General features: G+C 54.7%; 47 protein-coding genes and 1 pseudogene (1 of these 48 running past the window's edge). 14 read left to right on the top strand and 34 right to left on the bottom strand.

All coding sequences use genetic code 11. The annotated features are described in order from the left end of the window. The 4 genes in view from V6575_RS00240 to V6575_RS00225 are tightly spaced (at most 28 nt apart) and all read right to left on the bottom strand, a layout consistent with a single transcriptional unit that may run on beyond the window. On the bottom strand, positions 1–146 hold the 5' end (the start) of the coding sequence (locus V6575_RS00240) for a dihydroorotase (RefSeq protein ID WP_340271966.1). It extends 1279 nt beyond the left edge of the window; 146 of the gene's 1425 nt are visible here — the first part of the coding sequence; its start codon is at positions 144–146; the stop codon falls past the left edge of the window. 18 nt (positions 147–164) lie between these two features. Further along, the gene (locus V6575_RS00235) at positions 165–956 is read right to left on the bottom strand and encodes an SDR family NAD(P)-dependent oxidoreductase (RefSeq protein ID WP_340271965.1); all 792 of its coding nucleotides are present in this window, start codon (positions 954–956) and stop codon (positions 165–167) included. Between the two features lie 12 nt (positions 957–968). Next, the gene (locus V6575_RS00230; protein ID WP_340271964.1) at positions 969–2015 is read right to left on the bottom strand and encodes an ABC transporter substrate-binding protein; all 1047 of its coding nucleotides are present in this window, start codon (positions 2013–2015) and stop codon (positions 969–971) included. 28 nt (positions 2016–2043) lie between these two features. Next, positions 2044–2835, bottom strand: a complete 792-nt coding sequence (locus tag V6575_RS00225) for a cysteine hydrolase family protein (RefSeq protein WP_340271963.1) — start codon at positions 2833–2835, stop codon at positions 2044–2046. 128 nt (positions 2836–2963) lie between these two features. On the opposite strand from V6575_RS00225, the gene V6575_RS00220 reads away from it, so the two are divergent. The 9 genes from V6575_RS00220 (at position 2964) to V6575_RS00180 (ending at position 13766) form a co-directional block, all read left to right on the top strand. Then, the gene (locus V6575_RS00220) at positions 2964–3875 is read left to right on the top strand and encodes a LysR family transcriptional regulator (RefSeq protein ID WP_340271962.1); all 912 of its coding nucleotides are present in this window, start codon (positions 2964–2966) and stop codon (positions 3873–3875) included. 543 nt (positions 3876–4418) lie between these two features. After that, on the top strand, positions 4419–4922 hold the full coding sequence (locus tag V6575_RS00215) for an RNA polymerase sigma factor (protein WP_340271961.1): 504 nt from the start codon (positions 4419–4421) through the stop codon (positions 4920–4922). 125 nt (positions 4923–5047) lie between these two features. Beyond that, positions 5048–6013: a FecR family protein gene (locus tag V6575_RS00210; protein ID WP_340271960.1), complete on the top strand. Its 966-nt coding sequence runs from the start codon at positions 5048–5050 to the stop codon at positions 6011–6013. 123 nt (positions 6014–6136) lie between these two features. Then, positions 6137–8800, top strand: coding sequence for a TonB-dependent receptor (locus V6575_RS00205; RefSeq protein WP_340271959.1), 2664 nt, complete (start codon positions 6137–6139; stop codon positions 8798–8800). Positions 8801–9016: 216 nt separating this feature from the next. After that, positions 9017–9619 carry a biliverdin-producing heme oxygenase gene (locus V6575_RS00200; protein WP_340271957.1) on the top strand — a complete coding sequence of 201 codons (603 nt, stop codon included), beginning with the start codon at positions 9017–9019 and terminating at the stop codon, positions 9617–9619. A 51-nt stretch (positions 9620–9670) separates the two neighbouring features. Further along, entirely contained in the window at positions 9671–10924 is a 1254-nt protein-coding gene (gene exbB / locus V6575_RS00195; protein ID WP_340271956.1) for a tonB-system energizer ExbB, read from the top strand. A 5-nt stretch (positions 10925–10929) separates the two neighbouring features. Next, positions 10930–11469, top strand: coding sequence for a TonB system transport protein ExbD (gene exbD, locus V6575_RS00190; protein WP_340271955.1), 540 nt, complete (start codon positions 10930–10932; stop codon positions 11467–11469). Next, positions 11466–12332: a TonB family protein gene (locus V6575_RS00185; protein ID WP_340271954.1), complete on the top strand. Its 867-nt coding sequence runs from the start codon at positions 11466–11468 to the stop codon at positions 12330–12332. Before exbD ends, V6575_RS00185 begins: the two co-directional genes overlap by 4 nt. Before the next feature lie 381 nt (positions 12333–12713). Next, positions 12714–13766: a helix-turn-helix domain-containing protein gene (locus V6575_RS00180; protein ID WP_340271953.1), complete on the top strand. Its 1053-nt coding sequence runs from the start codon at positions 12714–12716 to the stop codon at positions 13764–13766. Between the two features lie 10 nt (positions 13767–13776). On the opposite strand, the gene V6575_RS00175 is transcribed toward V6575_RS00180, so the two are convergent. The 28 genes from V6575_RS00175 to V6575_RS00040 all read right to left on the bottom strand — a co-directional run bounded on the left by V6575_RS00175 (position 13777) and on the right by V6575_RS00040 (position 48983). Beyond that, the gene (locus tag V6575_RS00175) at positions 13777–14598 is read right to left on the bottom strand and encodes a M15 family metallopeptidase (protein ID WP_340271952.1); all 822 of its coding nucleotides are present in this window, start codon (positions 14596–14598) and stop codon (positions 13777–13779) included. Between the two features lie 344 nt (positions 14599–14942). Further along, the gene (locus V6575_RS00170; protein ID WP_340271951.1) at positions 14943–15902 is read right to left on the bottom strand and encodes a hypothetical protein; all 960 of its coding nucleotides are present in this window, start codon (positions 15900–15902) and stop codon (positions 14943–14945) included. A gap of 71 nt (positions 15903–15973) precedes the next feature. Continuing rightward, positions 15974–16729 (bottom strand): PP2C family protein-serine/threonine phosphatase, encoded by a 756-nt coding sequence (locus V6575_RS00165; RefSeq protein ID WP_340271950.1) that lies wholly within the window; start codon positions 16727–16729, stop codon positions 15974–15976. Then, positions 16729–17403, bottom strand: coding sequence for a type VI secretion system-associated protein TagF (gene tagF / locus V6575_RS00160; RefSeq protein ID WP_340271949.1), 675 nt, complete (start codon positions 17401–17403; stop codon positions 16729–16731). Before tagF ends, V6575_RS00165 begins: the two co-directional genes overlap by 1 nt. After that, complete coding sequence (tssM, locus tag V6575_RS00155; RefSeq protein WP_340271948.1) at positions 17400–20993, bottom strand: type VI secretion system membrane subunit TssM; 3594 nt, start codon at positions 20991–20993, stop codon at positions 17400–17402. Before tssM ends, tagF begins: the two co-directional genes overlap by 4 nt. Before the next feature lie 2 nt (positions 20994–20995). Further along, positions 20996–22390: a type VI secretion system protein TssL, long form gene (tssL, locus tag V6575_RS00150; RefSeq protein WP_340271947.1), complete on the bottom strand. Its 1395-nt coding sequence runs from the start codon at positions 22388–22390 to the stop codon at positions 20996–20998. 25 nt (positions 22391–22415) lie between these two features. After that, on the bottom strand, positions 22416–23750 hold the full coding sequence (gene tssK, locus V6575_RS00145) for a type VI secretion system baseplate subunit TssK (protein ID WP_340271946.1): 1335 nt from the start codon (positions 23748–23750) through the stop codon (positions 22416–22418). Between the two features lie 30 nt (positions 23751–23780). Next, positions 23781–24218: a type VI secretion system lipoprotein TssJ gene (gene tssJ, locus V6575_RS00140; RefSeq protein ID WP_340271945.1), complete on the bottom strand. Its 438-nt coding sequence runs from the start codon at positions 24216–24218 to the stop codon at positions 23781–23783. 12 nt (positions 24219–24230) lie between these two features. After that, complete coding sequence (tagH, locus tag V6575_RS00135; RefSeq protein ID WP_340271944.1) at positions 24231–25814, bottom strand: type VI secretion system-associated FHA domain protein TagH; 1584 nt, start codon at positions 25812–25814, stop codon at positions 24231–24233. A 5-nt stretch (positions 25815–25819) separates the two neighbouring features. Further along, entirely contained in the window at positions 25820–26110 is a 291-nt protein-coding gene (locus tag V6575_RS00130) for a PAAR domain-containing protein (protein WP_340271943.1), read from the bottom strand. Then, positions 26107–26739, bottom strand: a complete 633-nt coding sequence (locus V6575_RS00125; RefSeq protein WP_340271942.1) for a DUF6931 family protein — start codon at positions 26737–26739, stop codon at positions 26107–26109. The genes V6575_RS00130 and V6575_RS00125 overlap by 4 nt, the downstream gene beginning before the upstream one ends. Before the next feature lie 11 nt (positions 26740–26750). Further along, positions 26751–28805 (bottom strand): type VI secretion system Vgr family protein, encoded by a 2055-nt coding sequence (locus tag V6575_RS00120; protein WP_340271941.1) that lies wholly within the window; start codon positions 28803–28805, stop codon positions 26751–26753. 331 nt (positions 28806–29136) lie between these two features. After that, the gene (gene tssB, locus V6575_RS00115; RefSeq protein ID WP_340271940.1) at positions 29137–32193 is read right to left on the bottom strand and encodes a type VI secretion system contractile sheath small subunit; all 3057 of its coding nucleotides are present in this window, start codon (positions 32191–32193) and stop codon (positions 29137–29139) included. A gap of 154 nt (positions 32194–32347) precedes the next feature. Next, the gene (gene tssH, locus V6575_RS00110) at positions 32348–35050 is read right to left on the bottom strand and encodes a type VI secretion system ATPase TssH (RefSeq protein WP_340271939.1); all 2703 of its coding nucleotides are present in this window, start codon (positions 35048–35050) and stop codon (positions 32348–32350) included. Positions 35051–35075: 25 nt separating this feature from the next. Then, positions 35076–36095, bottom strand: a complete 1020-nt coding sequence (tssG, locus tag V6575_RS00105) for a type VI secretion system baseplate subunit TssG (RefSeq protein WP_340271938.1) — start codon at positions 36093–36095, stop codon at positions 35076–35078. Further along, the gene (tssF, locus tag V6575_RS00100; RefSeq protein ID WP_340271937.1) at positions 36059–37933 is read right to left on the bottom strand and encodes a type VI secretion system baseplate subunit TssF; all 1875 of its coding nucleotides are present in this window, start codon (positions 37931–37933) and stop codon (positions 36059–36061) included. Before tssF ends, tssG begins: the two co-directional genes overlap by 37 nt. A gap of 5 nt (positions 37934–37938) precedes the next feature. Beyond that, a complete protein-coding gene (gene tssE / locus V6575_RS00095) occupies positions 37939–38418 on the bottom strand; it encodes a type VI secretion system baseplate subunit TssE (RefSeq protein ID WP_340271936.1) in 480 nt (159 codons plus the stop codon). A 4-nt stretch (positions 38419–38422) separates the two neighbouring features. After that, positions 38423–39259, bottom strand: coding sequence for a type VI secretion system accessory protein TagJ (locus tag V6575_RS00090; RefSeq protein ID WP_340271935.1), 837 nt, complete (start codon positions 39257–39259; stop codon positions 38423–38425). A 98-nt stretch (positions 39260–39357) separates the two neighbouring features. After that, a complete protein-coding gene (locus V6575_RS00085; protein WP_340271933.1) occupies positions 39358–39891 on the bottom strand; it encodes an Hcp family type VI secretion system effector in 534 nt (177 codons plus the stop codon). Between the two features lie 70 nt (positions 39892–39961). Then, positions 39962–41461 carry a type VI secretion system contractile sheath large subunit gene (gene tssC / locus V6575_RS00080; RefSeq protein ID WP_340271932.1) on the bottom strand — a complete coding sequence of 500 codons (1500 nt, stop codon included), beginning with the start codon at positions 41459–41461 and terminating at the stop codon, positions 39962–39964. Between the two features lie 3 nt (positions 41462–41464). Next, a complete protein-coding gene (gene tssB / locus V6575_RS00075) occupies positions 41465–41983 on the bottom strand; it encodes a type VI secretion system contractile sheath small subunit (protein WP_340271931.1) in 519 nt (172 codons plus the stop codon). A gap of 69 nt (positions 41984–42052) precedes the next feature. Continuing rightward, positions 42053–43093, bottom strand: a complete 1041-nt coding sequence (gene tssA / locus V6575_RS00070) for a type VI secretion system protein TssA (RefSeq protein ID WP_340271930.1) — start codon at positions 43091–43093, stop codon at positions 42053–42055. 38 nt (positions 43094–43131) lie between these two features. Beyond that, positions 43132–44493 carry a serine/threonine-protein kinase gene (locus tag V6575_RS00065; protein WP_340271928.1) on the bottom strand — a complete coding sequence of 454 codons (1362 nt, stop codon included), beginning with the start codon at positions 44491–44493 and terminating at the stop codon, positions 43132–43134. Further along, positions 44486–45358: a Tll0287-like domain-containing protein gene (locus V6575_RS00060; RefSeq protein WP_340271927.1), complete on the bottom strand. Its 873-nt coding sequence runs from the start codon at positions 45356–45358 to the stop codon at positions 44486–44488. The genes V6575_RS00065 and V6575_RS00060 overlap by 8 nt, the downstream gene beginning before the upstream one ends. A 62-nt stretch (positions 45359–45420) precedes the next feature. Next, positions 45421–46437, bottom strand: a complete 1017-nt coding sequence (locus V6575_RS00055; protein ID WP_340271926.1) for a peptidoglycan-binding domain-containing protein — start codon at positions 46435–46437, stop codon at positions 45421–45423. 176 nt (positions 46438–46613) lie between these two features. Further along, a complete protein-coding gene (locus V6575_RS00050; RefSeq protein ID WP_340271925.1) occupies positions 46614–47801 on the bottom strand; it encodes a S8 family serine peptidase in 1188 nt (395 codons plus the stop codon). Further along, entirely contained in the window at positions 47801–48460 is a 660-nt protein-coding gene (locus V6575_RS00045) for a zf-HC2 domain-containing protein (protein ID WP_340271924.1), read from the bottom strand. Before V6575_RS00045 ends, V6575_RS00050 begins: the two co-directional genes overlap by 1 nt. Continuing rightward, positions 48426–48983 carry an RNA polymerase sigma factor gene (locus tag V6575_RS00040; RefSeq protein ID WP_340271923.1) on the bottom strand — a complete coding sequence of 186 codons (558 nt, stop codon included), beginning with the start codon at positions 48981–48983 and terminating at the stop codon, positions 48426–48428. The genes V6575_RS00045 and V6575_RS00040 overlap by 35 nt, the downstream gene beginning before the upstream one ends. Positions 48984–49617: 634 nt before the next feature. Here V6575_RS00040 and V6575_RS00035 point away from each other — a divergent pair. After that, positions 49618–50430 carry a hypothetical protein gene (locus V6575_RS00035; RefSeq protein ID WP_340271922.1) on the top strand — a complete coding sequence of 271 codons (813 nt, stop codon included), beginning with the start codon at positions 49618–49620 and terminating at the stop codon, positions 50428–50430. An 847-nt stretch (positions 50431–51277) separates the two neighbouring features. Here V6575_RS00035 and V6575_RS00030 read toward each other — a convergent pair. Next, entirely contained in the window at positions 51278–52078 is an 801-nt protein-coding gene (locus tag V6575_RS00030; RefSeq protein WP_340271921.1) for an ion transporter, read from the bottom strand. Between the two features lie 604 nt (positions 52079–52682). Here V6575_RS00030 and V6575_RS00025 point away from each other — a divergent pair. From V6575_RS00025 to V6575_RS00010, 4 genes and pseudogenes are all read left to right on the top strand, one after another. Beyond that, entirely contained in the window at positions 52683–55616 is a 2934-nt protein-coding gene (locus tag V6575_RS00025; protein WP_340271920.1) for a hypothetical protein, read from the top strand. A gap of 316 nt (positions 55617–55932) precedes the next feature. Continuing rightward, positions 55933–56067 (top strand): annotated as a pseudogene (locus V6575_RS00020) (transposase); the annotation flags it as partial. A 64-nt stretch (positions 56068–56131) separates the two neighbouring features. Continuing rightward, a complete protein-coding gene (locus V6575_RS00015) occupies positions 56132–56296 on the top strand; it encodes a hypothetical protein (RefSeq protein ID WP_340271919.1) in 165 nt (54 codons plus the stop codon). A 31-nt stretch (positions 56297–56327) separates the two neighbouring features. Continuing rightward, the gene (locus tag V6575_RS00010) at positions 56328–57056 is read left to right on the top strand and encodes a hypothetical protein (protein WP_340271918.1); all 729 of its coding nucleotides are present in this window, start codon (positions 56328–56330) and stop codon (positions 57054–57056) included. Between the two features lie 3 nt (positions 57057–57059). Here the strand turns inward: V6575_RS00010 and V6575_RS00005 are convergent. Continuing rightward, positions 57060–57671, bottom strand: a 612-nt coding sequence (locus tag V6575_RS00005; protein ID WP_340271916.1) for an IS3 family transposase, incomplete at its 5' end; no start/stop codon positions are given.

Here is a 57671-nt window from a genome sequence, read left to right as displayed (position 1 = left end):
CTCACAGTTTCGGCGGCGGATGGCATGGCAGCGGCCTCGCCGACAGCAACGATGTGCCCGTCCTTGATGGCGACGTCGGCCTCGAAACTTGTCGTTTCGGAAACAACTGTGCCTCCGCTCAGGATAAGATCTGCGTATTCAGTCACGGGCTGTTTCTCCGTATTTCATAGGGCTGCCCAGCCGCCGTCGACAGGCAGATCGACGCCAGTGATTTGTCGAGATACGTCGGATGCAAGGAACAGCACGCCATTGGCGACGTCCTCATCGGTGCTAATGCGTTTCAACGCATAGTCATCGGCGTGTATCCGAGCGGCCTCGTCCTCGGTAATCTCAAGCCTGCCAGCCATTTCCGGCACGACCTTGTCGCGAAACCGCGGACCATCGACCATTCCGGGTGCGACGCAGTTGACGTTGATATTGTCTGCGCCAAGCTCCAACGCAAAGCTTTTGGTCAGCCCACGCAGGCCCCATTTCGAGCTGGAATAAGCAAGCCTGCCCGAACGACCGCGCATGCCGAAGGTCCCACCGACATTGACGATTTTGCCGTAACGTTGGCGCTGCATGATCGGCACCACCGCGCGCACCATGTTGAACGGCCCGCGCATGTTGAGATGAACGATCTGGTCGAATTCCTCAGCAGTGGTTTGCGCTCCGGTCTTGCCAATAGGACCGGTGCCTCCAGCCACATTTATCAGGGCATCGATCCGGCCAAAGTCCCGATCAATCTGCCGGGCAGCGGCCTGACAGACATCTTCATCTGTTATATCACAACCGATGATGATCACCTTGCTGCCCAGAGCGCGGCATTCATCTGCGACAGGTTCTATGGCTGCGGTATCTCGCCCCAGCAGGGCGAGATCCGTTCCTTGTTTCGCAAACTTCCGTGTGACGGCAGCGCCCATCCCCTTGGCGGGGCCGGTAATGACCGCCACACGGCCTTTCAGGTCGAAATCCACGTGAAAATGTCCTTAAAGCAGTTTGTAAATGCGTTCGTCTTCCGGCGGCAGGAACGCGGTGGTAAAGATCTCATCCATCGCCGGTGTGCGCGGCAGGTCATTGGCCTCGACTACGAGATCGATGGCTTTCTTGAATCGAACCGGATCCACGTTGCCCAGACCTGTTTTGGCCAACTCCGGATGTCCCATCTCATCTTCAAGCGTGGCGATCAGGCGCTCTTTCTCGATTTCCTTATTGATCAGGGCTTCTCGCTTTGCGACTGCATCAATGGCGGCGTCCATATCAGTCAGGGTATCTGCAACGCCCTTGTTGATGGCTCTGACAAGGCCCTTCACCGCATCCGGGTTTTCCGCAGCCAGTGCCTTGGACACCATTACGCCGTTGGAATAGAGATCCATGCCGTAATCGCCATAACTGATGAATCGGATATCCTTGTCTGGGTCCATGCCGGACAATTTGGCTGAGAAGCGGATCGTGTTGACGTAGCCAAAGACGCCTTCGACTTGCTCGCTTTTCAGCATCTGCTCGCGCAGGTTCGGCTTGAAGTTCAGAATTTCAATGCCTGAGGTGTCGATGCCTGCAACCTTCGCAAAGGCAGGAAACAGCTTCAGCGCGCCATCGCTTGCCGCTCCGCCAAGCTTGCGCCCCTCCAGGTCCTTCGCTGTCTTGATGTCACTCTTGGCCAGAACCGCGACGGTGAACGGCGGCTTGTTGTACATCTGGTAGACACAGATCGGTGCTTCTTCAGGTTTGGTTGCGGCAAGACGGATCAAGGCGTTTACATCGCCGAACCCGACATCATACGCACCACCGGCGACCTTACCGACAGCCGCACCAGAACCACTTCCCTGGTCCATGGTGACATCAAGACCGGCTTCGTCGAAATAGCCGTTGTCCTGAGCCAGGAAGAACCAAGCCTGTGGTCCCTGATAGCGCCAGTTCAGCACCATTTTCAACTTGGTTTTACCGGCCGCAATCGCGGGCATAGGCAAGGCGCTGGCGATCGCCATTGCGCCTGCGGTTTTAAGGAGTTTTCTACGGTCAAGTCCTTTGGTCATGCATATATTCCCTGTCTGATGCGTCATGTCATTTGGGTGAAGTAAGCGCCTTGAGGAGGTCAGTGCTCTCAGCGGTAAAGCCGTAGAGAAGCCGGACGAGATACAGGATCGCCTCGGTGACATACTCAGGGGAAACTGTTGCGCAGGCGTCTTCGACGAGGATCACGTCATAGCCTTGAAAGGCACCGTCCATCAGCGTCGCGAATACGCAGCGGTCGATGTTCACGCCTGCGAAGAACAAAGTGGTGATTCCGAAACGCCGGAGGATTTGGTCGAACTCATTGTCCCTGAAACCGGAGAGCCTGTGCTTGTTGACCATGATGTCGTCAGGCTCGACCTGGATGGCCTCAAGACTGAGTGCCCCCCATTCGCCAGATACCAGGACTGGGCCTGAGCCGATCCTGTCCGCATATCCAGCACGTGTGCCGCAATCACTGCCCTTGTCGAGTACATTTGCCGGCAGATTGGCTGCGTCCGGTCGAACACCCCAGTTGAGATGGACAACGGGCACTTCAGCCTGACGAAAAGCGCGAGACAGCTCATTAATGGTGACGATTGGCGTTTTGAGCGGTGACACATCAGCGCCCCGTTCCGCCGCAAACCAACCTTCCGGATGCAGGAAGTCGTTCTGCATGTCGATGACAACAAAAGCGCAGGTCGCAAGATCAACTTCGACAGTCTCAGGCAGAGCGCCGAACCTTATCGGGCGCTCACGGCTGCGACGACGGACCAAAGAGACAGCTTCGTGTTCCCTGGTCCATCGGTCCTCATGACGAGCACCATTGGATGAAGCCAGGGTCGTTTGCGTCAAATCCGACATTGGCCTGCACTTGCTCCTGAAGAACGCGGTAAACTTGCAGGGAGAGTGGAATTGAATCGTGTCGCTGTCTTCTGCTAAAAACTTTACAGACCGTTCGAAAAAACAGGGCAGGCAGAAGTGCGTTTGAGATGAGACATTTAACGACGATGGCACTGGTCGACGTGGTCGCCAGAACCGGATCCATTCGCAAGGCGGCAGAAGAAATGGCGATCACGCCGTCGGCTTTGCATCGCCGTGTGCAGGCTTTCGAAGAGGAATTGGGCGAGCAGATCTTCGAACGCCTGCCCCATGGTGTCCGGCTGAACGCGGCAGGCGAGATGGTCATTCTCCACATCCGCAATCAGATCGCCGAGACAGATCGGCTTAAATCCAGGCTGGCGGATCTGTCGGGAATGCGCCGCGGTCATGTCAGCATTGCCTGCAGCCAAGCGTTGACGCCTTATTTTCTGCCGAAGGAGATTGCGAAGTACCGCAAGGCATTTCCAGAAGTGACGTTTGACGTCAGGGTTCTTGATCATCTGGCTGCTGAGCAGGCGCTGATCGATTATTCCGTCGATCTGGCCCTCGTCTTCGATTCCGCCCAAATGGCTGAATTTGAAGTTTCCGTAGCCGCCCGTCAGGAGCTGCGCGCGATCATGGTCGCCGACCACCCCTTGGCCAAAAAGGAGGTCCTGAGGCTTAGGGACTGCCTCAAGTTTCCGCTGGCTCTGCCGACGACCAATCTTGGGGGGCGACAGCTGTTGCAGAAATCTGTGGCCTTGACCTCCTTGCATCTGTCGCCGTCGATCGAGTCCAATTCCTTCGAGTTTTTGAAGAAGTATATCCTTGAAGAAAAGGCACTGACGTTCCAGATCCCGATCGGTGCTCCAGATGAAATCGCGGACGACGAAAGACTGGTAAGTCGCAAACTTGACGAACGGGATGTCTATTCCGGATTGCTTTACTTTGGCCAGAAACGCGGCCGAATTCTGCCCGTCGCCTCCGCTCGCTTCGCCGACCAGCTCTCGCTCAGCTTGGCAACGAAATTTCAGACGCTTTGACACTGGACAGAGAAAACGGGGGCACAAGATGAACGGTGTGGACTGCGCTCAACAGCAAACAGAGCCTCATGGCGCAATTCTGTTGGTGGATGCGAATGCTTAGCCTACTTCGCCTCTACTGTGCCGCAAAGGCATTTCTCAGAGTGCTGTTTTTTTGCAACAAATGATCTGAAAATTACAAGTATGCGATTTTAGAGTGGTGAGCATGAATCTGGCCGTAAATGCATGTGCATCAATAAAAACTTGAGTTTAAAAATCATATTAAATCATGGATTTAACTGGCCATTACATGCATTATTGGAATTAGTCTAAATCATTGGGATTGAACGACGAATTTAAACCCTCTAAAGACCGTTTGCGGAATTTGGTCTGGTGTCGGGCCAGTACCTTTGTTTTTCTGAGAGTGCACACACGTATGTCTCACCTAACCCATATTAAGAACCTGCTCTGTTTGCGGGGCTTATATGAGTGCCGATCAGTACATCATTTATGTCATGCCGGGCTTCTCAGCGTGTGCAGTGCTGAGAATGGAGTTTTGTCCGCATGACATGGGACCTGCACAAGCTCTTCCAAAAGCATTCGCGTGAAATCAACCGCTTCTTGCGGAGACGGGGCCATACGCCGGAGACAGCGGCTGACCTGACACATGATACTTTTCTTCGGGTTCTGGTTTCTGCGCCAAAGGAAAGTGAAGGGGAAGACAATCCAAGGGCCTATTTATTCAAAGTGTCCAAGAATATCAGCCTCAACTACCAGCGACGAGAACGACTGGTGCGTTTCGCCGATTTGGACGGTGATGATGTCGGTGAGCTAGTCGATCCGGCTCCATCGGCTGAAACAGTCGTTTATTCACGCCAGTGCCTTGATCAGGTGGAGGTGGCGTTAGCGGAGTTGCCTGAACGGACTCGAAAGGCTTTCGAGATGAGCCGCCTCGGCGAACGCACGATCGCCGATATCTCCAAGGAACTGAACCTATCGAAGACGCGCACTTGGGGCCTGATCCATGAGGCTTATCGGCATCTTCTGAAGCGGGTTGATGACTTTTGAGTCAATATTTGGAGCTTTGGTTGAAAATTTGCGTCGCTTGTTTGTATTAAGTATCAGAGGGTGAATGTTTCACCTTTGCGCTTTTGCTTGCGTCACCCATTTCTTCAGGTGTTGGTAGTCTCATAATGAGCAAAGTTGAACAGACTGACGAAAGGCTCATGGATGAAGCTATTGATCTGGCCATCCGCTTGCAAAGTGACCCCGAAAACCCCGTTTCTCTGAAAGTCATTCAGGCATGGCGCGCACGCGGGCCGGACAATGAGCGGGTCTGGCAACGGGTGGCAAGGATCCATGGTGCCTCAGGCCAGATTCTGGGTGAGCAACGCAAGGCTGAGCGCCACGATGGACTTAGCCGGCGAAACTTCATTGTTGGTGCTGCCGTGGCATTTGGCGTTACCGGTGCGGGGTATTTTGTCGTACCGGGCGCGCTTGTGAGGGCCCGTGCAGATCACATCACCGGGACTGCGGAAATTCTCAAGGTCTCGCTTCCCGATGGCAGCAACGTCACTTTGGGGCCGTCGAGCGCCATTGCCTTCTCGTTCACCCCCCAGCGAAGACAGGTGGAGCTGCTTGCAGGAATGGCTTTTTTCGATGTCGGTGAGGAGACGTCCCGAGCTTTCTCTGTAAAGGCATCAGAACTTGAGATTACGGCGCAATCGGCGCGTTTCGACGTGGTGTCAGACGCCGACATGCGAATGGTTGGGGTCGAACACGGTGTGGTCGAGGCCAGTGGTGCAGAAGTGGCCATGGGATTTCATGATGGGCCTGTTGAACTGGGATCAGGGCAGTGGGCAATGCTTGATGCAGGCTCTGGCCAGGTTACGCGCGGAACGCGGGATTCAAGTTTGATTGCCTCCTGGCGCAACAATCTCATCGTTGCCGAACGTCAGCCAGTGTCAGCACTGGTGGCGCGTGTTGGCCACTGGATGCCAGGACGCATCGTCATGGCGGATCCGTTCATAAGCCAACAGCTCGTGAGTGGTGTATTTGATCTGACAGATCCAATCCGGGCGCTGGAAGCTGTGGTTCATCCGGTCGGTGGTCAAGTGCGGCAGATATCCTCGTTTCTGACGGTAATTTCACCTTTTTAAAAAAAAATCTCCGAATTTAGAGAATAAATCCGAGCCTTGTTTGTAACAGTCTACAGAGGCTGCTTATACCCAATGATCAGGCACCGCAGGTCCTCCAGATAGAAACTCGTGGAGTGGCGTATTATGGGTGTTAAAACGTATCGGATCGGTCGAAGCGGTGCGAATACAGGCAGGGCGTTTGTTGCAGGGCTTATGGTCTCGACGGCGATCTGCATAACCGCTGTGAGCACAAGCAGTACAGTTTTTGCCCAGGGCGTGGAAACACGGAGTTTCTCGGTTCCAGCAGGTACTCTTGGAGACGCGCTGGCTGCGTTTGGCCGTCAGGCCGGACTTCAGGTCAGTTATCTGTCCGGGGTTGTTGAAGGGCGAAGCTCCGCAGGGCTTTCCGGATCAGCAACGAAGGAGCAGGCGCTTGCCCGTCTTCTGGGTGGGAGCGGATTGAGCTATCGGTTTAGCAACGACAAATCAGTCGTCATCACGGATGCTGAGGGGGCAGCGGCATTCGTGAATGAAGATGGTTCAATGTTGCTGGACGTGATTACAGTTGTTGGCGGCAATCCCTCGATTATGCCTTATGAGACCGCCGCACCTACGGACTATATTTCATCAGAGACCATCGACCATTATCGGGGCAGCAGCCCTGCTGATATCTTCCGTGGCACGCCTGGCGTCATGTCCGGTGAGGCTCGTAATGGAGCCGGGGCCGTAGATGTAAACATCCGGGGCATGCAGGGAATGGGGCGCGTCGCCGTCACGATTGATGGCGCAGAAAACGCGACCAATGTGTATCAGGGTTATCAGGGCATTTCGAACCGGACTTACATGGATCCGGACTTGCTGGAAGGCGTCGAGATTAGTAAGGGCTCTGACGTATCCTCCCGTGGCATTGCCGGGACAGTCGCCATGCGGACGGTTGATGCCGGCGATATTGTCGAAGACGGAAAGTGGTTCGGAATTCGGGCAAAAGGCGGGTTCGGCACCAACACTTCGAGCCCGGTCGATGGCGCTGTTGGTGGCTACGGCGGGCTCAGCATTTACAGGGCGACGCCATCCGAGCAAGGACTGGATCGTCCCAACCCTCTGGAGCCGACGAGTGGTTCGGTTAGCTTGGCGGCCGCAGTTCAGCGCGAAAATTTCGATCTTCTCGCGGCATATGCTTACCGGAAGCAAGGAAATTACCATGCCGGTACAAACGGCAAATCGGCCGAAGCGATCGACTTAGGCGAACAGACAGTCTGTACATGGATCTGTACTACCTATCCCAATTACTATGTGAATACCGGTTTAACCAATTACCGTGCTGGCGAAGAAGTGCTCAATACTCAGCTGGAGACCAAGTCGTTTCTGGCCAAGGCAACCGGACGATTTGGCGATGGCCACAGCATTAAGCTTTCATACAGCGGATTTCGCAGTGAGGCTGGTGATCGTTTCGCATCCCAGCTCACCAGTAATCGCTCACAACCGATACAGCAGGCCCAGACGACGGGTACGAAGCTAGATACTTTCGCAGCACGCTATCGGTGGCAGCCAGTAGACAGTGATCTCATCAATCTTGAAGCCAACTTGTGGCGCACGAATATGGAACTTCGTAACCCCCGGCGTAATGAATATGGGGTGTCATTCGCTAGCTTGGGGCTGCCGGAGGGATATCGAACTGGCTCTGACATTGTGATGTTGGGTGCGGATCTCAAGAACAAGTCAAACTTTGATACCAGATGGGGTGCGTTTGACCTGAATTATGGGCTGAACTTTCTGCGCGAAGATACCAAGCCCAGTGCCTTTACCAAGGAGTTGGAGACCTGGCTTGATTATCGTGATGGCGAGCGACAGCAGGTTGCTGCTTTCTCTAAGGCGGCCTGGAAGCCAACGGACTGGCTGACGGTCAATGCTGGTCTCCGGTATGAGCGCTATTGGACCCAAGACCGCAACGACCCTTATTTGCCTCGACCAGGTTATAGCTATGACAATAAGACCCAGGGAGATGGCTGGAGTCCATCAGCTGGAATCACGCTGGAGCCACTCAAGAACATTCAGCTCTACGTAAATTATTCCAATGTGATGCGCGCACCAAGTCTGGTCGAGTCCGGCTCAGGATTTACCATGAATGTCAGCCCAGAGGTTACACCTGAGCGCGCGAGTAATTGGGAGGTTGGAACAAATCTGATTCACAAAGGTATTCTTTCGTCAGAGGATACCGGAATGATCAAGTTTGGGTACTTCAACTGGACGATTGACGATTATATCGCACGGGAATGGAAGACTGTAGGTGGCATCTCGTCGATGCACATTTACAATCTCGACAAAGCCAAATTTTCCGGTTTGGAGCTGTCTGGTCGCTATGAGTGGGGCGGGTTTATGGCGGAGCTTGGTGCGAACTACTATACAAATGTAGAGTTCTGCATCACCAGCGACACATGTGAGAACACGTCGCTATATGCGGACTATGCAACCAACCAGGTGCCGCCTGAGTATTCTGTCAATCTTTCAGTTTCCAAACGTTTCTTTGACGATGCCCTGACATTGGGTGGACGGGTGACCCACATCGGGCCACGTGCTGTTGATCACGGCCAAGTAACGGCCACCGGTTCCAGCAACTTCATCAGTAATATCGATTGGGATCCTTATACGCTGGTCGATGCTTTCGCCGACTACAAGGTTACAGATAACTTGACTGCATCCCTTCGCGTGGAAAACCTGACCGATCAGTATTACGTCGATCCTTTGAGCCTGGTTCAGCAACCGGGACCTGGGCGGACATTTTACGCATCTTTGACCGCCAAATTCTGATGGTTGCAATGTGGGCGGTTTCACTCCGCCCACAACCTGCCTTAAAGAGGCCATCTCTCGTTCGATATTTCAAATCATCAGAAAGCCTGAAAAATTGAAGCCTTGAAAACGTCCTTGTTCAAGACATGTGCTGCCTGTCTCGAATTTTTGTTTTGAGAGTTTCAGGTAATGCCCGGCAGCCCAGTGCTGTGTGCTTCAAATAATGGAGATATGATTATGACAATGACTGATGTTGAGATTCGGCCTGTGTTTGAAAGTCGAACCAAATGCTTGAAGGCGGCAACACATACTGTGCATGAAAAACTGGACGCCGGGATCATGGCGCATGAGCCGTTCTCCAGTCGAGCGCGCTACAGTGTGTTCTTGAAAGTCCAGTACGCCTTCCATCGTGATATCGATGCCCTCTTCAGCGATCCGATCTTGGCAAAATTGCTGCCGGATCTTGATAGGCGTCGTCGATTGGACCTTATTGCGCAGGATTTGGTGGATCTCGGCAATGAATTACCGGCCATGAAAACTGAGCCGATCTTTGTTGATGGGAAAGATCTGCCCAGGGCTCTCGGTTGGCTCTATGTCGCAGAGGGCTCCAATCTCGGCGCGGCGTTCCTCCTCAAAGCTGCTGCAGCGATTGGGCTCTCGGAAATATTCGGCGCACGCCATCTCTCAGCCGCTCCGGAAGGCCGAGGTCTGCATTGGCGAACATTTACAGCTGCGTTGGATGAAGTCCCGTTGAGTGATGAGCAGGAGAGAGTTGCGATTGCTGGAGCTGAGGCCGCATTCCAGCGGGTCCGCGAGCTGGTACGTGAATTCTTCGATTGAGCTGTCCGACAGATTACCTCCCCGTGATTGCCATGCAAATGAGAGACCTGAATGAAAATGGAACAGGGCCATCAAGTTACAGTCGTCTGGACAAAGGCTCTGAGTTTGCTCTGCCATCGCATGCTTGTGATCGTGGGTTTGCTGTTTGTCTTTGTGCCGGCCGCAGGTTTGGCGCAAACCGCATCGGAGCCATTGCAGCCTCCGGCGGTGCTGTCCACACCTGCTCCTGTGGCTGATGCCTCTTCGGAGCTTCCTGTTGTGATACCCCCTTCCGAAACTGAATCTGCGCTTGCCTCTCAAGCTCATGACGAAAAGTCCGGCCAACAGGCCGTAGAACAGATTAATGATACGGGGAAGCCAGCTGCGGTCATTCCACTGCAAAATGAGAAATCGGATCCGTTGGCTGATCCTCAAATGGGCTTTGAGAATATTGAAAATGGCAATGTTGAAGTGTCTAGTTGGCCGGGTGTTGATTTAGCAAATCCAGCCGCCGCGCCAGAATTTCTTGAGGATCCGGTAGGTGCCCTTGGTCATTTGATGACGGCTCTGCATGGGCCTTTGCAGGGCGATAATACACGCTCCGATCTGCCTCATAATCTGTCGCCGTGGGGTATGTTCATGGCGGCAGACTGGGTGGTAAAGGCCGTGATGATCGGTCTGGCGATTGCAAATCTGGCTACATGGGTTGTCTGGCTTGCAAAGTCCGTCGCCATTGCATGTGCCAGATGGCGGGCCAAGCGTGTACTGGCTGACCTTAGCTCTGTATCCAATCTCGATCAGGCCGCGCTGATCATGCACGACCGGGGCGGTCCCGGCGCTTTAATGGTGTGTGTCGCCGAACATGAGATTGACCGGTCTGCCGACGTTCTGGAATGGGCAGGTAACGCCGGTATCCGCGAACGGGTCGTCTCGCGTTTGTCGCGTATCGAAGCGCAGGCCGGGCGCAGGTTATCGCGTGGAACCGGCTTGCTTGCCACAATCGGTTCGACCGCCCCCTTTATCGGGCTGTTCGGCACGGTTTGGGGCATCATGAATGCCTTCATCGGAATCTCCGAGGCACAGACTACAAACTTGGCAGTTGTTGCACCCGGCATTGCCGAAGCATTATTGGCAACGGCTATCGGTCTTGTCGCCGCAATCCCGGCAGTTGTCATCTACAACGTTTTTGCCCGCTCCATTGCCGGGTACAGGCATCTTCTGGCCGATGTTGCAGCTGCAGTTGAACAGTTGGTCAGTTTCGATCTGGATTGTCGAAAGGCCAAACGGCATGAAACTGACCCTCGCATTACCAAGGCGGCAGAGTAAGGCAGATGGCAGGGGGGATTCGCAACAGCAGTGAACATGAGTTCGAAGAAAACCACGAAATTAACGTCACACCCTTCATCGATGTGATGCTTGTCCTGCTGATTATCTTCATGGTGGCAGCCCCTCTTGCGACCGTTGACATCCCGGTTGACCTTCCAGCCTCAACGGCCAAACCTCAGGAACGGCCTGCCGAGCCGCTTTATTTATCGTTGAAGTCCGATCTGACACTAAACTTGGGTGAGAACCCTGTCGAACGGGAGGGTTTACAGAGCGCGCTTGTTGCAGCATCTGAAGGCGATAAGGCAACACGTATCTTTTTGCGTGCTGACAAGTCGGTAGCCTATGAGCAGCTGATGGCAGTGATGAACCTGTTACGTGATGCTGGCTATCTAAAGATCGCCCTTGTCGGCCTGGAAACGGTTCCTGCAATCGCTCGGCAGGCTGGCTCTGAGATTCAGCCTGGGGTTAGAACTGGGGCTGGGCCACCCGATAACTCGGGAGCCTTCCAAGAGTTGGTGGGCAAGCCGGCGGGCGTGAGCGAATGATACCCGATCGAGCGACATTGCGGTGGCGCGATGGGCACTATGGTGAAGCTCTGTCTTGGGTAGGTGCGACGCTTGTTGTTCTTGGGGTCTATGCCGGAATCATTGCGTGGTTTCTGATAGATCCGCTGGTTGTGGTTGCGGAGAACGCGCCGCCACCGGCCATCATGGTCGATCTTGCGATGGAGGACCAAGCGCAAGAAACGGAAACGGACGATATAACACCTGATCGAGAAACGAGCGAGGCAAGCCACGCGATCAAGGAAATTAAGGCACCGGATCAGCCTTTACCGGATACGCCTGAGGATGTGTCCGAGGAGGTGCCTTTTGTGGAAGAGCCTGCTGAAACGGAAGAGATTATAGAAGAACCCCTGAGGCTCCACGAGAATGTCGCTGTTCCATTGCCGCAGGCAAGGCCGGAGCCTCCTGTGAAGAAGTCGCAGGAAACTTCGAACAAAAAAAAGAAAAAAACTCGCCCCCAAAAACAGACTGCAGCCTCGGCCGCAAAGGTTAAGGCAAAGGCCAAAGTTCTACGTTCGCAGCGCACAGCAGCGCGGCGATGGTCGTCGGGTGGGGCCTCGTCACTTTCGCCTGCAAAATGGACGTCGCGTCTTCTGGCCCACCTGGAAAGGCGTAAGCGCTATCCGGCTGGCTCAAAGTCGCGTAGAGAGCAAGGCACCGCATATGTCAGATTCAAGATTGACGAAGCCGGTGTGGTTCTGTCTGTGCGCCTGGCAAGATCATCCGGCTTCCAGGCTCTGGATTCCGAGGTTGTTGCTATGGTCAAACGTGCATCACCGGTACCAGCACCGCCGCCAAACGTTAAACGCACGCTCACCGTCCCGGTTAACTTCCGCGTGAAATAGCGGCGTTTGAGACGGCTGTATTGCTCGTCCGTCTTCACTCAGCTCTGGGAAAACCCATTTGCGCCAGAATGCAAGGGAGCCTATCAAGAGTACTTGGGGAGACAGGTGTCTGCCCTACATGAGTGGTCCAAATGAAAACGAATTTGTTTTGCATTTGTTGGATAGAGGAGCTTCATCAATCAAATCATTCAAAATGATGATATAAAGAAGCTCGTTTAATTTTAAGGTGAACTCATTGGATTATTGTCGGTGATGCCGTCACATGAATTGTGATTTGTGCAACACAATGGCTCATTGTAGGGGGTGTCAGCGAGGCTGAAAATCCAGCTACAATGGATTTCATCGGGTAATTCACAATCTCGGGCATGCTTGAAAGGCGAAATGGACTTGAACGAAGCCGATACCTTCATGACAGAGAAAAAGCCAATTCCGGGGTTTAAATTCTCGACCGAGGACTTTCGTCAGGAAGAGCAATTTGGCGCCTGGTGCGACTTTACGGCTGCAATGTGTGATTTGGAGTCGCTGACGCCGGTCCGTGACGGTTTTATTGCCAGTGCAGAGGCTTACAATCTCGGTTCAGTTCAATTGACCAATTTTGAAGTCGCTCCAATGAGCTTCAAATATACAGAAAATATCATCCGTAAATCCGGGTTTGATCATTGGTGCCTGAGCGTCATAACCAAGGGAAACGTTGCCGCCGAGAGCGCAGACAGTGGGTTCGATACGGCGGCAGGCGGGGTTGTCCTTCATTCCTACGCGACCCCGTTTGTCGGCCAGATTGATGCTACGAATTACTCTGCATTCTTTTTCAGCCGTGATGATTTTGGGGATGTTGCCGACAAGCTGGACCGGGCTGCGCATCAACAGGTGACAGGTCCGATGTCAAATATTCTTGGCAGCTTCCTGATGTCCCTCGAAAACCAAGCAAAAGATCTGACGATAGCAGACGCCTCTGCGGTGAGTGATGCTTTCGGTCATCTTTTGAGGGCGATGATCGCGCAAACACCGGCGACGCTGGACGCCGCGAAATTACCAATCGCAGCCGCTCAATTTGATCGGGCGCGGCGGTTCATAAATGGCAACCTGAAGTCGCCACGCCTCACCCCGGAGACGATCTGTGCCCATCTTGGGGTTTCTCGTCGTCAACTTTATTATCTCTTTGAGCAACAGGGCGGCGTAGCCAAATTTATACGAAATCGTCGGTTAGCGGCTTGCTATAAAGCGATCGCGAAGGCGAATGAAAAAATGCTGATCAGCTCGATTGCCTATGAATACGGGTTTACCAATCTCTCATCTTTCTATCGGCAGTTTCAGGCGCAATACGGTTTTCGCCCAAGCGAAGCAAGGTCTGCGGTGCTAAATGGCTATAGCCCTTCGGAGAGCACAGACCACTCATTTGTAGAGTGGTTGCTCCGCGCTGATGAGCCATATTGAGAGCTCACACTTAGATCTCACCCAGACGGCGCCATTGCAGAAGTTTATCGCGGCTAACTTCAAAATGCATGGAATCTTCACGGCTAAAGCCCGCCCCCCAGATCCATCCTTCCTTTTTGAAGAAGTCTGCCAGAAGGATGAGACCCAGCTGTGTCTTGCCGTCTGCCAGAGTGTCGAGGACGCCGTCAATATTGATGTCGACAGCCAGCCCATAGGCATGCGCGGAAGCCGAGCTGATTGAGCCTCTGATCCGGCGTACGCAGAGTGATCCAGCGCTCTTGATCCGAGCATATAGTTCCGGTTCGAATACCTGCACATTGGCAAAGACTTGGCGAAGCGATGCTAGAGCCGGGCGCAGCATCCGGGCCTTGATCGGCCCGACATCTTCCGTAGCAAGAAGGCTTTTCAGCTTTGGGTTTGTCGCCGACTGACAGTCATCGGTCAAACCCTCGCGCGGGAGGCCTATGAGTTTTCGCAGAAAGGATGGCGTTGAAACCGTCAACCCTTCGTTAGCTGATCTTCGGTCCGCGATCAGCACGACCTGGGCAAAGGAGTCTTTCAAAGTGTCGGAGGCTCCGGGGTTCGCCGGAGCGGGCTCGTTGTCGTTGGTTCTGCCTGTCAGTCCAAGCGAGGTTCTCGCGTCCAGTCCGTCAATGCGTTCTCTAAGCAGTTGGACATCGCTCTCAAGGGTGGCAACCTGTTCTCTCAGGTCCGTGGTGTCGATCACGGGCGGGGGAGGTGGCGGCGCAGCAAACTTGAGGTGAGCATAGTGCCAGCCAAAGGGAGCTGAAGCGATAGACAGGGCTATGAGCAGGCCTACCAAAAGTCTCATGGCGTCAGTTCCCGTGTCTTTGGTTTCTTGATGCGTTGAAAACTCGAAGGCTCGTTGCAGATTACTGCTGCGGGCGCGGTGCCTTCCACTGTGTTGGTAGGTTAAGCTTCAAGCCCAAAAGGTTCAGCTCCAACGTCAAAAATATCATTTTGTCGCGAAATTCTTTCCGGATCTATGATTTGCCAGCCAGCTATGGGCTTAGGATTTATCCGTAAATCTGGTTCTATGGTGTTTTTGAGCCGAATGGTGGCTGGGACTATCGGCAGACATCAAGGGATAGCGCCCGGAGAGATCCAAGTTCCGCTAAGTGGAAGGACTTCAATCGTATCGCCTCAATGGAAGGTTCAGGAACACGGACACATGCTGCACATGTCGAAGGGCTCCATGTCGATGGCAAATTGGAGTGATCCATGCAGTGCCAAAACGATATTCAGGAAGGGGGCAATGGCGAGCTTTGGCGGAGAGAAATTGAGCCCTGCAAATGCGGCGCCTAATGACGGAGCTACGCTCTCGCCTAACTGGATATCCTCGAGAGATGGCAGGAGGTCAAGCTTTTGCGACAGCGCCAAAGCCGGAAGAGGGATGGGAATACCGAACTTGCTCCAAAGGGAGAGCATCAGCCTCACACGTCCCAGTGTAGAGGGGGAAAAACCGTCACCAAAGGCCATATTGATGGTGGCAAGGGATTCAAGCACCAGTGCAAGTTTGGTGAGAAGGGGCATTGGGATTAAAAGACTGGGCGGTGACAGGCTTGCCAGTCCGCTCAATCGGTTCTGAAGTGCAGAAACCGCGCCTGTTTCCCCCAACGGCGGGATGTTGAGCGACTCGCTCAAGGTCATTAACCTTGGCAGACTGGCCACAAACCCAGCCATTTTTAGATGCGGAGGAGTGAGTGCAAATCTAAAGTTGGGGCTGAGGGTCGAGGACGGGAAGGCCGTTACCGAGAAGGGGTCGATCCCCAGCGCTCTAAGATCCAGGACAAGCCTTGCTATGAGGGAATAGTTTAGCAAGGGTTGCATTCTGAGAGTTGCCAGCCAGCCGAGTCTGGGCCAGAGGTTGCGTGTGATGCTGGTCGCGGCCTGTTCCATCTGGAACTCGAGCTGAGGCAGGTCATCAAGTACAAAAGTGCCCACCATCATTGAGAGCATCATCGAGATGTTGGCCAGACCGCCGCCGCCAAAGTACATTTTGGGTATGGTTGTAGGATTGAACCCGGCCGCGATTTGCATGTCGAGCCGGTTTGCCGGGTCTAGTCCTGGAAGCGCGGCAGCAAGCTGTAGGCTAAGGGGGGCCGTAGGCAGCATCGGCGTGAGCCCCATGGAAAACCTGTTGCGGGCCGCATCTGCTGGTAGGGTGCAGAAACATGGCATTTGCTTCAGACCTCTACTGCGATGATGGAGACATTGTCCGAAGCGCCGCCGTTGAGGGCCAACGTTAGCAGATCATCGGCAACGGTCTCTATCGGACGGTCGGAAAGATGCTGCTGCAGGATCTCTGTATCTGCATATTGAGATAGACCGTCGGAACATAACAGGAAGCGGTCCCCTGGCATTATGTCACCCCTGCGCTTGTCGATTTCCAAGACATCGCCGACACCGACGGCACGTGTGATCTGGTTGCTATTGGGATACTGCGCGGCCTCGCTCCAGGTCAGTCGTCCCTGTTCGACGAGTTCGCCAACGACCGAATGGTCGAAACTGATCATGTCCAAGACGTCATTTCGCAAACGATAGAGCCGGCTATCGCCAACCCAAAGGCACATGAAGTGCTCTTCTGAGAGGACCAGCAGGACGGCCGTTGCGCCAATCATCCCGTTCCCGCGCCGGGCGGCTTCTGTCTTGATTGTTGTATGAGCTTTGTGCAGAGCCGTTCGCGCCTCTTGCATGATTTCGCTTGGTTCAAGGTCTACTGGCAGCTGGTTCATGGCGCTAACCACTGTTTGGCTGGCAAAGTCGCCGCCCGTGTGGCCGCCCATGCCGTCGCTTACGACCCATAAGCCGAGTTCTGGTCTGCTGAGGATTGCGTCCTCGTTAATTTTGCGCACGTAGCCGACGTGCGTCGTTGCGCTGTGGCACCTGCGGCCCAGGAGCGAGCTTTGGGTCATGTGAATAGCCTCTATTACATTGCTCATTAGAGTTGCCAGGAAGCTGCCTGGAGGTCGAAAAGGCCTGCGGCCAGTTCCCGTCCCTGCGGCATCTCCGGAGCGAAAAACATCCGGTTCATCCCACCGTAGGCAGAGGTCCAAAGCGTTGCTGGTGCTTGTGTTGCAAGGGCGGGAATCTGTTGCTCGATGAGGCCGTTTGTCACCAAGGCGGTCGCTGAGCCGAGCCGGGAAACCCGCGATTGCATTTTTACATTGAGCGGCGGGAGTTGCGCGAGGGCTTCTTCCATGTCCGTTATGGCTGCCTTGTCATCGAGCATTGCCAAGGCAGCCTCCTCGAGTTGAGGGAACACAGGCTGAAGGGCTTGGTATGTGGTCCAAGCCGTTGCACCGGCCTCGGTTATGGGATCTTCCATCGCGAGGCATAGCGGGAACTGGCGGCCAACCCGGTCCACACTTGGCATCAGGATGCCGGCGATCGGGCGCGGTCCGCAAAAGCCAGCCGAGAGGGCAAATCGCCAGATTGGAGCGCTGACATAGCAGGCCTGCCAGCGGTCTCCGAGTGCTTCCTTGCCGTCAATCAGGATCCCTTGCATCCAGGCGTCCCAAGCGCTGATGAACTGAGGGGACAGGCCTTTTCGTATGAAATCGCCGACACAGGGGACTTTGCCGTACCAGCCGAATTGCGTGTTGCTCCCGGTCATAGCGAACTCGGACAGGAAAAGCTGTCCAGCGCAGAGATCGTGAACGGGTTCAGTGCGGACCCGGCCCGGAGCTGGAAAATCGCGATCCTGCCCCCAAGGTTAAAGATCACTCGGTTTCGATCTGAAACATTTGTCCGGCGCACCTCCGCCGTGTCCAGCAGACGGAACCAGGCCCATGGGCCTTCTCGTTGAATGGAGTTCTTCACGTCGGAGCGGGACGGTGAGAAGGCAACACGGGTACGCCCGCCACCGGCCTGACCTGGCCAGGTGAGTGGTGTGACTTCAGGAGGTCCGTGCGCATAGATGACGGGTTGGCCATCGATCTCGACTGTTGCTTGCTCTACATTTGGATCCAGCGCAACGGGTTTGATGTCGAATGTGATCGACGGCAGCCCAGGGGCAAGGAAGAAACTGTCGCGAATTTCCCGGGCCTTCTGGAACTGCCCGATCACTGCATTGGAGATGCCGATGTCGACCCCATTAACCTGTCGCAGGCGCCAAGGGTTTGTGGAGGTGTCGACGAAGGGGGCGAGGTTTTCTTTGAAAAAGCTATCTATGAGGCCGTCCGGAGCAAAGAACTTGCCAAAGTCCTTGAGTGCAACGTCGGCCTTTGCCTGACGGTCGAAGGGGTAGCGCCCGTTGATTGCCTGTTTACAGAACGGCAGCGCATCGGCTTGCCACTTGGCGTTCAAATCGGTACGTGCGCCGCCGACGGCAGCCCCTGATGACGCTGCAACAACCTGGGCTATCCAACGCTGAAGAGGGTTCGGTAAAAGCGTGATCGTCGCCTGCAATTCATTTGCAGCCGTTCCTTTCTGCCCGACGATCGCGGCACCTGAGTTTTGGCCGAGAGACAGGCGGTTGAGTTCGTCGAATACAGCGGCCATGCGCTGGATAACACCGTCCAGCTGAGAGGGGGCACCATCAACCTTGTTGACGAGCTCGTGCAAAGGTCGGAAACGGTCTTCGACGAACTTCCCTGGAGAGGCATCTACCTGGCCGGCGGTGCTCCTCGCGACTGCTGAACTTAGCGCTTCGAACACTGGCGTATCCTCTGCACTGAGGGTCGTGACAACCTCGTCTCGCGCCAATTTTGCTACAAGGGAGCCGCTGTTTTCCTTGACAGCGTTACTTCCCCGTAACTGCGTCAGCTTCGTCTGCTGCGAAACTGCGTCCAGAAGATTGCGAACCGGGGAGGTCGGACCCGAAAGTATGTTTATCACCTGTGTCGCCTGACCCAGGCTTTCCATAGGGATAATGTCGACGTCTGCCAGTAGTTCGTCGTATTGGCTAACATAGTCATTTTCATAGAGAGCAAGCACGTCTCGGCCGAGGCGCTCAAACGTGTCCGGCGATATGTCCTCGGCCTTCGTTCCAAGGACCAGGTTCTGGACTATGGCCCTCTCCTTGACGGTGGCCAGTTGAGGTAGGAAATAAGCGTGGAAGCCCTGATACGTATATACGCCGTCGATACCGGCGCTGAGCGGCGTGCCGGATGTGCGCAGGAAGACCCGCGAAACGGCTGGCCCGCCGACATCGGTGATACGAAAGGTCTTCAGCGCGCGGGTCGCGGGTGCTTTCACAATACTTTGGTAGATGCGTTCTGCCAGCGGAGTTTCAGCAAGCAGAGACTGGATCTGTTCAACCAGCGGACCATTGAGCGCAATACGTCGCATGGGCTGGTTTACAAGTTCGTCCAGATGGCCAGAGAGATCGAGCAGCAATTGATCCTGTCCTGGAAATTCCAGAGACCAGTCAGCGAGCATCCACTGTTTGACGGTATCAGCATCCATTGCCCCCTGAAGTCCGAGCATCAGATAGACTTTCAAGGCTTCGAAAAGAAACTCCGGATTGTTTATGTTTGTCTGTAGCTGTTCCTCAAGTCGGAAAAGAAGACGCGGCAATAAGAGCGTGTTGAGCGCACCACGGTACGCCTGAGCGGACTCTGTTCCAATGGCGTCGCCCTGGTAAAGACCGAAAGTCAGTTCAACCGGTGGCTCGGGATCAGTGGCGGCTGGGTTGCCCGGCAGATCGCGCAGGGTATTAAGCGCAGGCACGATCTCCGTGAGATTTGCATCAGCGATGGGGCTTCCAGGAATTTTCTTGGAGACCTTTTGGAACTCATCAACCTGCGAGCGGGCATCGGCGACCAGAGTAACATTACCCAGGTAGCTGTTGGTCCAGACAGTCGCAGCGCCGACGAGCGTGAGTATGCCGCAGGCAATGACACCGCCCTTGATCCAGCGATATCGCCGTTCCACGATGTCATCGGCAGAAACAAGCCCGGACTCGCGGAAAATAACGCTATTGAGCAACCGTGTCAGAAAATAGCTGCGTCCTTTGCCCTGGCCACTGCCCAAGGCCTGACGCCCGATGCCGAAAGTTTGCGACATGCCCATCATCAACCGGTCGATGGGCGTTCCCTCTTGTGTTCCAGAGGTGAAATAGACGCCGCGCAGAAACTGACTGTCCTCGTAGCGGCTTTCATGAAAAATGTCGCCGAGAAAGGCATCCGCCACGCTGCGCAAGGACGCAATCTGCGACGGGAAACCGGCGATCAGGCTGCGGCGCTGATAATCGGTCTCCGCCTGCATCCGTTCAAGGCTGAGGTTGGACAGCTGAGTGACCAGAGCATCGAACTCGGTATTAAAGGCTGCGACTGGATCCGATTCACGAGAGGCCTTCTCGTAGGGAAGGGTGAAACCCCAGACCTGCTCGCGCTCTTCTGACCCTAGGTTTTCAAAGAACTCCTGGAAACCGGCAATCAGATCGGCTTTCGTGAATATGATATAAATCGGGTATCGGACACCCAGACGCTGACGCAGCTCTTGCAGGCGGGTTCTGATCGCCCGGGCGTGGGTACGGCGGGCCTCCTCGTCCTGAATGGACAAATCCGACAGGCTGATGGCCACCATTGCGCCATTGATGGGTTGGCGGCGGCGGTATTTCTTGAGCATCTCCAGAAAGCCGGTCCAGGCTTTTCCATCTGCGTCGCTGTTGCTGTCCTGGGTCGTGTAGCGTCCGGCGGTATCGATCAGAACCGCCTCGTTTGTGAACCACCAGTCGCAATTTCGGGTGCCGCCGACGCCACCTATGGCTGTCTTGCCCATGCGCTCCGCCAACGGGAATTGGAGACCTGAATTGACAATGGCGGTGGTCTTGCCTGCTCCCGGAGGTCCGATAATGATGTACCAGGGTAGTTGATAGAGATAACGGGTGCCAAAACGGCCGCCGAGTTTTGATTTCTTGAGAAAGCCAAGCGCTTCGGTCAGCCGATTGCGCAGTTCGCCAAGTTCTGCCTTAACGTTCTCTTCCTCATCGTCCACTGGCTTGGACGCATTATCTGTGATTGCCTCTGTTATCTGGCTGTCGCGTGAGCGCCGGCGCAGCAGGATGATCAGGATAGTGATGGTCGTGAGTGCAGCGATTACAGCGATGGCGATCAGTCGGCCTGAGATGGGGTCGAAAGGCCGGATATTGCCGAATGCCAGAAGTGGGCCGAGATACCAAACCGTTACAGCCAGGATCAGGCTAAACAGAATCAGGATGGTGATAGGGCTGGTAACGCGGTGTCGGATTAAGCGGAGCATGGTTAGCCTGCCTTCACTAGAATGACTTCGATACGACGGTTCTTCGCGCGCCCTTCAGGCGTATCATTCGAAGCAATGGGGGTTTTGTCGGCCCGGCCCTCAGCCGTGATGCGGGTATTGTCCTTTAGCGCTGCGGAAATTCGTGCCATCGCTGATTTTGCACGCGCCAGAGAGAGTTGAAGATTCGAGGGGAAACGTGCTGTCTTGATTGGAACATTGTCCGAATGACCGGCAACGATGATGCGGCCTTCCTCATCGTCCAGAGCTTTGGCAACCCGGTCCAAGATGCCTTCAAATTGGGGCTCAAGCTGATCCGAAGCTGAGGCAAACATGCCTTCTCCGGCAATCCGGATCGTCAATGTATTGCCATCGCTGGCGACGCTAACCAGACCTGCTTTTATTTCAGGTTCCAGGAAGGAAGAGACGACCTCGATGGTTTCTACCTCCTTCGATGCGGGAGGAGGTGGCGGTGGCGGAGGAGCAGGTCGGTCGAGTTCGATCGGGCCGTCGAAGTCGAGGGCTGCGATCTGGATACTAAGTCGCTCCGTGTCACCGCTCAGAATGAAAGAATAGATGAAGAACATCAGGCATATGCTGACGAGCGTTATGCCGCTGGTGATCCAGATGGGCATCCATACCGATAGCAGCTGATGTACAATTCCAGTGCCTTTCCAGCGCGATGACAGGGAAGGCTCGGTGATCCCGTGATGTGTGCGGATCAATCGGGCCAATCCGGCACGTATTTCCAGATGCTTTTCTGCACCCCGCGGCGCCACACGAAGTCGACCCTCGAAACCAAGGCTGAGGCACACATAGAAGAATTCCAGCAGGTCTAGGTTTTGGGACGGCACCTTTTCCAATCGCGAGAGCAAGTCGTAAAAGCGGTCGCCGCCATAGGTTTCCTTGTGAAAGGTACCCACCATGCTTTGCTGCGTCCACATGCTTTGGCCACCCCAAGGGGTGTTGAGAACGACGTCATCGATGGTGGCGCAGATTGCATATCGCGCAAGGCGTACGGTCTCGGCAGGAACCATCGCCTCCAGAGCCGTGTTGCCGAAGGCTCGAACCTCTGCAATGACGCTTGTGCGAAGGGCTGCTGGATCCGAGTGCTGTGCCCGATTGCGGATGCGTGCAACCAAGGCGAAGAGCGGTGAGGCGGCCGCGTTGAGCGGGTTCATTCCTGCTGCAGCGGTTCCAAGAGGCACAGACGGCAGGGCGCCAGGAGCAGGCCGGGTAGCTGCGGGCCGGGGAGCGGGCGAGACTGATGGAGCTGGCGGCTGTTCAGTGCCAGGTGGTGGCATTGACGCAGGCGCGGTTGGGCGGCGACCAGCGGGATTGGGCCGAATGACCGTTTTGTCGGTGTCGAACGGTTCGGCAAAGGGGTCGTCACGGTTCATCTGTCGCTCCTAAGCGTGGGGCCGGTTAGCGGATGGCCCAAAGTTCCATTTCGAGATCCGGGAAATCCCCAGCGACATGGACGGCGAGACCGCCGGAAGTTGTCATCTGTTTCCAGTAAGAGCTGTCAGCATCGAGTTCGAAGTAGACAACACCAGCGTGATAGGGGACTTGGCGGGGTGCCACAGGCAGCGGGCGCAACCCGATACCGGGCAATGCGGAATTGACAAGCTGGCGGATCTCCTCAACCGGGCCGAGCTTGGCCTGGGTTGGAAAGTGACGTCTCACGCTTTCTGCAGGAACTGCAGCCTTTGCTGCGAGCACGAAAGTGGCCGACGACAGAAGTCGCTTGTCAGGGATCATCGCCACGGAGATCCCGTACTTGCGGGCTTCGATGGGGATTGAAACAGCATTTTGTTCCAGGACAGCGCTAAGATGCTGGCGCAAAGTTCTGAAAACTGGTTGGAAGACATTTGTCAGGTCATCATGGCGGTAGGCTGGAAACTGCGGGGACAGTTTTTCCGGGGACATAAAGGTCGCCAGTTCGCCGGCAAGACTTACCAGAGCCTGATAAATTGCTTGAGGATGGGCGTTCTCGATAGCAAGCATGTGGCGGATTGCAGGCAAGGCTCGGTTGACCGAAATCAACAGGAGGAAGTCGGCGATCTCGGCCACGCCCTTGGAATTGCTGTTTTGGTTGAGCCGCCCGGCCAAAGCTTCGGCACGATGGCTAAGCAAGCCTTCCAGTTCACGCAAAAATCCGTGTAGCGGCGGGGCAGCGCGAGCATCGGTACATGAGGGAATAAACGCGCGGTCGAGGATGATCTCCCGATCTTGCCTGACCTCAATGATGCGGGCTATCGGGATGACGATCTGGTCCGACAAGTCATCAAGGTCGAGTGCAAATTGTAATCGCAGTTTCCCGATGGCCATTTGAACGCTTCGGCGATCTGTGCCCATGCTGTCAGTGACTTCGATTTCGTCGACCTCATACCGTGCCACGGAATTGGGAGCGCCGGTCATGTCTACTTCTGTCGTTCCGTGACGACGGATTGGGATGGCCAGGTAAACAACGGTATTCTTGACGCTATTGGGTACTTCCAGTGCGGACGGATGGCTCTCGCTTTGAGGAATCCGAAACGTGATCCCATCAGGTGTGAGGCCTGTGCAGGATTTCACTGCGATCTTGCCGAGTTTCAGGAGTTCCTCATCAAGCGTCAGCTCTCGCAGGCCCCAGGCATAGGGCGCGACAGCGGAGGCAACGCCCGACACGAGCGCCTCGACATAGCGATCATTCTGTTGGAAGTGGTGGGGCTGGAGGAATAGCCCCTCCTGCCAGACAACCTTGTTTTCCCAATACACGCTCAGGTTACTCCTTCTGCCGACAGGGGCCTATCGGATCGAAACCGTGGTGCCCGATACGGTTACGCGAATGCGATTTTCGGAATTCGGGATGATGGTCCGGACAGCCTTGAAACGAGCGCCATCTATGTCCCTGAATGCGGCGACAACGCCGATTGCGGACGGAGTTCCGTTGATGCTGCGCGTGTCCGTGACGGTGCGGCCGGGGGCGAGCTGGAACTCATCGACGGCGATCAAGTCCGTGCCGAGCGAAGCCTGGGGTGTGTTGAAAAGCGTAAAGAAATCGGATGAGTTGAACGTTGCCGCCGAAGTCAGGTAGAAGACCTTTACCTTTGCGGGCGCGCCACCGTTCATGTTGGCCGCTCCGGAAATCGCGAGATCAACGGTCGTTGGCGAGGGAGCTGTCGAGACGCAACCGCTCAGGAGAAAGAGCCCGAGGACGGCTATAATTGCTGATTTAAAGGTCATTTTTTCTTCCTGTCATAGCTTTTGCAGTTGTTCTTCGTACGCTCGCGTAAATTCACGTCCGAAGGTCGACTGGAAGTCGTCTTCGGTTTCCTTCGCGATTTGAGCGTACATTTTCTCGTAAGCTTCCCAGTAGCGGGCCTTCTTGCCGCCGAGCAGGCCGCCTAACGTCGAGCCGGATTCGATTCGGTCAGAGAGTTGGTCTGGGCTAAGTCGTCTCAGAAGGTCCTTGAGGGCAGCTTCCATTCCCGACATCATTGCGATCTCGTGGGCGCGAATGTCTTTAAGAGCCTCGTCAGTTGCTGCTTCTGCATCGAGATAGCCACGCACTGAAGGCCGGATCATCGCTTCGACTGCTTGCTCAGGACTGATCGAGAATTTCAGCGGATTGTTGCCGCCCATGCTGATCATGGTGCGGTTCATACGCATTTCACTCTTGATCGATGCGCGGGCCATCAAGATCTCACGCATACCCGCGACGGTGGCGGCAAAGACGCGGCCGAGACGCTCCATGGTTTCAGCAAGTTCCGGGGCAGGGATATTCAAGTGGTCTGCGCCGGCACCAGACAGAAACGCACGCGCTGCGTTTTCGGCCTCCAGAACCGGTTGTTCTGAATGGCCTGCATTTACCGGGCGATCATCGGACGGAACAGGTGAGGTTGGCTGTGCTGATTGAGGTTCCTGAACAAACTGTGGTGCGGCCTCTCTCGCATGTTCAGGCTCGGCAAATGGGTTTGACCGAGGATCAAAAACAGACGCGCCTTGGTTTGCCGGTTCTGGAGAGCTCGGAGGCTCTTGTTGCGCCAGATTCAGGGGACTTTCAGGTGGTAACCGGTCTGGCGGCAGCAGATCGTCCCAGTCATCTGGAATGGTCGTAGCCGAAGCGGCAGGTGCTGAAAAATACTCTTGTTCGGCTGGTTTGTGATCGGCTTCGCTTGCGCCTCCTGGAGCAACTGGAATCGGCAGGCCTTCGTCCAACACAGGGCCAGCTGATGCGTAAGGCGTTGTGAATGGATCGTCTGACCCCAACGGGTCGGCCGAGCCTAGCAGGTCATGTGAGGCCAGCGGATCATTTGCTTGGGCGGAGTTTTCCCATGTCGCCTTGTCGCCGGAAGGCGTTGGTGAGGCGAGAGGTTCATCGAAAAACGACTCCCAGGGATCCGCACCGTTATCGAGAGGATCATCCAGATCCGTACCTGTGAACTCCCGTTTGGGCGCTTCCGGCATAATCAGACTATCACCAGCTGGCGGCAGTGGTTCATTGGCATGTTGATCAGCAGCTGCTGAAGCGATTTCGATCACCAGTTCATAGGTGCCGAGCTGGATCACATCACCGTTGTTCAATGGTGCCGGGATACTGCCAATCCGTTCAGCGCCGTAATTCAGAAAGGTGCCATTCGTGCTGATGTCGATGATGACATAGTCACCGTTCTGCTCTTCCAGAACGCAATGTCGCTTGGACAACAGCCGATCGGGATCCGGTAGCGCGAGATCGTTTCCCTCGCCGCGGCCAATGGTCAAGGCGCCATCCCTCATAGGGACTGTGGACTGACCGTTCGGGAGCGTACCAGAGTTCATAAAACGAACGAGAAGGCTCATTGACACTATCCTCCCACCAGAACAGTGGGGCATCCCATAACGATCATTCCGCCGTGTGCGCAGGTGTCACTCAACCGGGCTTGGGGCTTCTTGCCGGTCAGAACCGTTGTTGATCCCTTGGCGATCATGTCGGGCGGGCCTATGCAAACGGCCATGGCGGTCGCCGTAGCGGCGGGCATCTTGCCGATCAGCACCGTTGGGCAAGGCACAACGATGGGCCCACCAATATGTGGGATCACACCTGTTACCATTGGACAGACGTGAGTGTCGGCGACGCGGGCAGCAGGAAGGGTCATGAGGTTACTTCCTGACTTGGCTCAAAAGAGCGGGTTTCTTGGTTCATGATTATGTTGCCGCTGCCTCCCCGGGCGATATCCAACGCTCTTTCGAGCAGCAAATCGCCGCGAACTTCGACCTGGGCCTCATCTTGAAAAAGCGAGACCAGAGCCATGCCGAACGCGGCACCTCCGACAGCGCCGGGAGGTGCTTCATAATCTTCGAGTTCACCTGGCCCGAGTGTGCCATCTGCAAAAGAGGCGGCCATGGCGCACAGGACAGTCTCGTCTTCGTTCGAAGCGCTGTCGAACGCTTCGCGGGCCAGTGTCCTTGTCTCCGTGCCTGGCTTGTATACCCAGGCTTCGGCGGCCTTCAGGGCGGAGGGCACTGGAGCTCCTTGCGGGATTGTATCCCGGGCGGCCAGGCAGGCCCACCAAGTGACCTGGCGTACCGGCAATGAATGAGCGAGCAGCATCAGCATGTCTATCAGGGCATCTTTAGCGTCCAGTTCGACGAGAACCTCGGCGATTGAAGCGCTGGCGGGCGCCTCAAGCGGGGTTTGCAGAACCGCATTGGCGCGAGTCAGAACCTTGGCTGCTGGCTCATCGGGCACTTTTGTCAGGTTCGAAAATTTGCTGGCGTCTGTCATCTTCAGGCCCATCAGTTGATCATTGTCAGGGAGCCTTTGGCGATCAGCAGCCCAGAAGATTTCAACTGGGTCATGCCACCGCCTTCCAGCTTCAGCATTCCTGCGCCCTTCAGCAGGGCCTGGCCTTTGCTCTCCATTTTCAGCTGCCCCTGGGCACCGACTTGAATTTGTGGAGCGGTGATCGTGACTTTTGTCGGGGTTAATTCGATCTTTGATCCCCCACATTTCAGCGTAATGCTTGATTTGGCCGTGATTTCTAGGGCGGCACCGACGTCGATTTCGTAGTCGTCCGCGACGGTCAACTTGTCGTCAGTGCCGATGTCTGTCTTGCGCGATTTGGCGACAGAGACAGTTTCTTCGCCCTTGGCAACCTTGAAACTGTGATTGCCTTCGCGAATTGTTTCGCTCTTGTCGCCATGGATGGTCTGCGTAAAGGTGCCGCCCTTTTTATGCTCCAGACCTACCGTAATTTCTGCGTTGTTCTTGATGATCTGCTTGAAGTCACGTTCGGACTGCAGGCGCACGAATTCCGCATCTTTTTTATCTTCGAAGATCAGTTCGCTGAAACCGTCACCACTCTTGCTGGTTTGGGTTTTGACACCGCTCTGCGTCTGATGCGCGGGAAGAGAATAGGGAACTTTGGTTTCCCCGTTGTAGACCATACCGGTAATGATCGGACGGTCGAGGTCGCCATCCTCGAACTGGACGACAACTTCCTGGCCGATGCGAGGGACACCGATCATGCCCCAGCCTTTGCCGCTCCAGGGCACCGACGTGCGTATCCAGCAGGAAGACGTGTCGTCGCGGCGACCTTCCCGGTCCCAGTGGAACTGGACCTTTACCCGGCCGTGTTCGTCAGTCCAGATTTCCTCGCCTCGTTTGCCAACCACCATTGCCGTCTGCACACCGGGGCATCTCGGCCAAGGGGTGACCTGGCTCGCACGGAAGGCGGCGTCGATTGGTTGCGCCGCGAAAGTGCATCGGTACATGTCGGAATCGTTGCTAGCGTCGAAATCCAGAGTTGGGCCCAAGATTGCCGTTATGAATTCCTTGTCCTCTGTATCAGCGTCGATAGAGATCTGGTGACGGGCCGATATAACGAGATACTCGGAATTTTCGGTCTTGCGAGGGTGCTTCTTGAGCTTGAATTTAGCGCCGACAGTCATTTGCTTGACGTTGCTGACGCCATGAGTCCGCTGGGCCTGCGCAGCGAAGCTTTCGACCTTGACACGGGCATGGTGTTCACCAGTCTTGGTGTCCAGGTGATGTCCGGGGAAATCGTATACTTCGTAGGATTTGTAAGCATGCTTGCCCTTGGGCAGGGCTTTGACCGACTTTAGGTCTGACTTCGGTTTCTCGAAATCATAGTCTTGCAGGGTTACCTTTCCGGTGTGGATACTTTCGCTTCCGCGCCATTCGAACACATGGTCAGTGCCGCGGCGATACACGTCATCACGAAAATGAAAGTCTATCTCTGCATTATCCTCAATAGTCTTGTGAGAACTGGACTCGTCAGCAAGGACGAGTGTTTCCTTCGTTTTTTCATGGCTGTGATAATAGTAGATTCCTTCTTCCTCCATCAGGCGGGAGAGGAAGGCAAAATCGGTCTCCTGATACTGAACGCAATACTTCCGTTTGCGATAGCTGTGCTTGGTAGTATCCTTGAAATCTGAGAAGCCATGCTGACCAAAGATTTCCTTGATCACGTCAATGACCGACTTGTCCTGAAAGATCCGGCAATTCGATGTGCGCGTCAGGAACCATAGCCACGGTCGAACATCTGCGCGGAAATAACCACGCGCACCATGAGCGCCGAGGTACTCGGCCGCCACGCAGTGACCCTGGAAGTATCGCACCTTGTCCTTCGGAGCATCGATTTCAAGGCGAAGCCTCTCTCCGACCAGCTTTTGCAGGTCGATGTCGATGTCCGAGGACATGAATTCGATGGTCGTCTCCGGGATCTGGCTTAGCCCATCATCGACCTGGGCGCGCACAAGCCATCCCTTGAGCTTGTTGGGAAGCTCAAGGCGGGCCTTACGACCTTCAAATTTTATCTCTTGTGCCATCAGCAGTCCCTTTCGCTTGGAATGGTTCAGTCGAGCGCAGGTGCATCGACCACCAATAACTCGCCTTGGAGCTTCAAGCGCTCAATGATGGCGGGGTGAATGGACCACAAGGAATCCATGCTCTGGCCTTCTGGCATCCTTTGGGCCAGGTCGAATGCAGATGAAAACCTGAGGCACCGGACAGGTGTCGGGTATGGTTCCTGTCCGGACAGAATTGCGTCCAAATGAGGTTCGCCCTCAAGTAGCCAGTAGGTGTTTCCCGTGTGGGCTATGAGGACGCCTTCCTCTTTAGGTAAAGGAGTGAGGGGCGCCGATTTTGTTATCGAGTTCATCATAAACCTTCCAGAAGGGCTGCTAGTTCGGGATCCATTTCCTCGTCTTCAGAGGCGTCTGCATCGTCGCCAAATCCAGCAAGTAAATCGTCAAGATCGATGTCATCTTCCGCGTCCGCGTCATTGCTCACATCCAGGTCGAGTCCCGGATCGTCGCTGCTGTCGCTGGTGGGTGCCTCTATTTCGGCAGAAGGCTCACTGGCAGATTCAGACGGCGATGTGTCTGGTTCGGATGCAGGTGATGCCATTGCCGATGAAGGGGACCAAGGGCCTGCCAGCTCTCCGGCACCTAGAGCTTGGAAGGAGCCCTGGCGGACTTCATTCCGACCTTTGATCGACAGAACCGGAATGAACCCTCGGGTCACCACTTCCGCCGTGGTCCGGGTGTTCAACAGCCGTTCGGTGCAGGGCAACGCCACTTGGTCTCCATATGGGTCGACCATGGTATGGACAGGTATATCACCTAGAGACATGACTTCTCCGAGCTGCATCTTCTTCCCGGACTTGCTGACAGTTGCTGCCATAAGGATGGCAGAGAGGATGACTGGATTGGCCCAAAGCATGCCCGTCAGGCCGCTTCGCAGGGTGAACTCCTCGAAATCGAACGGATCAACAGGCTCGGTCTTGGCGCCATATGGCAAGCGAAGCAGAAACCGTGGTGCGGCCAGGCCGACGTAGGCAGCCTCTGGGAGCGCGCGGAGGTTGTTCCACGTCTCCGCCACCAGCGGGTGCCGAAACTCTTTGCGGGTGTCCAGGAACAGGGGAGAAATCGCGGTCACGAACGGGGCGTTCATCCAGGCGGAAATCTTGGACATCCGGGCCAGAAGTTCCGCATGGGGCGGCGTTTCTTCAAGGGTGTAGAGACCAAACACCGAAGACAGCGGGCCCTGAGCTTCGTCTAGGCGTGGCTCCTCGGCAAGCATCCGAAAGAGTCCACTCTCGGCAAGATCATCCTGTGCCGCTAGATCAGCGGCCCATTCCTCGGCGGAGACATCATAAAGGACGATTTCCAGGGCTGCGCCAGTCTCGATCCGGCGGGCAAGCAATTCCAGAGAGCGCCATGTGGACTCCACTGACTGGAAATCAGGGTGATGCAAGATGGTTCGCATCGCACTGGACAGTGCCTCGTCGACTGCAGCGAGCATGGTCTCCTGCGCCGGGTCGGGAGAAGCTTGAACAAAGGGCGCTACGATACGGCCAATAATATCTGAGGCGGGACACGCCTGTGCCTGATGACCCTGCATGTCGCCGATAAGCGCCTGGAAATCACTAAGCTTGCGATCAGCGGGTACGGAGCTTCCCTTCGCCCGTTTGCTGGGTGCGCGGGGCGCGTTGCCATTTTGCTCGCCCCAGGTTTGAAGCTCTGCAAGAGCAGCAGAATCGCCGCGCGCAACACGTTGACGAAAAGACGACAACTCCTCGAACAGTTCTACGTTTTCGTAGAGTTCGTCGGGGTGGAGATCGTCAAGGCTGCTCAGCTTGACTTCTATCCCCTCACCATCATTCCCTAAAGGCAAAACCAGTGTCGTGCCAAACCGGGCGATTACATCATCGATATTATCGACATCGAATCTGATCGCTTTTCGGTTTGCCAGGCTATCGCCAATTTCCATTTCGCCGCGGCTAGCCCGACCGGAAAAGTCAGCAAGAATGGCGATCCGGAATTTGGCGCGCGCTTCATCACGGTCTTCCGGGCGGTCTGCCGAAAGGGTACCGAAGGGCGAGCGGATGGCAGGGGCATCTGCAGTGTCTGTCGCATCGTCCGCGGCAGGATCGTCATGATCTTCCGCAAGCAGAGCTTCGAGTTCTGGAGCGCTGTCGTCATCTGCTAGCAGTGCAGCCAGTTCAGCATCGTCGCCAGTGCTGTCTTCGACATCGTCATCGGCCAAAAGAGCCGCCAGCTCGGTGTCATCTTCTGTTTTATCATCATCGTTGCCAGCCATAAGATCTGCGAGTTCGTCGTCCTCATCAGACCCACTGTCGTCTTTGCCATCTGCTAGCAGTGCAGCCTGTTCAGCATCTTCTTCATCGCTGGCATCGTTATCCTCAGCGCTAAGCAGGGTCGCGGGCCCATCATCTTCGCCAGCGCTATCTGCCTGCAGGAACATAGCTGCCTCATCCACGTCCTCATCCATTTCCGAGAGAGGGGCGGCGGTTTCCACCTCGTCGTCGCTTAAAAGGGCTGTGAGGTCGCTGTTTTCGTCAGACACAACGTTATCCGGATGGGCATCGTTTTCATCTTCAATATACAGCAATGCAGAAAAGTCGATTTCGTCGGTTTCCTCGGGCAATGTGGTCTCACTGGCGACTTCCCGGAGGCCGTCGAGAACATCATTCAACTCGCCATCTTGATTTACATTGCCGTCTGGAAGGAACTCTGCATTTGCCTTCAATTCTGTCAGCGCGATTTCTGTGTTGGTCTCGTCACTGGCGGCTTCCGTTACAGGAAGCTCGCGCAGGCTGGTCAGAATATCGGAGACATCCTCTTGGGCGTCCTCGTCCGGAAGATCTAAGGCTGTTGCGCGCAGACCAGCCAAAGCAGTTTCAGGATCAATCTCTATCGATCCTGAGGAAGGCATGGCTGAAAGAGCGGCTAGGGTCGTTGGATCGGAAATCAGCTTCGCGATCAGGTTTTCGGCTCCAGTCTTGCCATCCATATAGGTGGCAAGATGGGCAAGTTGGGTCCTTGCCTCCAACAGCTTGCGAAGCGGCTCCACCTTCCTTGCGATTGCGGCGGGAGAAAAATCGTCCATGCTTTCGAAAGTAATGTCGACTGCAAGGTTACCTTCACCCGTGAGGGTGTTTGGAACGATAAACGCCGCTCGAGGTTTCATCGATTTCATACGGTCATCGAAATTGTCGATGTCGATTTCCAGGAACTTACGATCAGAAACCGCTGGAAGCGGTTCCTCCGATTTGCCGGACAGGTCCGACATGACGCCCATGATGAAAGGCAGCTGGACAGTCTTTTCCGCTCCGTATACTTCCACGTCATATTCGATCTGCACCCGTGGCGCCCGATTCCGCGCAACGAATTTTTGACCACTATTTGACATTGGAAGCGCTCCACAAGCTGATTAACCGGTGGCAGGGGTAACTTTTCCCCGGCCTTGTTCATTGGTTAGTGCTCGTGAAGCCGCCGGAGGTTCGCTCCGACAGCAAAAAAATCTGAAAAACTTTTAACGGCCGGGTATTTTTACGACCCCGGCTTCAGTCAAAGGCGTATGTAAAGTCGTCTTCTGACACATCAACAGCGATCCCTTTCACCGGGTCACCGTCGAGCATTCGGGTTAGAAACTCCGTTGAAATCGCCGGAAGCATTGTGTTGGTCACAATGGCATCAATCATGCGGCCACCGCTTTCAAGGTCCTGACAACGTGAGACAATTGTATCGACAACGGCAGCTGAATAGGTGAATGGGACCGAGTAGGTGTCGGTGACACGTTTCTGGATACGCCCCAGTTGCAGTCGGGTGATCTGAGCGATCATGTCGGGAGAGAGCGGGTAGTAGGGGATCGAGACCATCCGGCCTAGCAAAGCGGGCGGGAAGACCTTGAGAAGCGGGTCGCGCAGCGCTTTTGCCATGCCTTCTGGCTTTGGCATAAGGTCCGGATCGGCGCAAAGGTCCATGATGACTTCTGATCCCGCGTTTGAAGTCAGGAGGATCAGCGTGTTGCGGAAGTCGATCATCCTGCCTTCGCCATCTTCCATCATGCCCTTGTCAAAGACCTGAAAGAAGACCTCGTGAACATCTGGGTGCGCTTTCTCGACCTCGTCGAGAAGAACGACGGAATAGGGCTTGCGACGCACCGCTTCAGTGAGAACCCCGCCTTCGCCATATCCTACATAACCCGGAGGCGCGCCTTTCAAGCTGGAGACGGTATGCGCTTCCTGGAATTCGGACATGTTGATTGTGATGATGTTCTGCTCACCGCCGTAAAGGGTTTCAGCAAGCGCGAGTGCGGTTTCGGTTTTGCCGACCCCTGAGGTTCCGGCCAGCAGGAAAACGCCAATAGGCTTCGACGGATTGTCCAGTCCGGCGCGAGACGCCTTGACGCGCTTGGCTATCATTTCCATGGCATGATCCTGGCCGATGACCCGCTTTGACAGGTGGTCTGCCAGGTTCAGGACAGTCCGGATTTCGTCCTTGACCATGCGTCCGACTGGAATGCCGGTCCAATCTGCGACAACTGAGGCAACTGCCTGAGCATCTACAATCGGCAAAACAAGTGGATTTTCGCCTTGAAGAATGCTGAGCTCCTCCTGTTTGCTTCGCAGCGATTTGAGCACTGTACCACTATCAATCCCGTCGCTTTCCGAAGCGTTTTCAGGAGATGCTCCGTCGCCATCAACATCGACGGCCAGTCCTTTTTCTCGAAGTTGCGCACGCAGGTCGAGGATATTGCCTACCAGTGCCTTTTCTGTCTCCCAACGACTGCTCAGGTCTGTGAGCCGACTGTTTTCGATATCAAGTTCGGTCGTAACGCGTGTTCGGCGCTCAAAAACGTTGAGCCCTGCCGTTTCGTCCCGGGCGATGATTTGAAGTTCGGTGTTGAGGGCTTCGATGCGGCGCTGACAGTCGTCCAGTGAAGCTGGCACGGCGTGGAGGCTGATCGCCACGCGCGCACTTGCCGTGTCCAATACGCTGACCGATTTGTCCGGCAGCTGGCGCGCGGGAATATAGCGGGCGGAGAGCTTTACTGAAGCTTCCAGGGCTTCGTCGAGGATCTGCACCTGATGGTGCTTTTCCAGCATTACGGCAACGCCGCGCATCATCAGGATAGCCCGCTTTTCGTCGGGTTCGGCAACCTGAATGACCTGGAATCGCCGTGTCAGGGCTGGGTCTTTTTCGATGTGTTTCTTGTATTCGCTCCAGGTGGTGGCGCCTATCGTGCGCAAGGTGCCGCGTGCCAGGGCCGGTTTGAGAAGGTTGGCAGCATCGCCAGTCCCCGCCGTGCCGCCAGCACCAATCAAAGTGTGTGTCTCATCAATGAACATCACGATGGGAACAGGACTCGCCTGAACTTCTTCAATGACAGATTTCAGGCGGTTTTCGAATTCGCCTTTCATTCCAGCTCCCGCTTGTAGCAGACCTATGTCCAGGGACAAAAGCCGCGCCGCGCGCAATGCGGGAGGTACATCGCCGCTGGCGATACGCAGTGCAAAGCCCTCGACGACTGCGGTTTTACCAACCCCAGCCTCACCGGTCAGGATAGGGTTGTTTTGGCGACGGCGCATCAGAACGTCGACGACCTGTCGAATTTCTTCATCGCGCCCGACGACAGGATCAATGTCGCCCTGGCGTGCCTTTTCTGTCAGATCGCTGCAGAATTGATCCAACGCCGCATTGCCCCCAAGTTGCGGTGATACGGGGTTGGACGTGCTATTTTTAGTTGTCTGCGCTGGGGTGGAGCCGTCCTGTGGCGGCAGGCCTTCTTCCGGAGAGCCGTTCAGCAGGTCGTTGAAATGTTCAGAGAGATGATCCGACCGGATCTTCTTGAACTCTGATGACATGCCCTCGAGTAGATTGCGAAGGTGGGGTGTCTTTAAAATGCCGAGGATCAAGTGACCTGTGCGCACCTGGTTTGCACCAAAAAGCAGAGAGGCATAGACCCAGGCGCGCTCGACGGATTCCTCCAGATGAGGCGACAAGTCGGAAATGGCGGTCGCGCCGCGGGGCAAGGCATCAAGATTGCGGACGAGGTCGGCGGCAACACGTGCCGGATCCAAATCGTAGTGTCGTATCAACCGATGGAGGTCGCTGTTTTGTCCCTGCAGGATCTGATGGATCCAGTGGGCCAGCTCAACATAAGAGTTGCCCCGCATCTTACAGAAGACAGTTGCGCTTTCGATTGACTGGTACCCAAGCTTATTCAGTTTCCCGAATAGGGTGACGCGGCTGATTTCAGTCATGGATTTTCTTCCTATTCGGTCGTGCTCACAGTGCCTGGTGTGCGGGAGCGGCGAGATATAGATCGTCGGCATCGCCTTTTGATCGGCGACCAATCCAGGTGGTCCGCCCGAGGCTGCCTGAGGAGCCAAGAACGGTCGGTGGCACTTCGTTTTCCCGCAGCACCAGATTTGCATCCCAGTCCAGCGTGTCGCCGGCGTATGTACGCACGATGGCCGCAAGACGCTTCAGGCTTTGCCCACCAGGCAGGAGACGGGTGTATTCCTGGAGCGTGAGTGGTCCGATCCGGATGCGAAACTTGGCCTCTCGCGACCAGACCTTTTCACCTAGGCTTGCGCTACCGCCGAGGGTTGCGTTGCCCAGACGGCCGCGGTCGTAGGGTTCCAGATGGAGCCAGCTTCCAACAAAACTCTCGATGGAAATTTTCGTACGAAAGAACTTCATCAGGACTGCCATGAGACCTGCCTCACTGTGAGGGGCAGCCGCAATCAGACCGGCAAAATGCCGTTTCGCCAGATCCGGCATGGCATCACGGCCCTGGAACTCAGCGCCGCTCAGGCCAGCAAGGGCATCAAGTTTTGCGCCGAACGGATCATCGTCGGGGCGGTCAAAAGAGGGCGCTGGTTCTCCGGTGGTCCAGGCTCTGTAGAACAGAGATATCATCCGATGATGGAAGACATCTGCAAAGGCAACGAGCGTGGGGTCGTGGTGATTGCGCAAACGGTCTCGCGCATATTCCGTCAGGTGTAGTGGCAAAGGACCGTGTGGGCCAAAAAGGCCGAAAACGTTCTGTTTCAGCTGGTGCCGACCAGTCTCCGGCTTTCGTGTAAAGGACGAAATGGAGGACGTTGGAAATGCCAGCTCAGGGTCCTGGCCCAGACGTAGGGGATCTTGCGACGGCCGCCGGGAACGTCCCAGTCGTGGCTGATCCGCATACGCGGCCTCAACCAACCGCAATGCCTGGAAAATATGGTGTTTTTGCGGGGAATGCTCGAGCGCCTCAAGGCGGCTCAAATCAGCGCCCGCCTCCCGCTTTTCGCTGGCCATCTTGCGATGTCTCCCCGCTGTTGTGAATGAATGACGGTTTCAGTGAAACTGTTGAGAGTCACATATTTTGCGAAAAACGACTCGAGCACGGAGCCCAGCAGGTAACATCCGGAACCTTCGAAAAAGCTCTCGTCAAACCCGACCCGAATTTCAAGCCCGCGCACGGCAGTGGACAGAACGCCCTCGGCCATGCGGCGGACCACGGGGCGAGAGTTGACAGACACGACCCCTTCAACCTGTTTGGCGTTGCCTGCCTCACCAAGGGGGGCGTAAAGCCCGATCAGCTCGCGCAAGGCGGCAGCGCCAGATCCGCGGTCGGCATCCGCGATGGACAAATAGTTCAGGCTGAGGTGGCTCACCAACTGCCAGGCCCGCGCGCCCTCTGCCAGACTGTGGCGTGGTCGGGTGGGAGGAACGATCGCACGTATCTCAGAAATCGGGCCGCCGTCGGGAAGGATAAAATCGGTGTCACCGCCGCCAATGGCGGTCAGCATTGGCAAATCGCGATTGGTACATAGAACACTGACGGCGAGTTGCTTCACGTCTTGCGGATAGGGAGCTTGGTTTTGATCGCTCAACGAGAGGTAAAGCTCAGAACCCAAGTAGGAAGTTCGTGTTCCCTTCAGACGCTGCTTCTCGGAGCGTTGGCGCAATCGGCGTCGAATGCTGTAGTAAGCGGCATGAGTGTCGCCAAACGGAGTGAAATCCTGGGCACTGTAGAACGGACGGAAGGGGACGTCGTCTGCACCGTCCCCCGTGATGCCTATGACCTCTTCCAGCTGATAGACCTCGTAGTCCAGAGGAGCCATCCGGTCTACGGTCACGTGATGGTCAATTTCCGTTCCCACGACCGCGACCCGATCGCAGCGCTTGGAGAAGAGATTGATCGCAGGGACTGCATTAAGCTCGAAGCTTGTTACATTTATCGACTTTAGTGCCGGGTTGCCTTCGGCCAACAGAATGTAAATATCGAGGTCGTCGCCTGCGGCCCGTCTGATGGCTGGTTGCAGGCCGCACAGATCGGTGAAGAAGAAGCGCTGCGGCATGGCAAAATATTCCTGCAGCAGCCGGTATCCGTCGAAAGATTGGCCCGGCACAGGCAGCAAGGCTTCTTCGGGGTCGAAGCCACGTGGTCGGATGTCCTTGCCAAGCGGTTCGCACCAGTCCTCGCGCCGGTCTGTCGAACGTCCGGCCAAGCCAAGGCTGTCGCCCAGGATTGCTTCGTAAAGTCTCCAGGGTTCTGCACCTGCACCGGAAAGATAAAGTGTCAGGCGGTCAAGAGGCAGGCCATTGATGGGACCGCCGCCATTGCGTCTTAGGCGAATGCGCAAGGCAGCCTTGGCACCGTTGTTCCTGCCCAACCCGGCCGAGACCAGCTCGCCGCGGCCCTCGACATACTCCGCTTCGACCAACTCAATGGGCCAGAGAGTTACATCTTGTGAAGTGGTAAACTGGCATGCTGTCTGCTCGCCTTCGAGGAGGCGACCGCGCAATGTGGTTCCACGCTGCACGGTGAAACCATCTTCAAGCCCACCCTGGGCAATGTCCGGCGTCAATCTGGCGATTGTCATGGATGGTGTTGGGGCCAGAAAATGCGGATAGACGATCTCGAGCATGTTCTGGGTAAAGACCGGATACTGCAGCTCGAGTTCCAATTGGACACGGGCGGACATGAAGGCAAAGCCTTCAAGTAACCGTTCAACATAGGGATCGTGCACTTCGGCCTGCTTCATGCCAAGGCGGGCCGCGATTTTCGGATAGGATTCCGCAAACTCTGCACCCATCTCGCGGATGTAACCGAGCTCGTTTTCATAGTGCTTTAGAAGACGCGTATCCATACCTGTTACCCTTGGCGGCTCACTGTGATCTCGCCGCTGGTCACATCGAGAGCAGTGCGCAGATAAAGGTCGACGGGCACCGGCTCGGCCCAGTGCTCGGCCCGGATGTCAAACGAAATAAGGGTGCCTGCTTCTTGCTTCTGCATTGTCACCTCTATGGTCTCGCGCCGAATTCGGGGCTCGAATGTTTCAATCGCCTTTCTGACCGTTTGCTGGATCTCCTGAGCCCTGTTTTGCGTATTTGTGGAACCGGAGAGATCAGAAATTCCGTAGTTTAAGACCGACTGCGCGACGTTTGGAAAAACTTCCAGATCGTGATCTGCTTCCATGTTCGATGTGTTGAACAGCCATGTGAGGTCGCGCAGGATGATCTTGCGTAAACGGGCAATGTTGATGGAGTTGGACGCGTCACGCTCTGTTATCGTGCCCGGTGTGTCGTCTGTCAGCCTGTCTAAAAGCGACGGTTGCAGTCGTTCGTCGAGCATCCGGTTAGCCATCGTCGGATACCATCATTTGGTCTGTGTTGGAGGTTGTCACCGTTGGTAATAACTGCAGTTCGCGCAGGTCCATCAAGCCGCAATCTTCTGCGTCGGTTGTCAGCAAACGCTGGCCAAGCCCGGCGGTGATATGCTCGCCATCGCCTAGCCATTCAGTTGTCCCTGCAAGCAGGTGTTGTTCGCTTGCGGCTTCTGCCGTTCCAGCATAGCGTGTCGGGATGAGTGCGATAGCGTCACCACCGTTCGACCAGGTGATCGTGGCTGGCATCCAGACTCTATCGCGTAGGTCGGTTGGAGGCTCCATGACGATCCGACTGATCGCGGTAAACGGAGCCCAAAAATAGCGGCCGTTAACCATGAGTTCGAGGATCGGTCCAAGGCGGGGGTCTGCGTCGGCGATCCAATTAAAGGGCACGCCGTTCAGCATGCCTGGAATTGCCGGTGCGGTCTCGAAGGCTTGCGCACGAAGGTCTTCGGCTGCGTTCAAGTCTCCCTGGGCCTGATGTTTCAAAGCCTCGACCATCCAGGCGACCCAATCTTCGGGTTCGCCGAAAATCATCGGCTGTTTTTCCGCTCGCAGTACCTTTTCACGCTGAACCTCGCAGATGATCGCCGTACGATACATCTGGGCCATCGAATTCGATTTGGGATCTAGCGTGGCACAAGTCTTCAATTGCACGATCGCCCGTTGCCATTGTCCCAGGACGCAGAGCAACTGGAACAGGAAAACCCGGAGGCGTGGGTCTTCTGGGGCTTTGCGGACGCGATCCTGCAGCGCCGCGAGTGCACCGTTGAGAGCACCTTGTTTCAGGAGTTCATCGGCTGTCATGGACTTTGACCTTTGTTGTGATCAGCAAGGCCCCCGGGAACGGCGCAGCCCGACCCCGGGGTTGACGGACGCATGTTCAGGTCGCGTCCGAGACTTAGCTAAAAACTAGCTGAGTTCTTAGTCAGGTTATACTCAGCTTCAGCCCCGCCGCCCGTGGGCTTCTTTAGCTTGCCATCTGTTCCCTGCGTCCAATATTCGATTTTTATTGCGCCGTAGACGAACTCGACAGTCTCCTCTACGTTCTCTTCCCCACCGGAGCCAGACCATTCAACTTTGGTGACAAGAACTTGCTTGAAGTGAAACTTCATGAAAGTACCGCCTCCTGTATTTCCACTGACAGCTCCGGCACGACGCAGTTCGATAAACGCCTTATTAAGGTGGTTTCCCAAGGTACATGAATGCACGAGGCTAGTGGAGGCAGAGTCAACCTGCTTTGTGATACTGATTGGATTGAATGTGGTCTTTCCTTGTCCGGCACCGCTGGTCGAAGAGCCGATGCTGGAGGAATTTTCAATACCGAAGCTCACGCTCTTGAGTTCGAAAGCTTTTTTGGATTCAAACGTTTTGTCGGTGCTTTCGCCATTAATTTTGGCAACAGAGTCCTCGATGTACATAAATGCGTCGTCTGCCATGATAGTCTCCTTTGGCTGAATACTGTTGGGGGGCGAGTACGGGCGTTCTGTGCGCCCAACTCAATTTTTATTATCCGGCGTTCTTTTCCGATGGCAGCTTTGACACCAGACGAAGAGACACGGTGAGTCCTTCGAGTTGATAATGAGGCCTCAAGAAGAACTGGGAGTTGTAGTATCCGGGGTTGCCCTCAACCTCCTGAACTTTGACTTCAGCGGAGGCCAGTGGTTTTCTGGCCTTGACCTCTTCGGGTGACGAGCTCGCATTAAAGTCGACGTAATTTTCGATCCAGCTCTGCAACCAGTCCTGCATGTCCGAGCGTTCCTTGAACGAACCTATCTTGTCGCGGACGATGCATTTCAAATAGTGGGCAAAACGGCAGGTCGCGAAGAGATAGGGTAGCCGCGCAGCCAGGTTGGCGTTGGATGTGGCGTCTGGATCGTCGTACTCCGCCGGTTTTTGAAGCGATTGGGCACCGATAAAAGCAGCCATGTCGCTGTTCTTGCGGTGGATGAGCGGCATCATGCCGTTTTTCGCCAATTCGGCTTCGCGCCTGTCCGAAATTGCGATCTCGGTTGGGCATTTCATGTCCACGCCGCCGTCATCGGTTGGAAAGGTGTGGGTCGGCAGGTTGTCGACCGTCCCGCCAGACTCGATACCTCGGATGCGGGTGCACCAGCCGTATTCCTTGAAGGATCGTGTGATGTTGCGCGCCATGCCGTAAGAAGCATTCACCCAGCAATACTTGTCGGAGGAAGCGCCTTCGGTGTCTTCTTCGAAGGCGAATTCCTCGACCGGATCGGTCTTGTCGCCATAGGGGTGTCGGCCCAGAAAACGTGGCATCGCGAGACCTAGATACCGGCTATCCTCGCTTTCGCGCAGAGAGCGCCAAGCGGCGTATTCGGGGGTCTGAAAGATCTTCGTCAGATCGCGAGGATTGGCGAGTTCCGACCAGCTGTCCATCTGGAAGAGCGAAGGTGCCGGAGCGGTCAAGAAAGGTGCATGAGCGGATGCGGCCACCTTTGATATTTCACTCAGCATTTCGACGTCGCGAGGACTGTGATCGAAATAATAGTCGCCAAGGAGGCAGCCATAGGGCTCGCCGCCGAATTGGCCGTATTCTTCTTCGTAGAGCTTCTTGAAGATCGGCGATTGATCCCAGGCCGTGCCCTTGAATTTGCGAAGGGTCTTGGAGAGATCCTTTTTCGAGATGTTCAGAACCCGGATTTTCAACTTCTCGTCGGTTTCAGTGTTGTTGACAAGGAAGTGCAGGCCGCGCCAGGCGCTTTCCAGCTTCTGCAAATCTGCGTGATGAAGGATCAGGTTGATCTGCTCGGTCAGCTTCTTGTCGATCTCGGCAATAATGCCTTCGATGGAGCGCAGGGCGTCAGTCGAAACCAGCGACTGATTTACCAAGACCTGTTCGGCAAGAGTGCGGACGGCTTCTTCGACCGCGGTCTTTGCCTGATCCGACTTCGGTCTGAACTCCTTCTGGAGTAAGGACGCGAATTCGCTGGAGCCGAAAACCGTTTCGGTTGCCGCTTCGGTTGCCTTTTGAGAGGGGTCACTCATAGCTTATTCCTCACTCTTGGAGGTCTGGGAGGATGTGGCTGGCGATGATGCCAATGCCTTCAGGAGTGTGGGATCCTGGATTATTTGCGCCATTAGATTTTCCGCGCCGGTTTTTCCGTCCATGTAAGTGGTCAGATTTGCGAGTTGGGTCCGCGCATCCAGCAGTTTTTTCAACGGTTCGACGTTTTTGGCGATCGCGGCAGGAGAAAAGTCGTCCAGGCTTTCGAAGGTAATGTCGATGGCCAGGTTGCCTTCATCGGTGAGTGTGTTTGGAACAGTAAATGCTGCCCGAGGCTTCATCGATTTCATCCGGTCATCGAAATTGTCGACGTCGATTTCCAGAAATTTACGATCGGCAACCGCTGGAAGCGGTTCCTCCGATTTTCCGGACAGGTCTGACATGACGCCCATGATGAAGGGCAACTGGACAGTCTTTTCCGCTCCGTAAACCTCGACGTCATATTCGATCTGAACGCGCGGTGCGCGATTGCGTGCAATAAACTTCTGACTACTGTCGGCCATTGTTGAGTTCCCGTGTTTGTCTGGAAGTGAGTGCCGCTAGGAGCCGTAAAGGTTCATGGTGCTGGTGATTTAATCTTCGTTTTCTTCGTTTGCCTCGAGGCCGCCGATGAGGGAGACATTTTCAATTCCCTGTGGGGCCATATCCCGCATGATCGTGACGAAGTCGGCCGAGACGAGCCTGCGGGCGCGGTTCAGCAGCAATGGCAATGGGCTGGAAGGTTCGTAGCGAGCGTAATATTCGACAATGCGATCGATTGCCTTTTTGACGTCATCGGGCGAACTGATCGAGCCAACATTGGCTGGACGCGTTGCAGCCGTTGGCTCAAGTGTCTGTGTTTCGTTGTCTAACGGCTCTTCGATGGGCTCAGCGGTATCGTTTTCAACATAGGTCGAGAGCTTCCGCCCAATGTCATAAAGTGTTTTCTGCAGTGGCGCGAGATCGGGACCGAGTGCGCCAATTCGATCCTCGAAGATCGCCGTAATGGCTTTTACATGATCGAAACTTGCGCTGGTCGCTTGAACAAGTCTTGTAAGATGTTCGGCATCGCTGTCCTGAAAGGCTGCCGAGATTGTCTGCTGATTTGGGACGTTTATTGCTTCGGGAGGCGTCTCAATCTCCCCATTCGCCAACTGTAAATCCCGAAGACAGAATGTCCCTAATGATCGGCTATTGGTCAGCGGGGCGCTCCGCAGGGAGGCTAGAACCCCCTCCCTGTCAGTCAAACCGATAACTGCGTTGACGCGCATGGTGGGGTCGTTATCGTCTTCCTCGTCTAACTGCGGATGGATGCTTTCCCACTGTTCCTCAAGGCATCGACGGATGTAGCAGAGTGTCTCCTCGAAGGCTGACAGCCCCTCGGTTCGAAGAGCGGCATTCGCGAGTATGACGGCAATGCGAATGTCCTTCGTACGTTCGAGGAGTGATGTCGCTAACCGGGTGACTTCTGCAAAGTCTGGATCTTCAGCAGAGATTACTGAATCTCCGACAACCTTTTCCTCGCCGGGGTGGCTTGCTAGTTGAAGCTCGGTGAACTCAGGGTCATATTCCAGATCTTCGCCGCTCGGCGCATCCTCACCAAAACTTCGCAGCAAATCATCCAAGTCGAGCATGGTATGTCCTTTCAAATAAGTGTTTCGGCCTAAGGGTTTCAGTGAAGAGCGCGTTTGACGGTGCTCATAAACTCTTGGCGTTCGTGAGGATCACTGATGTGCTCTGCAACCTTGTGTGCGATGTCTTCGGACGAAGTCGCGGTGCGCGCCTGTTTGCTAACCAGGATTTTGGCGATAGGTCCAAGATATGGTTTCAGAAGATCGGTGAGTTGCTGCAATGTGTCCTGGGACAGACCGCTGGGGGATAGTGCTGAAGCGGACATTGGGGCTTCGGCCAGGGCGCGCTGGATTGCAATTTTCAGCTCTTGCCGTTCGTTGGTGTCAGGAAATTCCTGCAGCACTGTTTCGATCATTTCTTCCGGGCTTGTTGCACGCTCTGCAGCTTGCCGAACGATGATTTTTCCCATCGGCCCGATGCTTGAGGTTAGGTACTTTTCAAGCTTCAGGAGCGTCTTTGAGCCCATCCTGTCGATCATTGAAGACGATATGGAACCCTCAGACCGCGCAGTTGTGCGGAGAGAGGGGACTATGTCGATCAATCCGGTGCGGTCCGCTGTTGGCAGAACAGCTACCAAGGCATCCCGCATTTCGATTGCGTCTGCAAAACGCTTGTCCGGGTCGATACTCATCGCTTTGAGGACGATTTCATCGAGCGTTATGGGCAGAGTAGGGATGATCTCGCTGGGGCGCGTGATCTGGCCATTTCGCACCGCATCGAACAAGGCTTCTACCCCGCCGCCTTTATAAGGCTTGCGCCCGGTCAGGACTTCGTAGAGGAGCACGCCACTGGCATAAATGTCGGCTCTGGCGTCAACTTCGTTGCCTGTGAGCTGTTCCGGGGCCATGTAGGCAGGTGTGCCGATCATGCCGGCGCCGGTGGCTTCCATCGAAGTCATGCGGGCAATGCCGAAATCGGTCAACTTGACCGTGCCATCGTCGGTTAGCATCACATTTGCAGGCTTGAGATCGCGATGCACGATGCCTGCAGCGTGTATACCAGCAAGGCCTGACAGGATTTGCGCCATGATCGCATGAACTTCCTCCAGGGGGAGGGGATCTGCATCCGCGCGACGATCCTCCAATGTGACCGAGCGGACGCGCTCCATGACAATGTAAGGAACGCCGTCCTGCTGCAGAAACTCGAAGATCGTTACGAGGTTTGGGTGCAGAACACGTCCTGCGGCACGCGCTTCACGAGCAAAACGGTCCAACCAGTCCTGGCTCCCGGACGCGTTGATCAGATGCTGATGGATGGTCTTGATGGCGACAGGGCGGTCGATGTCCGGGTCCTGGCCAGCATAGACCATACCCATCGCGCCTTCGCCTAAGATACCATCTATCCGGTATTTGCCGACGAACTTTCGTCCGCCTCCGGGAGCTATGACTGTTTGCTCAGTCATCGATCATCTTCATCGCGCGTTCAAGGCTGCGTCGTACCCGATTGAAGGAGACAGACAGAGAACTGATTTCGTCTTTACCGGCTTTGCGGTACTCCGGTACGGAAAAATCACCCATGCTTACTTTCTCTGCGACATCGGACATACGTCGCACCGGGCGCAGGACAATGCGGCCTAGCATCAGGTTGGTCATGATGAACACGAGCAGGAAAACGATGGAAAAGCCTGCGATCAGGATGATCCCCGTTTCTTGAGCGCGTCGATCAGCGATGGCCATGGGCGCAGAGATAATCTGGGCCCCGATGGTCTCGCCGAGTTTCCATCCGAAGCCGTTATCCGGTCCGTAGAGATCGACCATTGCCGGAGGTGCGGCGTCTGGCGTCGAGTGACACCGTAGGCAACCTGGTTGTTTGATGGTCAGCGGAAAGGCGACCGTAAGAAAGCGGCCCTTGTCGTTCTCGACAATTGTGGAAGTCTGTCCGAGGGACTGATCTTCTCGTAATTTCTCGATCAGTGCAGTTTCCAGCTCGTCAGGAAGGTCAGCCGGGTTGGTCGGGTTGAGCGCGGCTTCCTTGTAGTTGAACTGGGGAAACGTCTTCTTGAAGGTCGAAAAGACAGAATGCGCCGCGTAAGCGGTGACGGTCTCAGGCAGGAAGAGGATGTCATTGTCGCTCGACAAAAGCGGGGTGATGCTATTGAGCGTGTAGGAACGCACTGCAATTGCATTTGCGCGGATTAGGTTGATCGAGCGGTGTATCTCCTCAATTGCCGACTTTTGAACGATAAAATAGGAGATACCTGTGGCGGCAGCCGTGCCCAGTAGGCACGTCAGAAACAGGACGATGTTGTATTTGAAGCGCAGGCCCATAGATCGAGGTCCTCGGTTTTGCGCAATTTGCGCAGTTGGAGCGAGAGAAATTGGCTCTGGTTTCAAGTGCTTAGGTCGAGCAGTTGACGTCTTGTCAGAACGCCGGATTGGTTGTCCGCTCTGCTACTTTGAAAAGCCTTGATGGCGCTCCGCGTTTGCGGACCGAAAATGCCATCGACCAGCCCCTTGTAGAATTCGAGATCGCGCAGCTTGCGCTGAATGGATCGCTTTGCGGCGCGCGATAACGATTGTTCAAGCAGGGTCAGTTCTTCCAGGGTTTCACTCGGCTCTTTTGCCGCGATCTCTGGGGTGTCTGGGACTGCTGAAACGTCCGCTTCGGGTTGGGGGGCAGGTTCAGGTTGGAGTTCGGGGATCACAACCGCTTCAGGAGCTGCTTCAGCCTTTTTCTCTTCTTGCGGTGTTTCACGCAGATAAATTGGTCGTTTCGGAAAGTCGGAAATAGTTACGCCTTCGTGGACAGTCATGCGGCGAAGCAGTGCACTCACTTCGACTTCTTTCTTGAGGAGGGCTGTCTCGAATGCAGCAAGGATATTTGGGAAAGCTTTCGTCGTTGCAATCAGAACAGGGGTCGCTGTTGGAATCGGGTCCGGAGCTTTTTGTGTCACGGTTATCCCCTCTGGCAGGGCCTGAGAGGGCGTCACGACAGTCGTTACCGTTGCACCACCTTGTGCTGCCTGCGCGGCGGATCGCGAAAACGCCTGGATTGGAATCGCTTGCGTGAAAAGGTCGGTCGACCGGTCCAGTACGGCCCCCTCCGGCAGAACAAAGGATCGGCCTTGGAAGTCAACGACTGGCACGTCGAGATAAACAAAAGTTGCTCTGGAATTGGCGGCTTCGCGGGCAAATCTGGTCAGGATAGAACGCAGTTCGGCGTTGTTCGGTGCGTCTGAGCGCAACGTTTCAGCGCCAATGAGCTGAAGCTGGGCTTGGATAGCGTCGGCGCGCGTTTGGCCGTCACCGACTGTGATGACCAACGCAACGATACGATCAGTCTGTGCGGCCGCGGGGAGTGCACCAAGAATAAGACTCAAGGTCATGAAAATAATGCGCGTGATCATCTGCGATCCTTTTGCTCCGGCTGCATTTGTAAGAATGGGGCCAGGCGCGCATGAGCAGGCGAGCGAAGGCTCCTTCATCAAGTAAGTGCCTGAAGAAGCCGGTCGGGTTCATGGTCTTGGAAAAAAATATAGCCAGCAGGAAATTGAGCCGGGGCTGCAGCAAAAGAGAAGCTATGTTACTGCAAGCAGGTGACGCTGGTCTCGGCGACTTCGCGAAGCGCTTGGCAGGCGTCGAGCATTGGCTTTTCGTCTCGAACTGTCACTGCGGCGCGCAGGGCGCTTGCAATTGCATCGGACCTGAGGTCAGGTCGGATGGCGAGCAAGAGAGAGACGACACCTGCAACATGGGCCGATGCGACTGAAGAGCCGGAAACGTAACGATAGTCGTTTTGCGGTGCCGTGCTGATCACATCTGTGGCTGGAGCTGGTATGCTGTGGTCTTTACCAAATCGCCCAGCCGCAATGACCCCTGGAACAGAGGCTGGAAAGGTGGCGGTCTGATCTTCGCCCCAAGCTGCTATGATGATGAGGCCATCGTCTATGGCTGCTCGCACAAGTTCTTCCAGCAGTGGATCGGGGGGGCCACCAAGGCTCATGTTGATCAATTTGATCTTCTTCAAAATAGCGAAATTCAGTGCACGGGCCAGGGAAAAGCTGTTGCAGCGCCCCGGATCTCCCTGCGCTTGCCAGCATGCCCTGAGCTCGACCAGTTCCGCTTTGGGGGCGACACCGACCATGCCGATAGAATTTGAGGCGTCAGCTGCGATAATCCCTCCGATGGCGGTGCCATGAGCTTCGCCGCTCTTCCCTCTGTTATCGCCCACAAAGTCATGCAGACTTGATATTCTGCCAGCAAGATCTGGATGGGTGCTGTCAATTGCGGAGTCTACTACACCCACCTTGACACCTGCGCCTTCGGAATAGCGTTGTGCTAATGAGGCGTTGATAAGGGTTAGTGCACCTTGGGCCGGGAACAAAGGGTCCGAATAGAGGTTCTCGAACGTCTCGAAGTTTCTGACCCTCTGCACGGTTCGTATCTGGGCATCAGCACGCATTCGGGCGATTATGTCGTCCAGATCGGTGTTGTCATCGGCTTGCATAACGAAGCAGTGTACTGCGATGGATCGAAGCGGCCATTCTGCTGTGAGTGTCACTCCGAACCGGGTCTCGATGGCAGCGGCGACTGCGGGGAGTGAAACGGGGTCGGCGAGAGGCACTGTCAGGATCAGGTGCGTCACGGGAGAAATGGTATCTGCAGGAACCAGACGAAATTGTGGTGTCTGCGTCAGGGTCTGGGCATGTAACGTGGCTTGCAGCGCCGCGTTTCCTATTAATGCCAACACCAAGAAGAATATAGTGCGCATCACGGTTGTTGAACCGGAGCAGCGAACATAACCTCAGGTGCGATCATGAGTTCTTCGGATAGTGTTTTCAGATCCACGTCATTGGGTGCTGTTACGGTGTAAACACCTGTTTCTGACGGCCCGCCGGCAAGTGTCAGGCCATGTTCCGCCAAAAGGCCTTGAAGCTTCTCGTTGGATACATCCACTTTGATTTGAAACTTTATGGCGTTCTGAAGAGCCTGATTGCCGCTGGTCAGTGTGCGAAAATCGTTATTGTCAGTCGGAATAATAATGACTGCTGCCAATAGGCAAGCCGCCAGACCGGCCCCTGCAAACATGATACCCCCTTGCCATCCAGCGAACCAGCGCCTTACGTCGATACGCGGTGTATCGGCACGCTCTTCAGCCTTGATTTGTGCCCGTAGTTTGCTCCAGCTTCGTGCAAGGGGTGGGTCAAAAGGGTCCTCTGTCATCACCTTTTTGGCTAGGCTGTATTGGCGTGCAACTTCGGCAGCGCAATCAGTGCAGGTGAGCATGTGCTGTTTGACTCTGTCCTTTTCAGCTTCAGACAAAGATCCATTCACGAACCACGGGATAAGCTCCCATACGTCATCGTGATTATTTGCAGACCTCCATTTCGAACTGTCAAGCAACTGCGTTCTCCGATAAAATAGGGGCATCGTCGGACAGTATGTCACGAAGGCGTCGTCTCGCCGTCATCATACGCGTCTTTACGGTACCAACCGGGCACTCTAGGATTTCCGCTATCTCAGTGTAGAGATAGCCGTTGTAATAAGTCAGTTCAACCACTGCTCGTAACTCAGGCGTCAAGCGTTCTAGTGCGCTGTTCAGATCTTTTTGCAGCATGTAAGTCTCTGCTGTATCACTGTCATCGCTCACCAAATCATCTTCAAGAACGACATCATTCCTTTGACGATCAAGGCTTTGTCTTTTTTTCAAGGACAAGCGGTATGCAATGCCGAAAATCCATGAAGAGGGTTTTGATCGGCCCTCAAAACGGTTGGATGTTCGCCAGACGACCATAAGGGTGTCGTCTGCGATTTCCTCTGCCGCCTCGTGGCTGCCCGTAATGCGTCTGGCGAAGTGCATCAGTTTCGGCAGATACCGTCGATGAATGTGTTCGAAGGCTGCTAAGTCTCCCTTTGCGATGGCAGCCAGTAAGGCTTCATCTGTTTGGGGCATATTCCCTGGAAGGGAAGCCCTAATGGATTTGAGTAATCTCATCCTTAAAGTTCGCTTTCCTGTATTCTGAGCGTATGTGCTTCGGCTATGGCAAAAGGTTCAATTCTGTTTCGAAAAATCCCAAGAGGTCTTTTCCGTGGCCTCGTGCGGTGAACAGGTGCTTCCGCTCAGTGCTTGTGTTGTGCGGGGCATAATCGAAAGGATGCGTGATTTTAGCCGCTGAGCCCTGTGACCTGCGTCACTGGCAAATACACGCGCTCCGGTCCAACTGCTGCCCAGTTGACAGACCAATTGGTCAGAAGGCCCGATCAACGATCTGCATGCTGAATTTAGCAGGCCCGCGCGATGCGTGATGTTTTGCCGAATCTCGATTTGTGCATTTTTATTTGCACTGCATGCAAACCGGGGTCGTGCGCGAGGTGAGATCTCGATTTTGAGCTAGATCTTGAGAGTTGCAACAGGTCTGATTTTACCACCAAGAACCGCAGGCTTGAGAAAACGCCGGCCTTCACGCGACTGATGCGTTTCATTTCAACAGGCCTCAATCCATGCAATTGCGAACTGAACCTTTTGATGGTCGCTGGGCACTTACAAGCACAAGTCTATGCATCGCAACGGCGCAAGGAGAAGAAGTATGCTCGATGATGGAAAGTGGGAAAGTGCCTGGAAAGCCAAACTAGGTGAGTTCGAGAAGACAGTTAAAAACAAGACCGGAAGTCCAGCAAAAAAGTTCATCAATGAGATGACCAGATATTCGTCTCTTGCGGAAATTTACCGGCAACTCGACGCTGCCTTTAAAACAATGGATGCCGCCCGGAGGAAAAAAGATCTTACCCTCCTGGTCAAGGCCATGAAAAATTTTCGGCCTCATATACTGAAGACGACAGCGAGCGGAAATATTCTTCTCGCCAATATCAAAAGTTCCAAGGCTAGCTTGAAAAAGGAACACCCTTGGTCTGCCCAGGCATTTGATATCCTGAGCAAGTTTATTGACGCCAGTATTGCCGGTGCCGAGAGTGCCTATGCAGATTCTGACAGGGAACTGGCGATCTTAAAAAACAAGTGGAGCCTATTGTCGAGCAAGCAGAGCAGAGACGAAAAGGAAATCCATAAGTTTAAGGTTATGCTGAAGAAGAACTTGTTGAAAGAGATAAAAAGCGGACTGGTCTGGGCGAAGGAACAGGAAGTGGCTCCAAATGTCACAACATACAACGATGACATCGAAAAAGAGACCTACAATCTATTCAGGTACATGAATGAATATCGCGGAAAATGCGATCGAAATACTCAGGAGTTCAAGGATGTTGACAAGGCTATTCGGCCGGTCGACGCATGGAGAAATAATAAAACATTGCCGGAAACCGCAGGTGGTGATCAAGTCATCATCGCGCTCGGAAAATTAAGAACGATGCTCGCCGACATTGCCAGGTGGGCAAATCAATTGTGACACTCCTGATTTTATTTGGGGGGCATGATTTGCATGCGATTTCTATACGCGTGTGAACGAACCGGGAAATGGCTTGGCCATTGTCTGGTGAATGCGTCGGGCAGGGGCTCTTTGTGCCTGTCTGCCGCACGCAAATCTATCCATGAAAATGCTCTGTTTTGAAGAGACGGCAATCACGTTCAGCGAAAAATGAACGGGTTTGGACCATACGTGCATCGACCAAACGCAGTAACACGTTACGCATTCGGATTGGACACCTGGATGTTGGCAGTTGCGAAGAACGGCTGAGTGCATTCTCAGGCGCTTGGCGGGAGCATTGCTGCTCTATCAGGATCGCTAAACACGATGCCCTTCGCACAGCCTTGATCAGAAAAAAAGCGTTTGACGGCCTGTTACAAGGCGCTCCGGAGCCAGGGCGAAAAGAAACTGATCAGCTCAGTTGCCTATGAGCATGGCTTCACCAATTCATCTTCATTTGAGCGCCAGTTTTAACGCAATATGACTTCCGTCGAAGTGAAACCCAATCCGCTTGGAGATCGGTCTTCGGCCTGAGACCGATCACGCCAGCACTCTTTGCAGAGTGGCTGGCACGGCTGGATTGAGTTCGAAGTTTCTGCTCGACGCGACACACGCCATGGCGTGTCAGATCACGCTCACAATGATGTATAGAATTGCTTCGGCATGTGGGGGCAATGCTGCGCCACCTTCATCAAATTCAGCGTCTACACAGTCTTCCTTGTTATCGTTGGCACCAAGGTCTTGTCACCCTGAATATGGCCTTGATGTGAGTTCCCGGTCAAACCTCGACGAAGTGAGACAGTCACCCTCATTGGAAGCCACACCTAGGTCACCGCGACGCGGATTTTTCCCGATAGTTTGAGGCATTCAGTTCAGCGCGAAGGGCCCTAATCTCCTCTAGGATCTCACTGGTATCGCTCTGAATAGACTGCCGGTTAACGTCTGCTTCAGTGTCATTTTCCTCCTGCATGGCCGAAACAATAATACCGATAAAGAGGTTCAATACGGTGAATGCGGTGCAGAGGATGAAGGGAATAAAGAACATCCAGGCATGGGGGAACTCTTGCATGACGGGCCGAACAATGCCCATAGACCAGCTTTCCAGTGTCATGATCTGGAAGAGCGTGTAGAGCGACCTTCCAAGATCACCGAACCATTCTGGAAAGGCTGCGCCAAAAAGTTTTGTCGCCATCACCCCAAAGACGTAAAATACCAATGCCATCAAGACGACGATGGAAGCCATGCCCGGCAGTGCCGAAACCAGGCCACCAATGACACGGCGCAAGGAAGGCACGACAGAAATCAGCCGCAAGACACGTAGAATGCGCAAGGATCTTAGCACTGCAAAGGCTCCACTGGCTGGCATCATCGCAATTGCTACGATTGAAAAGTCAAAGATGCCCCAGGGGTCCTTGAGGAATTCAAGACCGTGCGCATAGAGCCTGAGCGCAATCTCGATCACGAAAATCGCGAGAATGAAACGGCCAGAAAACGTCAGGATCTCACCGAATTGCGCCACCATTGAGGGGCTGGTCTCCAGCCCCAAGGTTATCGCATTCAGGACAATGATCCCGATGATACCAATTTCCCAATTGCGCGAATTGACCAACGTCTTAATCTGATTTCGCATCTGCCTGACCTGAATCCAATTTGATCATGTATTTTCACGAAGTCGCTGAGTGCCCGGTCAACGGATCACTTGCACAAGACACTTCTCATAAAATCCAAAATGACTTTTATGGATCGTTGTTTTGTCGCCGTTCGACACGGCCCTCCGCGTGTTCTTCACCCGCCGTTGAGTTTTCCTCATCCCGCTGTGTCGAATGGCTACGCGAAGGCTTGCTCTTATGTGTTCCGGCGGGCCACCAAAAGGTTCACCTGGTTCCTGTTGAAGTTTCGGATTTCTTGAACGACTGATACTGGCCACCCTGTGCCAGGCCGGCTGCGTGCTGTGAGGAAGGCAGGAAACCCGATTGTTTTTCGGGGGGGGGGCGGCCCTGATTACGTCCTGTTCCAGTTAGACCCGATGGAACCTTCAAACCTTGAGCTGGCGGATTCAAGTGACGATCAATGTTTTAGAGCCAGCAGGCATGAAGTTGGACTTTGTTATCGCAGCTCTCACCTGACTTCTTATGACTCACGCCAGGACTTTCCAGTCTGCAACAGACCCGGCAGCAAAAATCTCTCATCCCAGTGAACCCTTTGCCCTCAGTCCGGCACTTAATGACAGAAACATGACAGGAACCGGGGCATCAGCCCTGAAGAAATATGCAAAGGGTTCAGATATGAGAAAAGTCGGCTCCAAGACCTATCCCGAATATCCTTCCGAAATTTTCACAGACAACGCGCTTTGGGAGGTCTTTAAGGCGTATGTAGAGAATTCTCGAAAAGAGTACATTTTATTACGTTTTCTTGGGGCGTACTATAATAACGCCTCCAGGGCCCGGATGTATGCAGATTTTTTTCATAAAGATAGCCGTTGGAGTTCGCTTCTTAATCTTGGTGGTGATTTAATGGCCAAGCTCGCCAAAGGTGGTGCGCCTGACCCTCAGGCCCCAGGGGGCATTGACTCAGCAGAATGGGTTGAAGCGTTCGACGATGCCATATACCAGGTAGAGAATCTGGTTGGACAGAACTTTGTGAATGACTTCTTTGGTTCAGAACAATTCTGGGAATATCACGTCCAAAATGGCGGTAGCCGCGATGATGATGTTGAGCTCATAGAAGAGCCCGATGAGGATGACGGGCCAAAACACGGCAAATATGCCAAGCAGCCTAGTGGTGAAGTTGACTCTGACGATGGTGACGCAGGTGGAGGCGGTCCAAATGGCGGCGCGGGGGGCGGTGGCCCTGCTGGCAGTGGTGGCCCCGGCGGGGACGGCCCGGCGGGGGGGGATGGACCAGATGGCGGCGACGACGACACCACACCTCCGCCCCCTCCACCTCCCAGTTCGGATGATGGCAATGGCAGTGATGACGACCAGCCGGATATCTGGAATGATGCTAGATTCGTACGCCTGGCCAAGGATATTGCTGCAGCCTTGCAAGATTTGATCGCTGCCAAGGGCAAAATTGAAGATGCCCGGATAGGAAGAATATCAACCGCAGATGGCCGTAAGGCAGAGCAGGCAAAAGCTGAAATAGAGGCGGAACTTGGGAGGCTTTTGACCCAAGCAACGGCAATGGCGGTTCAGATCACCGGCGACCAGTCGTTTTCCCGACAGAATGTTCATGACGCAATCATGAGGGAGTTCAACATCGATGCTGCTTATGAGGTCGGAGCAAATTTGGATAATCGTGCGACTATCGACCGTGTGGATCGGCAACGTCAGGCAGAAGGTGACGAGCCGTCCATAAACCGGCCAGCCGAAGACAGCAGCGGGGGCGGTGCTAACTTGATTGATCTTCAACCATTATCCAAGGCTGTCCGAACAGCGCTAGAGCAAGGGAACGATGAAGAAGCTCATGCAGCTGCGCGAACCTTGGCGATGGGCATGCAAAGTCTTGGCATGGCTGAAGTACGGTCTGACGATGAGGAAAATAGGAAAGAGATCGAAAAGATTGCCAAAGAGCTTGTCAGGGATAATAAGCGCAAGCTCGAGATGGATGCCGAGAAGGAAGCTGAGAGGGACGGGTCGGTTTCTGATGACAGCAGTGAGAGCAGCGATGCTGCCTCAAGGTCTGAAGATAGGTTTTCTGATGGAGTTTCTTCATTTGCGATAGGCGAAGACGAAAGCGTGGCTCGGACCTCGCTATCAGTTGAGGATTTCATTAATGAAATTGGTTTCCAAGAGTATGATCCCGACCATTATAGGGAAATTCTGAAAGCGCTTAACGCGTACAATCACAAGCAAGCTGCTCGCCTTGCTTCTCTGCTTGCTGACCGCCTCATACGCGAAAGTAATAGTCCGGACTTTAAATACACGGTCGATAATATAAGCTTCGGAGAATACCTTCTTGAATCAGCTAAGATGTTGGGGCGCGCTGAAGTTGGGAGAGATATCCCGCCCCTGGACCTAGGGGGGCAAGGGGACGGTTCGGTTGGGCACAGGCCGGATTCTGATGACAGCAGCGAGGGCAGTTCAGAAGCGGAATCAGACGACGACGACAGCATGCCTCCTCCGCCGCCTCCTCCGGATTCAGACGACGACGACAGCATGCCTTCTCCGCCGCCACCTCCGGATTCAGATGACGACGACGACAGCATACCTCCGCCGCCAGCTTCGCCGCCACCTCCGCCTCCGCCTCCACCTCCACCTCCTGGTTCTGATGATGGCAATGGCGATGATTCCGGGGGGGATAGCGGTAATGACGAGGCGTCGCCGAACCAACAGCTAAGGAGCATCATGTCTGCTTTGGAAGCAGGAAATGATGAGGAGGCCAAAAGTTTGGCGACGGTTTTCATCCAGCAGCAAAAAAAGACCAACGGGAAATTTGCGAAGGCCACCGTTTCCAGTCTTCTGTTACTTTTGGCGAACAAGATCAGAGAAAAAGCGAAAACGAAAGATCGCGGCGGAGACAAGCCTAATGATGACCGGCCACCGCGGGGACCTGACGGAGGTGGTGGTGCTGGTGGTGCAGCTTCTGGCCAGCAGACGGCAGGAGTATCCGATCAATTACGACAACAGCTCGTGGAGCTTAATCAGCTTTTGATGGAGAGAAAAGGAAAGGAGGCAGCTGACTTGTCAAGGGTTATTGAGGCTCAGCAGAAAGAGGGGGACGGCCCCCACGCAGGCAAGAGTGCGGGTGAATTTCTGCAAATGATATTTAAGCAGTGGGCAGATGAAAAGGAGAAGCGACTTGCCGCAGCGAAGGCACCAAAACAACCGCCCCCAGTAGCCGCACGTTTGTCCATGCGATATGTGGATCAAGTCGATTGGAAATTGTTCTGTAAAGTGAACAAGGTCGATCCTTCCGCAGAAGAGAAGCTGATTGGTCTGGCGACCATTTTGGTGCGGAAGGGGGGGGCCAACAACACCGCTGTCATTCGAGGCGGAAAAGAGCTGGTGACGGAATTCAAGAAAAAGAGTCCCGGTTTCATATTCAGGAACGGCATCCACATTGCTGCCGCGATTGAACATGTGCTCCTGCAACGGGCCGTGGGGAATAAGGTGACAACACCGTTCAAATTCTCCGATATTCCGGAAGATGAGGACGTGTCAGTCTGACCGAGCCAAGATATAAGCCGCGCGGGAGGTCACCTGCGCGGCTATTTTTGGTTCTCTCGTGCATTCTATCACCACAGTTTATGCATGTTGAATGACCTGAGTCTCAACTCTCCTCCAGTAAGTGGTCTATTGGCCCAAAGCTGCGATTTTGGCCAACTCGAAGACCCTTGTGGCAATATGGCCTGCATGATTGACCTGAGAAGCGTGGTGATGAGAATGAGTATTTCGATCTCAGATTTCGCCCGCTAAGGAAGGAGTCTGTCCCGGTTTGATACCGCTCCTTTGATAGCATTTACTGCAACAAAAGAGACGAACTATGGGACTGAAACGAACGGACGAATTTCATCAAGATGCAGTGCGTATCGCGCTGACCAGTGAGCTTACGCGCAAAAAGGTCGCTGATCATCTGGGTGTCGGGATGTCGATGCTGAACCAATGGAACACCGCGCATTGAGATACGGATGTGGTATCGAAAGAGGATTTGAGCCTCGCGCGTGGGGAACATTGGCTGCCATTTGAGCCAGCTTGCGGAACGCTACCTGAACAATGCTGATTTGCTGCGTGTGGCCATCACTGGCGAGCCGCGCCAAAGGCTGGAAGAAAAGTTGCGCTGTGGGCTTGGGGAACAGATGAAGGTTTTCGCACCGAATAAGCCGTCTGCCGATGAACCGAAGGTTTGAGTGTACTCAGGACAGGATGGGAGTTTGCGTAATGGAATCGATGGGCACTTCAGGCTTGGGAGAGGTGCAGTCGAGGCCAATTCAAAATGCGAACCTTCAGGAGAAAATCATGTCGGATGAAATCTGGGTCAGTAGCGTTGGCAGCAACTACAAGCTTTTTGATAAGCTTGGGATTCGTGAAAAGCACTTCGGGCAAGACTGGGCGCTCCCACAGTTTGAACATGGCGCACCTACTAAAGAACAGGCTAATAATTCTAGAAGGCACGCCCGGGGCGAAAAGCTTCAACGAGAAGAATTCGTTGAGGCTGCTTATGTGTTTGATGGAAAGCGTTGGTCCCGCGTCAAAGATTTTTTTGCTATCGACGGATTTTTTGCCGTCAAAGGCAAGCTGGCGGAGCTATTGAAAGACTTTGATCTTGGGCAGGGCGACCTTGTCGAGTTTCCGATCTATGAGATGGACAAGACAACCCGGCTGACTGGTCCGTTCTATTTCCTGAATTTCGGATCTCAAAAGGATTGTTTCATTCCCGATGAAACAAAAGATTCCCAGCTGATTGGACGAAACAAGAAAACCGGTATCGAGCTCTGGGGGCGCGCTATTGAACCCATGGATGGCGATATTGCTGTGGCTTCCTCCGCGCTCGAAGGTGCAGACCTGTGGATTGATCCTAAACTCATCGGAAAAATTTTCATGAGCGGTCCTCTCCATGACGCGATTGAAGCGGTAATCCCCCCTAAAATTAGTGGGGCTCAGTGGTAGAATTCACGCGGCCATTTTGAGTTTCATGGCGGGGGTGATGCCGCCAATGCCCATGTTGGGTCGCTCGTTGTTGTAAGTCCAGAGCCATTCAGTTGCTTGTTCCTGCGCCTCCTCAATTGTTTCAAAGATGCATTGACCCAACCATTCGCCTCGAACGGTACGGTTATAGCGCTCGATATAGGCGTTCTGTTGTGGTTTGCCGGGCTGGATGTATTCCAGCCGAACGCCATGCTTTTCGGCCCAGGTCATCAACTTGCCACTGACATATTCGGGTCCATTATCAACACGTATAGTTTTGGGCCTTCCACGCCACTCGATGATCTGGTTCAAGCAGCGGATAACGCGATCCGCCGGAAGCGAGAAGTCGACCTCAATGGCCAGGCCTTCGCGATTGAAGTCATCTAGCACGTTCAGCGTCCGCATTGACCTGCCGTCCTCCAACTGGTCTGCCATGAAGTCCATAGACCACGTCTCGTTTGGTGCATCAGGCACGACTAATGGCTCAGGCTTGTCTCGCTTTAGCCGTTTCCTGGGCTTAATGCGCAAGTTCAACTCCAGCTCGCAGTAGATTCGGTAAACCCGCTTGTGGTTCCAGCCATAGCCCTGCACGTTGCG

Origin of the sequence: Roseibium algae (genome assembly GCF_037783265.1) — a bacterium.
GTDB lineage: Bacteria > Pseudomonadota > Alphaproteobacteria > Rhizobiales > Stappiaceae > Roseibium > Roseibium algae.
This window is presented reverse-complemented; position numbering and strand designations above follow the sequence as displayed.

Bases quoted from the DNA above. Each gene is read 5' to 3' on its own strand.
- V6575_RS00230 (WP_340271964.1), bottom strand. From the start codon at position 2,015: ATGACCAAAGGACTTGACCGTAGAAAACTCCTTAAAACCGCAGGCGCA.
- V6575_RS00225 (WP_340271963.1), bottom strand. From the start codon at position 2,835: ATGTCGGATTTGACGCAAACGACCCTGGCTTCATCCAATGGTGCTCGT.
- V6575_RS00220 (WP_340271962.1), top strand. From the start codon at position 2,964: ATGAGACATTTAACGACGATGGCACTGGTCGACGTGGTCGCCAGAACC.
- V6575_RS00215 (WP_340271961.1), top strand. From the start codon at position 4,419: ATGACATGGGACCTGCACAAGCTCTTCCAAAAGCATTCGCGTGAAATC.
- V6575_RS00210 (WP_340271960.1), top strand. From the start codon at position 5,048: ATGAGCAAAGTTGAACAGACTGACGAAAGGCTCATGGATGAAGCTATT.
- V6575_RS00205 (WP_340271959.1), top strand. From the start codon at position 6,137: ATGGGTGTTAAAACGTATCGGATCGGTCGAAGCGGTGCGAATACAGGC.
- V6575_RS00200 (WP_340271957.1), top strand. From the start codon at position 9,017: ATGACAATGACTGATGTTGAGATTCGGCCTGTGTTTGAAAGTCGAACC.
- exbB (WP_340271956.1), top strand. From the start codon at position 9,671: ATGAAAATGGAACAGGGCCATCAAGTTACAGTCGTCTGGACAAAGGCT.
- exbD (WP_340271955.1), top strand. From the start codon at position 10,930: ATGGCAGGGGGGATTCGCAACAGCAGTGAACATGAGTTCGAAGAAAAC.
- V6575_RS00185 (WP_340271954.1), top strand. From the start codon at position 11,466: ATGATACCCGATCGAGCGACATTGCGGTGGCGCGATGGGCACTATGGT.
- V6575_RS00180 (WP_340271953.1), top strand. From the start codon at position 12,714: ATGGACTTGAACGAAGCCGATACCTTCATGACAGAGAAAAAGCCAATT.
- V6575_RS00175 (WP_340271952.1), bottom strand. From the start codon at position 14,598: ATGAGACTTTTGGTAGGCCTGCTCATAGCCCTGTCTATCGCTTCAGCT.
- V6575_RS00170 (WP_340271951.1), bottom strand. From the start codon at position 15,902: ATGCTGCCTACGGCCCCCCTTAGCCTACAGCTTGCTGCCGCGCTTCCA.
- V6575_RS00165 (WP_340271950.1), bottom strand. From the start codon at position 16,729: ATGAGCAATGTAATAGAGGCTATTCACATGACCCAAAGCTCGCTCCTG.
- tagF (WP_340271949.1), bottom strand. From the start codon at position 17,403: ATGACCGGGAGCAACACGCAATTCGGCTGGTACGGCAAAGTCCCCTGT.
- tssM (WP_340271948.1), bottom strand. From the start codon at position 20,993: ATGCTCCGCTTAATCCGACACCGCGTTACCAGCCCTATCACCATCCTG.
- tssL (WP_340271947.1), bottom strand. From the start codon at position 22,390: ATGAACCGTGACGACCCCTTTGCCGAACCGTTCGACACCGACAAAACG.
- tssJ (WP_340271945.1), bottom strand. From the start codon at position 24,218: ATGACCTTTAAATCAGCAATTATAGCCGTCCTCGGGCTCTTTCTCCTG.
- tagH (WP_340271944.1), bottom strand. From the start codon at position 25,814: ATGAGCCTTCTCGTTCGTTTTATGAACTCTGGTACGCTCCCGAACGGT.
- V6575_RS00130 (WP_340271943.1), bottom strand. From the start codon at position 26,110: ATGACCCTTCCTGCTGCCCGCGTCGCCGACACTCACGTCTGTCCAATG.
- V6575_RS00125 (WP_340271942.1), bottom strand. From the start codon at position 26,739: ATGACAGACGCCAGCAAATTTTCGAACCTGACAAAAGTGCCCGATGAG.
- V6575_RS00120 (WP_340271941.1), bottom strand. From the start codon at position 28,805: ATGGCACAAGAGATAAAATTTGAAGGTCGTAAGGCCCGCCTTGAGCTT.
- tssB (WP_340271940.1), bottom strand. From the start codon at position 32,193: ATGTCAAATAGTGGTCAAAAATTCGTTGCGCGGAATCGGGCGCCACGG.
- tssH (WP_340271939.1), bottom strand. From the start codon at position 35,050: ATGACTGAAATCAGCCGCGTCACCCTATTCGGGAAACTGAATAAGCTT.
- tssG (WP_340271938.1), bottom strand. From the start codon at position 36,095: ATGGCCAGCGAAAAGCGGGAGGCGGGCGCTGATTTGAGCCGCCTTGAG.
- tssF (WP_340271937.1), bottom strand. From the start codon at position 37,933: ATGGATACGCGTCTTCTAAAGCACTATGAAAACGAGCTCGGTTACATC.
- tssE (WP_340271936.1), bottom strand. From the start codon at position 38,418: ATGCTCGACGAACGACTGCAACCGTCGCTTTTAGACAGGCTGACAGAC.
- V6575_RS00090 (WP_340271935.1), bottom strand. From the start codon at position 39,259: ATGACAGCCGATGAACTCCTGAAACAAGGTGCTCTCAACGGTGCACTC.
- V6575_RS00085 (WP_340271933.1), bottom strand. From the start codon at position 39,891: ATGGCAGACGACGCATTTATGTACATCGAGGACTCTGTTGCCAAAATT.
- tssC (WP_340271932.1), bottom strand. From the start codon at position 41,461: ATGAGTGACCCCTCTCAAAAGGCAACCGAAGCGGCAACCGAAACGGTT.
- tssB (WP_340271931.1), bottom strand. From the start codon at position 41,983: ATGGCCGACAGTAGTCAGAAGTTTATTGCACGCAATCGCGCACCGCGC.
- tssA (WP_340271930.1), bottom strand. From the start codon at position 43,093: ATGCTCGACTTGGATGATTTGCTGCGAAGTTTTGGTGAGGATGCGCCG.
- V6575_RS00065 (WP_340271928.1), bottom strand. From the start codon at position 44,493: ATGACTGAGCAAACAGTCATAGCTCCCGGAGGCGGACGAAAGTTCGTC.
- V6575_RS00060 (WP_340271927.1), bottom strand. From the start codon at position 45,358: ATGGGCCTGCGCTTCAAATACAACATCGTCCTGTTTCTGACGTGCCTA.
- V6575_RS00055 (WP_340271926.1), bottom strand. From the start codon at position 46,437: ATGATCACGCGCATTATTTTCATGACCTTGAGTCTTATTCTTGGTGCA.
- V6575_RS00050 (WP_340271925.1), bottom strand. From the start codon at position 47,801: ATGCGCACTATATTCTTCTTGGTGTTGGCATTAATAGGAAACGCGGCG.
- V6575_RS00045 (WP_340271924.1), bottom strand. From the start codon at position 48,460: ATGCCCCTATTTTATCGGAGAACGCAGTTGCTTGACAGTTCGAAATGG.
- V6575_RS00040 (WP_340271923.1), bottom strand. From the start codon at position 48,983: ATGCCCCAAACAGATGAAGCCTTACTGGCTGCCATCGCAAAGGGAGAC.
- V6575_RS00035 (WP_340271922.1), top strand. From the start codon at position 49,618: ATGCTCGATGATGGAAAGTGGGAAAGTGCCTGGAAAGCCAAACTAGGT.
- V6575_RS00030 (WP_340271921.1), bottom strand. From the start codon at position 52,078: ATGCGAAATCAGATTAAGACGTTGGTCAATTCGCGCAATTGGGAAATT.
- V6575_RS00025 (WP_340271920.1), top strand. From the start codon at position 52,683: ATGACAGGAACCGGGGCATCAGCCCTGAAGAAATATGCAAAGGGTTCA.
- V6575_RS00010 (WP_340271918.1), top strand. From the start codon at position 56,328: ATGGAATCGATGGGCACTTCAGGCTTGGGAGAGGTGCAGTCGAGGCCA.